This is a genomic window from Oscillibacter sp. MSJ-31 (genome assembly GCF_018918025.1).
In the GTDB taxonomy this organism is placed as follows: Bacteria; Bacillota; Clostridia; order Oscillospirales; family Oscillospiraceae; genus Hominicoprocola.
The window spans coordinates 55,106-110,362 of record NZ_JAHLPT010000004.1; the positions used below are offsets into that span (position 1 = coordinate 55,106).

The 55,257-nt window shown below is 60.0% G+C and carries 58 protein-coding genes, 2 tRNA genes and 1 other RNA gene (2 of these 61 only partly in view); 33 read left to right on the forward strand and 28 right to left on the reverse strand.

The window, feature by feature from the left end:
* From KQI17_RS04735 to KQI17_RS04750, 4 genes are all read left to right on the forward strand, one after another.
* On the forward strand, positions 1-919 hold the 3' portion of the coding sequence (locus KQI17_RS04735) for an aminotransferase class V-fold PLP-dependent enzyme (protein WP_216495049.1). 215 nt of this gene lie to the left of the window's left edge; the window shows 919 of its 1,134 coding nt (coding positions 216-1,134); the start codon falls outside the window, past its left edge; it ends in the stop codon at positions 917-919.
* The gene (locus tag KQI17_RS04740; RefSeq protein WP_216495050.1) at positions 916-1,152 is read left to right on the forward strand and encodes a DUF3343 domain-containing protein; all 237 of its coding nucleotides are present in this window, start codon (positions 916-918) and stop codon (positions 1,150-1,152) included. The genes KQI17_RS04735 and KQI17_RS04740 overlap by 4 nt, the downstream gene beginning before the upstream one ends.
* A 117-nt stretch (positions 1,153-1,269) precedes the next feature.
* Entirely contained in the window at positions 1,270-2,415 is a 1,146-nt protein-coding gene (gene yedE / locus KQI17_RS04745) for a YedE family putative selenium transporter (RefSeq protein WP_371821959.1), read from the forward strand.
* Positions 2,412-2,615 (forward strand): sulfurtransferase TusA family protein, encoded by a 204-nt coding sequence (locus KQI17_RS04750; protein ID WP_216495052.1) that lies wholly within the window; start codon positions 2,412-2,414, stop codon positions 2,613-2,615. Before yedE ends, KQI17_RS04750 begins: the two co-directional genes overlap by 4 nt.
* 39 nt (positions 2,616-2,654) lie before the next feature.
* On the opposite strand, the gene KQI17_RS04755 is transcribed toward KQI17_RS04750, so the two are convergent.
* Positions 2,655-3,893, reverse strand: coding sequence for an O-antigen ligase (locus KQI17_RS04755; protein ID WP_216495053.1), 1,239 nt, complete (start codon positions 3,891-3,893; stop codon positions 2,655-2,657).
* A 151-nt stretch (positions 3,894-4,044) separates the two neighbouring features.
* Here KQI17_RS04755 and KQI17_RS04760 point away from each other — a divergent pair, with 151 nt between their 5' ends.
* Positions 4,045-4,662 carry an SH3 domain-containing protein gene (locus tag KQI17_RS04760; protein WP_216495054.1) on the forward strand — a complete coding sequence of 206 codons (618 nt, stop codon included), beginning with the start codon at positions 4,045-4,047 and terminating at the stop codon, positions 4,660-4,662.
* 47 nt (positions 4,663-4,709) lie between these two features.
* On the opposite strand, the gene KQI17_RS04765 is transcribed toward KQI17_RS04760, so the two are convergent.
* Positions 4,710-5,096, reverse strand: coding sequence for a hypothetical protein (locus KQI17_RS04765; RefSeq protein ID WP_216495055.1), 387 nt, complete (start codon positions 5,094-5,096; stop codon positions 4,710-4,712).
* 15 nt (positions 5,097-5,111) lie between these two features.
* Entirely contained in the window at positions 5,112-6,257 is a 1,146-nt protein-coding gene (locus KQI17_RS04770; protein ID WP_216495056.1) for a glycerate kinase, read from the reverse strand.
* Positions 6,258-6,676: 419 nt separating this feature from the next.
* Between KQI17_RS04770 and KQI17_RS04775 the strand changes: the two genes are divergently transcribed.
* The 4 genes from KQI17_RS04775 (at position 6,677) to KQI17_RS04790 (ending at position 10,355) form a co-directional block, all read left to right on the forward strand.
* The gene (locus KQI17_RS04775) at positions 6,677-7,672 is read left to right on the forward strand and encodes an ABC transporter substrate-binding protein (RefSeq protein WP_216495057.1); all 996 of its coding nucleotides are present in this window, start codon (positions 6,677-6,679) and stop codon (positions 7,670-7,672) included.
* 69 nt (positions 7,673-7,741) lie between these two features.
* Positions 7,742-8,689 carry an ABC transporter permease gene (locus KQI17_RS04780; RefSeq protein WP_216495058.1) on the forward strand — a complete coding sequence of 316 codons (948 nt, stop codon included), beginning with the start codon at positions 7,742-7,744 and terminating at the stop codon, positions 8,687-8,689.
* The gene (locus KQI17_RS04785; protein ID WP_216495059.1) at positions 8,682-9,476 is read left to right on the forward strand and encodes an ABC transporter ATP-binding protein; all 795 of its coding nucleotides are present in this window, start codon (positions 8,682-8,684) and stop codon (positions 9,474-9,476) included. Before KQI17_RS04780 ends, KQI17_RS04785 begins: the two co-directional genes overlap by 8 nt.
* 120 nt (positions 9,477-9,596) lie before the next feature.
* On the forward strand, positions 9,597-10,355 hold the full coding sequence (locus KQI17_RS04790; RefSeq protein WP_216495060.1) for an ABC transporter ATP-binding protein: 759 nt from the start codon (positions 9,597-9,599) through the stop codon (positions 10,353-10,355).
* Positions 10,356-10,410: 55 nt separating this feature from the next.
* On the opposite strand, the gene KQI17_RS04795 is transcribed toward KQI17_RS04790, so the two are convergent.
* The 5 genes from KQI17_RS04795 to KQI17_RS04815 form a co-directional block, all read right to left on the reverse strand.
* On the reverse strand, positions 10,411-11,379 hold the full coding sequence (locus KQI17_RS04795) for a lysine exporter LysO family protein (RefSeq protein WP_216495061.1): 969 nt from the start codon (positions 11,377-11,379) through the stop codon (positions 10,411-10,413).
* 72 nt (positions 11,380-11,451) lie between these two features.
* A complete protein-coding gene (locus KQI17_RS04800; RefSeq protein ID WP_216495062.1) occupies positions 11,452-13,176 on the reverse strand; it encodes a phospho-sugar mutase in 1,725 nt (574 codons plus the stop codon).
* Complete coding sequence (locus KQI17_RS04805; protein ID WP_216495063.1) at positions 13,176-13,505, reverse strand: hypothetical protein; 330 nt, start codon at positions 13,503-13,505, stop codon at positions 13,176-13,178. The genes KQI17_RS04800 and KQI17_RS04805 overlap by 1 nt, the downstream gene beginning before the upstream one ends.
* A 12-nt stretch (positions 13,506-13,517) precedes the next feature.
* Positions 13,518-14,000 carry a 23S rRNA (pseudouridine(1915)-N(3))-methyltransferase RlmH gene (gene rlmH, locus KQI17_RS04810; protein ID WP_216495064.1) on the reverse strand — a complete coding sequence of 161 codons (483 nt, stop codon included), beginning with the start codon at positions 13,998-14,000 and terminating at the stop codon, positions 13,518-13,520.
* On the reverse strand, positions 13,964-14,746 hold the full coding sequence (locus KQI17_RS04815; protein ID WP_216495065.1) for an MBL fold metallo-hydrolase: 783 nt from the start codon (positions 14,744-14,746) through the stop codon (positions 13,964-13,966). Before KQI17_RS04815 ends, rlmH begins: the two co-directional genes overlap by 37 nt.
* Before the next feature lie 225 nt (positions 14,747-14,971).
* On the opposite strand from KQI17_RS04815, the gene KQI17_RS04820 reads away from it, so the two are divergent.
* The 3 genes from KQI17_RS04820 to KQI17_RS04830 all read left to right on the forward strand — a co-directional run bounded on the left by KQI17_RS04820 (position 14,972) and on the right by KQI17_RS04830 (position 16,136).
* A complete protein-coding gene (locus KQI17_RS04820) occupies positions 14,972-15,322 on the forward strand; it encodes a hypothetical protein (protein ID WP_216495066.1) in 351 nt (116 codons plus the stop codon).
* A gap of 188 nt (positions 15,323-15,510) precedes the next feature.
* A complete protein-coding gene (locus KQI17_RS04825; RefSeq protein WP_216495067.1) occupies positions 15,511-15,876 on the forward strand; it encodes a TnpV protein in 366 nt (121 codons plus the stop codon).
* On the forward strand, positions 15,873-16,136 hold the full coding sequence (locus KQI17_RS04830) for a DUF6809 family protein (RefSeq protein WP_216495068.1): 264 nt from the start codon (positions 15,873-15,875) through the stop codon (positions 16,134-16,136). The genes KQI17_RS04825 and KQI17_RS04830 overlap by 4 nt, the downstream gene beginning before the upstream one ends.
* A 90-nt stretch (positions 16,137-16,226) precedes the next feature.
* Here KQI17_RS04830 and KQI17_RS04835 read toward each other — a convergent pair whose 3' ends face one another.
* The 5 genes from KQI17_RS04835 to KQI17_RS04855 all read right to left on the reverse strand — a co-directional run bounded on the left by KQI17_RS04835 (position 16,227) and on the right by KQI17_RS04855 (position 21,797).
* Positions 16,227-16,673, reverse strand: coding sequence for a DUF4411 family protein (locus KQI17_RS04835; protein WP_256445956.1), 447 nt, complete (start codon positions 16,671-16,673; stop codon positions 16,227-16,229).
* The gene (locus tag KQI17_RS04840) at positions 16,666-18,159 is read right to left on the reverse strand and encodes a DNA methyltransferase (protein ID WP_216495070.1); all 1,494 of its coding nucleotides are present in this window, start codon (positions 18,157-18,159) and stop codon (positions 16,666-16,668) included. The genes KQI17_RS04835 and KQI17_RS04840 overlap by 8 nt, the downstream gene beginning before the upstream one ends.
* A 6-nt stretch (positions 18,160-18,165) precedes the next feature.
* Positions 18,166-19,302 carry a DNA methyltransferase gene (locus KQI17_RS04845; protein ID WP_216495071.1) on the reverse strand — a complete coding sequence of 379 codons (1,137 nt, stop codon included), beginning with the start codon at positions 19,300-19,302 and terminating at the stop codon, positions 18,166-18,168.
* 15 nt (positions 19,303-19,317) lie between these two features.
* Positions 19,318-20,670 carry an ATP-binding protein gene (locus KQI17_RS04850; protein WP_216495072.1) on the reverse strand — a complete coding sequence of 451 codons (1,353 nt, stop codon included), beginning with the start codon at positions 20,668-20,670 and terminating at the stop codon, positions 19,318-19,320.
* A 620-nt stretch (positions 20,671-21,290) separates the two neighbouring features.
* A complete protein-coding gene (locus tag KQI17_RS04855; RefSeq protein ID WP_216495073.1) occupies positions 21,291-21,797 on the reverse strand; it encodes a hypothetical protein in 507 nt (168 codons plus the stop codon).
* Between the two features lie 355 nt (positions 21,798-22,152).
* Here KQI17_RS04855 and KQI17_RS04860 point away from each other — a divergent pair, with 355 nt between their 5' ends.
* From KQI17_RS04860 to KQI17_RS04875, 4 genes are read left to right on the forward strand one after another with little or no spacing between them, the layout of a single operon-like run.
* Positions 22,153-22,479, forward strand: a complete 327-nt coding sequence (locus tag KQI17_RS04860) for a DUF3847 domain-containing protein (protein ID WP_216495074.1) — start codon at positions 22,153-22,155, stop codon at positions 22,477-22,479.
* Positions 22,480-22,481: 2 nt separating this feature from the next.
* Entirely contained in the window at positions 22,482-23,951 is a 1,470-nt protein-coding gene (gene mobQ / locus KQI17_RS04865; RefSeq protein WP_216495150.1) for a MobQ family relaxase, read from the forward strand.
* A gap of 44 nt (positions 23,952-23,995) precedes the next feature.
* Positions 23,996-24,202, forward strand: a complete 207-nt coding sequence (locus tag KQI17_RS04870) for a hypothetical protein (protein WP_216495075.1) — start codon at positions 23,996-23,998, stop codon at positions 24,200-24,202.
* Positions 24,199-25,938: a recombinase family protein gene (locus KQI17_RS04875; protein ID WP_253285690.1), complete on the forward strand. Its 1,740-nt coding sequence runs from the start codon at positions 24,199-24,201 to the stop codon at positions 25,936-25,938. Before KQI17_RS04870 ends, KQI17_RS04875 begins: the two co-directional genes overlap by 4 nt.
* An 82-nt stretch (positions 25,939-26,020) precedes the next feature.
* Here KQI17_RS04875 and KQI17_RS04880 read toward each other — a convergent pair whose 3' ends face one another.
* From KQI17_RS04880 to KQI17_RS04905, 6 genes are all read right to left on the reverse strand, one after another.
* Positions 26,021-27,313, reverse strand: a complete 1,293-nt coding sequence (locus KQI17_RS04880; RefSeq protein WP_022018261.1) for a UDP-N-acetylglucosamine 1-carboxyvinyltransferase — start codon at positions 27,311-27,313, stop codon at positions 26,021-26,023.
* Positions 27,314-27,491: 178 nt separating this feature from the next.
* Positions 27,492-28,313 carry a hypothetical protein gene (locus KQI17_RS04885; protein ID WP_216495076.1) on the reverse strand — a complete coding sequence of 274 codons (822 nt, stop codon included), beginning with the start codon at positions 28,311-28,313 and terminating at the stop codon, positions 27,492-27,494.
* A 24-nt stretch (positions 28,314-28,337) separates the two neighbouring features.
* Positions 28,338-29,642: a hypothetical protein gene (locus tag KQI17_RS04890; protein WP_216495077.1), complete on the reverse strand. Its 1,305-nt coding sequence runs from the start codon at positions 29,640-29,642 to the stop codon at positions 28,338-28,340.
* A complete protein-coding gene (locus KQI17_RS04895; RefSeq protein WP_253285691.1) occupies positions 29,635-31,407 on the reverse strand; it encodes an ATP-binding protein in 1,773 nt (590 codons plus the stop codon). The genes KQI17_RS04890 and KQI17_RS04895 overlap by 8 nt, the downstream gene beginning before the upstream one ends.
* Positions 31,408-31,458: 51 nt before the next feature.
* Positions 31,459-32,163, reverse strand: coding sequence for a response regulator (locus tag KQI17_RS04900; protein ID WP_216495079.1), 705 nt, complete (start codon positions 32,161-32,163; stop codon positions 31,459-31,461).
* Positions 32,164-32,165: 2 nt separating this feature from the next.
* A complete protein-coding gene (locus tag KQI17_RS04905) occupies positions 32,166-32,717 on the reverse strand; it encodes an NUDIX hydrolase (RefSeq protein ID WP_216495080.1) in 552 nt (183 codons plus the stop codon).
* Positions 32,718-32,884: 167 nt separating this feature from the next.
* Between KQI17_RS04905 and smpB the strand changes: the two genes are divergently transcribed.
* From smpB to ssrA, 4 genes are all read left to right on the forward strand, one after another.
* The gene (gene smpB, locus KQI17_RS04910) at positions 32,885-33,346 is read left to right on the forward strand and encodes an SsrA-binding protein SmpB (RefSeq protein WP_371821957.1); all 462 of its coding nucleotides are present in this window, start codon (positions 32,885-32,887) and stop codon (positions 33,344-33,346) included.
* An 18-nt stretch (positions 33,347-33,364) separates the two neighbouring features.
* The gene (locus KQI17_RS04915) at positions 33,365-34,444 is read left to right on the forward strand and encodes a hypothetical protein (RefSeq protein WP_216495082.1); all 1,080 of its coding nucleotides are present in this window, start codon (positions 33,365-33,367) and stop codon (positions 34,442-34,444) included.
* 40 nt (positions 34,445-34,484) lie between these two features.
* Positions 34,485-35,006: a peptidylprolyl isomerase gene (locus KQI17_RS04920; protein ID WP_216495083.1), complete on the forward strand. Its 522-nt coding sequence runs from the start codon at positions 34,485-34,487 to the stop codon at positions 35,004-35,006.
* 83 nt (positions 35,007-35,089) lie between these two features.
* Positions 35,090-35,437: a transfer-messenger RNA gene (ssrA, locus tag KQI17_RS04925) on the forward strand.
* Positions 35,438-35,510: 73 nt separating this feature from the next.
* Here ssrA and KQI17_RS04930 read toward each other — a convergent pair.
* Positions 35,511-35,696: a hypothetical protein gene (locus tag KQI17_RS04930; protein ID WP_216495084.1), complete on the reverse strand. Its 186-nt coding sequence runs from the start codon at positions 35,694-35,696 to the stop codon at positions 35,511-35,513.
* A 122-nt stretch (positions 35,697-35,818) separates the two neighbouring features.
* Between KQI17_RS04930 and KQI17_RS04935 the strand changes: the two genes are divergently transcribed.
* Positions 35,819-36,868: a GNAT family N-acetyltransferase gene (locus KQI17_RS04935; RefSeq protein ID WP_216495085.1), complete on the forward strand. Its 1,050-nt coding sequence runs from the start codon at positions 35,819-35,821 to the stop codon at positions 36,866-36,868.
* Positions 36,869-36,887: 19 nt separating this feature from the next.
* Complete coding sequence (locus KQI17_RS04940) at positions 36,888-37,124, forward strand: PF20097 family protein (protein ID WP_216495086.1); 237 nt, start codon at positions 36,888-36,890, stop codon at positions 37,122-37,124.
* A gap of 83 nt (positions 37,125-37,207) precedes the next feature.
* Here KQI17_RS04940 and KQI17_RS04945 read toward each other — a convergent pair whose 3' ends face one another.
* From KQI17_RS04945 to KQI17_RS04965, 5 genes are all read right to left on the reverse strand, one after another.
* On the reverse strand, positions 37,208-38,137 hold the full coding sequence (locus KQI17_RS04945) for a GTP-binding protein (protein ID WP_022019297.1): 930 nt from the start codon (positions 38,135-38,137) through the stop codon (positions 37,208-37,210).
* 12 nt (positions 38,138-38,149) lie between these two features.
* Positions 38,150-39,277 (reverse strand): CobW family GTP-binding protein, encoded by a 1,128-nt coding sequence (locus KQI17_RS04950; protein ID WP_216495087.1) that lies wholly within the window; start codon positions 39,275-39,277, stop codon positions 38,150-38,152.
* 118 nt (positions 39,278-39,395) lie between these two features.
* The gene (locus KQI17_RS04955) at positions 39,396-40,151 is read right to left on the reverse strand and encodes a LexA family transcriptional regulator (RefSeq protein ID WP_216495088.1); all 756 of its coding nucleotides are present in this window, start codon (positions 40,149-40,151) and stop codon (positions 39,396-39,398) included.
* Between the two features lie 321 nt (positions 40,152-40,472).
* Positions 40,473-40,557, reverse strand: a tRNA-Tyr gene (locus KQI17_RS04960).
* Positions 40,558-40,586: 29 nt separating this feature from the next.
* A tRNA-Thr gene (locus KQI17_RS04965) sits at positions 40,587-40,662 on the reverse strand.
* An 81-nt stretch (positions 40,663-40,743) separates the two neighbouring features.
* On the opposite strand from KQI17_RS04965, the gene KQI17_RS04970 reads away from it, so the two are divergent.
* From KQI17_RS04970 to KQI17_RS05010, 9 genes are all read left to right on the forward strand, one after another.
* Positions 40,744-40,953 (forward strand): hypothetical protein, encoded by a 210-nt coding sequence (locus tag KQI17_RS04970; RefSeq protein WP_216495089.1) that lies wholly within the window; start codon positions 40,744-40,746, stop codon positions 40,951-40,953.
* The gene (locus tag KQI17_RS04975; protein WP_216495090.1) at positions 40,950-41,183 is read left to right on the forward strand and encodes a hypothetical protein; all 234 of its coding nucleotides are present in this window, start codon (positions 40,950-40,952) and stop codon (positions 41,181-41,183) included. Before KQI17_RS04970 ends, KQI17_RS04975 begins: the two co-directional genes overlap by 4 nt.
* Positions 41,164-41,460 (forward strand): sigma-70 family RNA polymerase sigma factor, encoded by a 297-nt coding sequence (locus KQI17_RS04980; protein ID WP_022018828.1) that lies wholly within the window; start codon positions 41,164-41,166, stop codon positions 41,458-41,460. The genes KQI17_RS04975 and KQI17_RS04980 overlap by 20 nt, the downstream gene beginning before the upstream one ends.
* A 74-nt stretch (positions 41,461-41,534) precedes the next feature.
* Positions 41,535-42,416: a YitT family protein gene (locus KQI17_RS04985; RefSeq protein WP_216495091.1), complete on the forward strand. Its 882-nt coding sequence runs from the start codon at positions 41,535-41,537 to the stop codon at positions 42,414-42,416.
* A 185-nt stretch (positions 42,417-42,601) separates the two neighbouring features.
* A complete protein-coding gene (locus KQI17_RS04990) occupies positions 42,602-44,503 on the forward strand; it encodes a DUF4914 family protein (RefSeq protein ID WP_216495092.1) in 1,902 nt (633 codons plus the stop codon).
* A 94-nt stretch (positions 44,504-44,597) separates the two neighbouring features.
* Positions 44,598-45,287, forward strand: a complete 690-nt coding sequence (gene tsaA / locus KQI17_RS04995; RefSeq protein ID WP_216495093.1) for a tRNA (N6-threonylcarbamoyladenosine(37)-N6)-methyltransferase TrmO — start codon at positions 44,598-44,600, stop codon at positions 45,285-45,287.
* A 123-nt stretch (positions 45,288-45,410) separates the two neighbouring features.
* The gene (locus KQI17_RS05000) at positions 45,411-45,686 is read left to right on the forward strand and encodes an OadG family protein (protein ID WP_216495094.1); all 276 of its coding nucleotides are present in this window, start codon (positions 45,411-45,413) and stop codon (positions 45,684-45,686) included.
* Between the two features lie 256 nt (positions 45,687-45,942).
* Complete coding sequence (locus KQI17_RS05005; protein ID WP_022018833.1) at positions 45,943-47,064, forward strand: DUF4118 domain-containing protein; 1,122 nt, start codon at positions 45,943-45,945, stop codon at positions 47,062-47,064.
* On the forward strand, positions 47,048-47,755 hold the full coding sequence (locus KQI17_RS05010; protein WP_216495095.1) for a response regulator: 708 nt from the start codon (positions 47,048-47,050) through the stop codon (positions 47,753-47,755). Before KQI17_RS05005 ends, KQI17_RS05010 begins: the two co-directional genes overlap by 17 nt.
* Positions 47,756-47,866: 111 nt before the next feature.
* On the opposite strand, the gene KQI17_RS05015 is transcribed toward KQI17_RS05010, so the two are convergent.
* Positions 47,867-50,818: a phosphodiester glycosidase family protein gene (locus KQI17_RS05015; RefSeq protein WP_216495096.1), complete on the reverse strand. Its 2,952-nt coding sequence runs from the start codon at positions 50,816-50,818 to the stop codon at positions 47,867-47,869.
* A gap of 130 nt (positions 50,819-50,948) precedes the next feature.
* The gene (gene hemW, locus KQI17_RS05020) at positions 50,949-52,058 is read right to left on the reverse strand and encodes a radical SAM family heme chaperone HemW (protein WP_216495097.1); all 1,110 of its coding nucleotides are present in this window, start codon (positions 52,056-52,058) and stop codon (positions 50,949-50,951) included.
* 98 nt (positions 52,059-52,156) lie between these two features.
* On the opposite strand from hemW, the gene spoVAC reads away from it, so the two are divergent.
* A complete protein-coding gene (gene spoVAC, locus KQI17_RS05025) occupies positions 52,157-52,594 on the forward strand; it encodes a stage V sporulation protein AC (RefSeq protein WP_216495098.1) in 438 nt (145 codons plus the stop codon).
* 93 nt (positions 52,595-52,687) lie between these two features.
* The gene (locus tag KQI17_RS05030) at positions 52,688-54,349 is read left to right on the forward strand and encodes a helicase HerA-like domain-containing protein (protein WP_216495099.1); all 1,662 of its coding nucleotides are present in this window, start codon (positions 52,688-52,690) and stop codon (positions 54,347-54,349) included.
* Between the two features lie 47 nt (positions 54,350-54,396).
* On the opposite strand, the gene KQI17_RS05035 is transcribed toward KQI17_RS05030, so the two are convergent.
* Positions 54,397-55,257 carry the 3' portion of an iron-containing alcohol dehydrogenase gene (locus KQI17_RS05035; protein ID WP_216495100.1) on the reverse strand. It continues 333 nt past the right edge of the window, so 861 of the gene's 1,194 nt are visible here — the last part of the coding sequence; its start codon lies beyond the right edge, outside the window — the gene reads right to left on this strand; its stop codon occupies positions 54,397-54,399.

Sequence of the window (55,257 nt, forward strand, 5' to 3'; positions counted from 1 at the left end):
CGAGGCGCTGAACATCGCCATTCACGGTCTTGTCCGCGCGGGCGACCATGTGCTCTCCACCGATCTGGAGCACAACTCCGTGCTCCGCCCGCTCTACCGTCTGCGCGACGAGCGCGGCGTGGCGCTGGACTTCGTTCCCGCAGACCGGCAGGGGCGCATCGACTACGCGGACCTTGAGCGTCTGCTCCGTCCCGAGACCCGCGCCATCGTCTGCACCCACGCCTCGAACCTGACGGGCGACGCGGTGGACCTTGCCCGCGTGGGCGAGCTCGCGCACGCGCACGGCGTGCTGCTTGTGGTGGACGCCTCACAGAGCGCGGGCGTGCTGCCCATCGACATGGAGCGGATGCACATCGACGTGCTCTGCTTCACGGGCCACAAATCGCTCATGGGGCCGCAGGGAACGGGCGGGCTGTGCCTGCGCGGCGACCCGGACATCCTGCCATGGAAGGTCGGCGGGACGGGCGTGCAGACCTTCTCCGAGCGCCAGCCCGAGCAGCTGCCCGTGCGGCTCGAGGCGGGAACGCTCAACGGCCACGGCATCGCCGGACTGGACGCGGCGCTGGACTTCATCGCGGCGACCGGCATGGAGGCCATCCGCGCGCACGAGACGGCGCTCATGCGCCGCTTCTATGAGGGCGTGCGGGACATCCCCGGCGTGACCGTCTACGGCGACTTCACGCACGAGCGCACGGCGGTCGTCGCGCTGAACATCGCGGACCTGGACTCTGGCGAGGTCGCCGACGCGCTCGCGGAGGACTACGGCATCGCCACGCGCTCGGGCGCGCACTGCGCGCCGCGGCTGCACCGTGCGCTCGGCACGGAGGGACAGGGCGCGGTGCGCTTCAGCTTCGGCTGGTACAACACCGAGGAGGAGACCGACGCGGCCATCCGCGCGGTGGAGGAGCTGGCGCGATGAGAGAGAGAAAGACGTGGCTGGTCGTGACCTTTCACACCACCGCCGCCGCCATCGGCATGGAGAAGCTCTGCGCGGCGCGCGGCCTTGCGGGGCGGCTCATTCCGGTGCCGCGTGCGCTGACCGCGGACTGCGGCATGGCATGGCGTGCCGAGATCGACAGGCGCGCCGCGCTCGAGGCGCTTGCCGCCGGCGAGGGGCTGGAGGTCGAGGGCTTTTACGAGCTGACGCTGTGAAAAAAGAACTATAGGAAACAGGACGGTAATATCATCGGAAAAACCGATGATATTACTGTTTTCTTCGGATAAATCCATTTGCCATTTTTTGACGGAGACTTTATACTGTGTTCATCAATATCTTTCTCAAAGAATAACGAGAGAGAAAGAACAAGGAGTGGAGAGAAAATGAAAAAGATCCATTGGGGCGTCGTCCTCGCGGGCGTGGCCGTCGGCCTTGCCGCCCTCATTCTCACGGCGATGGGCAACCCCGCCAACATGGGCTTCTGCATCGCCTGCTTCCTGCGCGACACCGCAGGCGCCTGCGGCCTGCACAGCGCCGCCAAGGTGCAGTACGTCCGTCCGGAGATCATCGGCCTCGTGCTCGGTGCGTTCCTCATGAGCGTGGCGGGCAAGGAGTTCAAGGCCCGCGCCGGCTCGTCGCCCGCGCTGCGCTTCGTCATCGGCGGGTTCGTCGTCATCGGCGCGCTCGCCTTCCTCGGCTGCCCGCTGCGTATGGTGCTCCGTCTCGGCGGCGGCGACCTGAACGCGCTCGTCGGTCTCATCGGCTTCTTTATCGGCATCCTCATCGGCATCGCCTGCCTCAAGCGCGGCTTCACGCTCAAGCGCTCCTACGAGGTCAGCGTCTCCGAGGGCAGCGTGCTGCCGACCGTGATGGCGGCGCTTTTGATCCTCGTGCTGACCGTACCCGCGCTGTTCAAGGCGTCCGAGGCCGGCCCCGGCTCCATGCACGCGCCGTTCTGGATCGCGCTGATCGTCGCGCTCGTGGTCGGTGCGCTGGCGCAGAAGAGCCGCCTTTGCATGGTCGGCGGTCTGCGCGACGCCGTGATGCTGGGGGACTTCCACCTGCTCTACGGCTTCGCGGCGATCTTTGTCGTCACGCTCGTCGGCAATCTTGCCATGAATAAGTTCAACCTCGGCTTCACGCTGCAGCCCATCGCCCACAGCGCCCACGTCTGGAACCTGCTGGGCATGGTGCTCGTCGGCTGGGGCAGCGTGCTGCTCGGCGGCTGCCCGCTGCGTCAGCTCATTCTGGCGGCGCAGGGCAACGGCGACAGCGCCGTGACCGTGTTCGGTATGATCGTCGGCGCGGCTCTCGCGCACAACTTCGGCCTCGCCGGCAACCCCGACAGCAGGAACGAGGCCGGTCAGCTCGTGGTCGGCGGCATTTCCACTGCGGGCAAGGTCGCCGTGATCGTCGGCCTGGTCGTGCTGCTGGTGATCGCCCTGTGGAATATGCCCAAAAAGGAGGCAACGAAATGATCGACGCAAGAGGCTACTCCTGCCCCATGCCTGTGGTGATGGTGCAGAACGAGGTCAAGAAGAACGCGCCCGACACGCTCGAGGTGCTGGTGGACAGCCAGACCTGCGTGGAGAACGTGACCCGCTTCGGCGAGAAGCAGGGCTACACCGTGTCCTGCGCGAGTGAGGGCGGGGACTTCCGCCTGACGCTCAAGAAGTGAAAAAACGAGAGGAGAGTCGTGGGACTTTCCTCTCGTTTTCTATCGTTCCTTCGGTGCGAGCACCGCGAGCAGCAGCCAGAGGTAGACGCCTGTGATGCAGCAGGCGACGGAGAAAAACGCCGTCACCGCGTAGCAGAGCAGCGCCGCGCCCGCGACCGCGCAGCGGTCGCTTTCCGCATGGCGGTACGCGCGCCAAAGCGCGAGCGCAAGCAGCGCGAGGAACGCAAGCAGCGCCAACGCGCCCTGATCGACGAGGACGCCGAGGTATTCGTTGTGCGCGCTCGTGACGGCGAAGTAGGTGGTCTCGCCGCCGCGCTGCCAGTAGAACGGCGGGACGTCGCGCAGGTACAGCGTCCCGCAGCCGCCGCCGAGCAGCGGGCGCTCCGCGATGAGCGGCAGGAGGGAGCGCCAGATCAGGAGCCGCGACGAGCCGAAGGTCAGATCGACGTCGCCGTGCAGCAGCCGGTGCAGCTCGGAGAGCGTGCCGCCGTCGCCGGGAAAGAACCAGATAAGGGCAAACGCCGCCGCGGTGAGCAGAAGCGTCAGCGCCCAAATCGCCCGCCGCCGTCGCGGGAACAGCAGCGGCAGCCCGAGCACCGCCGTGACCGCGAGACCGAGCAGCGCGGCGGCGACGCGCAGCTGCCAGAGCGTCCACACCGTCAGCGCGAGCGGCGCGAGCAGCCATTTGGACCAACCGCGCACGAGCGCCGCCGCCATCGCCGCGGTGCAGAGCGCGAGGAGGAAGGCGGTGAAGTCGATGTTGCCGGCGGCGCCGGCGTAGAAGCCGGAGTAGGCGACGTCGCCGTCGAAGTAGTTCAGCCCCGCGGGGTAGAGCCAAAGGGGATTCCGTCCCGTGAGCTGGACGAGCACGAGAAGATCGCACAGCGCGGCGGAGGCCGCCGCGGCATAGAGCAGGCGGCGATCGGGCCGCAGGTGCCGCGCGAGGAGCAGAAAGACGGCAGCGTAGAGCGCGGCGGTCAGAAGTCCGTCCCGGCGCGTGCCGCCGAGCAGCACCGCCGTGCCGTAGGGCGAGAGCGCCGCGCTGAGCGCGGTGAGCGCGAGATACGCGAGCGCGGCAAGGCACATCGGCTCGCGCAGACGGAGCGTTCGCCATGCGCCGAGGCTCGTCATGGTGAGGACGTAGGCGAGCGAGAGCAGCAAAAAGGCATGGTACTTTCCCTCCATCATGCGCTCGTAGCCGCCGAGGGGAAGAAAGAGCGCGTAGACCGTGAGCAGGGCAAGGGCATAGAGATAGGAAATGCGTCTGCACAGCGCCATGACGTTTGCCCTCCTTCCGAAACGTTTTCTTCAGTATAAAATTTTGGGAACTTTTTGTCAATTTTTTGCGTCTAAGCTATCAAACGCTTGACATAATGCGTTCCGGTTCGGTACAATAAGAACACAAAGAGAACATAAGGAGGGCTTTTCCATGGAAGGTCGTCGTGTGAATCACAGCGCGCCGAAGCGCAACCCGCTGTATGTGATGTTTTTATGCCTGGTCGCGGCGGTGTTCGTGCTACTGATCGTGGTGATCGTGCTGGGCGCGAAGCTCGGCGCGGCGCAGAAGGCGGCGAAGGGCGCCGAGACGCAGATCGAGGAACTGCAGGAGCAGGTCAAGAAGCTGGAGGAAGAAAAGAAGGCCGCGGAGGATGCCGCGAATGAGCCGGACGAAAAGCTCCCCGGCGAGGATACGCCCGCGGTCGATCCGGACGAGACGAAGGAGCCGGATACGAGCGTGAGCGACAGCAAGAGGAAGGTCGGCTGGCTGGACCTCACGGGTCACAGCGAGGTCACGGTGCTGCCCGAGAAGGTGTTCAATGAGTATGCGTCCTACTACACCACCGCCGGTGTGAACCTGCGCAGCGGCCCGAGCACGAGCTACGGCAAGGTCCAGCTCGTCGACCGGGGCACAAAGGTCAAGGCTGCGGCGAAGGAGGGCAACTGGACCTTCGTTTCCGTCGGCAGCAAGTTCGGCTGGATCAGCTCGGACTATCTTTCCACCAAGCCGCCGGTCGAGGTGACCTCCGGCAGCCTGAGCCGCACCTGAGGAGAATAGGAAAAAAGCGTTCCGCGATGCGGAACGCTTTTTTTGCGTCAGGTCTTGCCGCAGCCGCCCTTGCCGCTCAGCGAGCAGGAGGACTGAAAGCCGCAGGCGTTGCATTTGTTGTTCGGGTCGCGGGCGACCGTGCCGCCCAAAAAGGCGAGCGCCGCTTCCTCCGGCGTGCCGGAGAAGGTGGGGAAGAGCAGGATGCCCGCGGCGGCGGTCTCGAGCCGCTCGTCTCCGGGCAGCGCGCCGCAGACGAGTGCGTCCACGCCGTACGGCTCGAGCTGGGCGACTGCGGCAGCGGCGCCCTCGCCCGCGCGGGGGACGAAGAAGCGGCGGACGATGCGGCCGTGATCGTCCTCAAAAAACTGGAAGCCCTCGATGCCGGACAGGGTCTCGGCGGTCCGGTCGTTGGATACGGGAACGGCGATGCGCATGGCGGGAGTCCTCCTTTATCGTTTGAACTGCTCGGCGGCGCGGATGCAGCGCAGAAGATCGTCGAGCGTGTGGGTGTAGTCGATGTGGCTGCGGGCCTTGGCCTCGTCGCGCGGGACAGCCAGACGGTTGATGCTGAAAATGGCGCTGACGCCGGCGTCGTAGGCTCCGTAGGCGTCGTCGCCCACATCGCCGACGATGGCAAAAACGGGCACGCCCCGCGCGTGAGCGCGGCGCGCCACGCCGCCCACGACCTTGCCGTGGGTGCTCTGCGCGTCGATGCGGCCCTCGCCGGTGATGACGAGGTCGGCGTCTGCGAGCAGGGCGTCGAAGCCCACCACGTCGAGCACGACCTCGATGCCGCGGCGCAGCTCCGCGCCCAGCAGAGCGACGCAGCCCGCGCCGAACGCGCCCGCCGCGCCGGCTCCGGGGAGCATGGCGACCGAGGCGTTCAGCTCGCGGCGGAAGATCTTGTCCAGTGTGCGGAGCTGACGGTCCAGCTCGCGCACGGCGGCCTCGTCCGCGCCCTTCTGCGGCGCAAAGATGTGTGCCGCGCCGCTATGGCCGTGCATGGGATTGGTGATGTCGCACATGGCGATCACGCGTACGCCGCGCAGCCTTTCGCGCACGGCGGAGGCGTCGATGTGCGCGATGCGGTCGAGCGTCGCGCCGACGGGAACGAAGGCCCTGCCGCCCGCGTCCGTGAAGCGGACGCCCAATGCCGCGGCGCAGCCGCAGCCGCCGTCGTTCGTGGCGCTGCCGCCGAGACCGAGCACGATGCGCCGCGCGCCGCACGCGAGCGCGTCGGCGATGAGCTGTCCGACGCCGTAGGTCGTGGTGACACAGGGATTTTTGCGTCCGGCAACGAGCGGGAGTCCCGCTGCCGCAGCCATCTCGACGACTGCCGTGCCGTCCGGCAGCAGGCCGTAGGCCGCGTCGATCGGCTCGCCGTAGGGATTTTGCACGCCGGAGACGAGCACGCGCTCGCCGCCGCAGGAATCGAGGAAGCAATCCACCGTCCCCTCGCCGCCGTCCGCCACGTTCAGCGCGCGGACCTCGCAGGCGGGAAAGTAGAGCGGGATGCGCTCGCGCGCGATGGCGCAGATGTCGCGGCTCGGCAGCGAGCCCTTGAAGGAATCGGAGATCACGATGCACTTTTTCATGCCCTTTGCCTCCCGTGCGGGTGTTTTTCCTATAGTATATGCAAGCCGCACGCAGGATGCAAGTCCTTTCCGCCGCGGTGGTAGGAGGAAGAAAACTGCACCTTGCCATATTGCACAAAATATAGTGATGAAATTGTGCGGATTTGCAGATATTTACCTCTTGACTTTAAAGCTCTAAAGGAATATACTCCGAACATCAAATGAGTTTGCCCCACGGGGCGGACGGAAGGGAGATCCGCAATGCTGAGCCGCTATTCCTTTTTCATTTTCGCGTTCCGCTTTGCGGGCCGCTATTTCGGCACGCCCTCCCGGAGCCGTCGATGAGAAGAAAACGCATTTGCACAGGAATGTGAGCAAAGCGGTTTCGTCCGACGGACGGGACCGCTCTTTAATTTGTTCAAATGAAAAGGAGAAGTACCATGAAAAAGAAGCTTATCGCCATGCTGCTTTCCGCAGCGATGTGTCTCAGCCTCGCCGCCTGCGGCCAGAAGGCTGACACCCCCGATACCACCGATCCCGCCGAGCCGAGCGGCGACGCCGCGACCTACACCGTCGGCATCTGCCAGCTCGTGCAGCATGAGGCGCTTGATGCCGCGACCCAGGGCTTCATCGACGCGCTGAACGAGGCGCTGCCCGGTCAGGTCAAGATTGAGGAGAAGAACGCCTCCGGCGATTCCAACAGCTGCGCCACCATCGTCAACGGCTTTGTCTCCGAGGGCGTGGACCTCATCATGGCGAACGCGACCGCCGCGCTGCAGGCGGCGGCCTCCGCGACGAGCGACATCCCCGTTCTCGGCACCTCCATCACCGCCTACGGCGTGGCGCTGGACATTGACGATTTCTCCGGCACCGTCGGCGGCAACGTCTCCGGCACGAGCGATCTGGCCGACCTGAGCAAGCAGGCGGACATGATCACCGAGTGGTTCCCCGAGACGCAGAAGGTTGGCCTGCTGTTCTGCTCCGCCGAGCCGAACTCCCGTTACCAGATCGAAGAGGTCGCCAAGAACCTGTCCGCCAAGGGCATTGAGACCAAGGAATTTGCCTTCACCGACACCAACGACGTTTCCTCCGTTACGCAGGCTGCCTGCGACTGGGCCGATGTGATCTATGTTCCCACCGATAACATCGCCGCCTCCAACACCGAGGCGATCGCCAACGTCACCGTTCCCGCCAAGACCCCGGTCATCGCCGGTGAGGAGGGCATCTGCAAGGGCTGCGGTGTGGCGACCCTGTCCATCAGCTACTACGATCTCGGCATGACCACCGGCAAGATGGCCGCCAAGATCCTGACCGGCGAGGCGGATATCTCCACCATGCCCATCGAATTCACCACCGCAACGCCGAAGTACAACGCCTCCATGTGCGAGACGCTCGGCATCACTCCGCTGGAGGGCTACACCGCCATCGCGGAGTAAGCGGAATATCCCCGATGGGAGAGGGGCGCCGCCCCTCTCCCATAACGAAGTGTTTGGAGGAAAAGAACGATGAGTTTCCTGACGTCTCTGCTCAACGCGCTGCCCGGCGCAGTCGCCCAGGGCCTGATCTGGGGCATCATGGCGATCGGCGTATACATCACCTACCGCATCCTTGACGTGGCGGATCTGACGGTGGACGGCTCGCTCGCCACCGGCGGCGCGGTCTGCGTGATGCTCATTCGCGCGGGCGTGAGCCCGTGGCCGGCGCTTTTGTGCGCGATGCTCGCCGGTATGCTGGCGGGTCTTGTCACGGGCCTTTTTCACACGAAGTGCGGCATTCCCGCCATCCTTGCCGGTATCCTCACGCAGCTCTCGCTCTACTCGGTCAACCTGCGCATCATGGAGAGCAAGGCGAATCAGGCGGTCAGCGTGGATAAGTACGACCTGCTCGTTTCCCAGCGCTATGTGCGCACCTTCTCGCCCGTGGGCGAGCTGCTGACGAAGAATCCGCTGCCGCTGCTGCTGCTCTTCACCGCCGCGGTGATCGCGCTGCTCTACTGGTTCTTCGGCACGGAGAAGGGCTGCTCCATCCGCGCCACCGGCGCGAACCAGAACATGGCCCGCGCACAGGGCATCGACACCAGCGCCAATGTGGTGCTCGGGCTGATGCTCTCCAACGGACTGGTCGCGCTCTCCGGCGCGCTGCTCGCCCAGTATCAGGGCTCGAGCGACGTGCAGATGGGCCGCGGCGCCATCGTCATCGGTCTTGCCGCCGTCATCATCGGCGAGGTGGTGTTCGGCAAGCTCTTCATCAACTTCGGCCTTCGGCTCTTTGCCGTTTCCATCGGCGCGATCCTTTACTACATCGTGCTGCAGGCCGCGCTCCAGCTTGGTCTGAACACCAACGACCTCAAGCTCGTCACGGCGCTGATCGTGGCGGTGTTCCTCGCCATTCCGTACTGGAAGGGCAAGGCGTTCCACGGCAAGGCACAGAAGGGAGGCGCACACCATGCTTGAGCTCAAGAACATCTGCAAGACCTTCAACCCCGGCACCATCAACGCCAAAACGGCGCTCAACGACCTGAGCCTGACGCTCGCCGACGGCGATTTCGTCACCGTCATCGGCGGCAACGGCGCGGGCAAGTCCACGATGCTCAACGCCATCGCGGGCGTGTTTCCGGTGGACTCCGGCTCCATCCTCATCGACGGGCAGGACGTCACCAAGCTGCCCGAGCACAAGCGCGCCGCGCTGCTCGGGCGCGTGTTTCAGGATCCGATGATGGGCACCGCCCCGACCATGATGATCGAGGAGAATCTGGCGCTCGCCGCCCGGCGCGGGCAGCGCCGCGGCCTCAAGTGGGGCATCACGCCGCTTGAGCGCGCGGACTACAAGGAGCTGCTTCGCACCCTCGACCTCGGTCTGGAGGACCGCCTGACGAGCAAGGTCGGCCTACTCTCCGGCGGTCAGCGTCAGGCGCTGACGCTGCTGATGGCCTCGCTCAAGCAGCCGAAGCTGCTGCTGCTCGACGAGCACACCGCGGCGCTCGACCCCAAGACGGCCGCCAAGGTGCTCGCGCTCTCCGACCAGATCGTGCAGGAGAATCGGCTCACGACGCTGATGATCACGCACAACATGAAGGACGCCATCGCGCACGGCAACCGCCTCATCATGATGGACGCGGGCCGCGTGGTGGTGGACATCTCCGGCGAGGAAAAGAAAAAGCTGACCGTGCCCGACCTGCTCGCGCTCTTCTCCAGCGCCAGCGGCTCGACCGAGGCGAACGACAAGCTGCTGCTTTCCTGACGGCTTTCCGCTTCTTTTTTGTTGAAAAACAGGGCATGACCTGTTAAAATTACCGTTGGCCGGTGGTTTAGCCTCCTCCCGGTCAACGGTATTTTTCTGTCAAGCGAAGGGGAGAACGCAATGAACGGCATTCAGGTGAAGAACCTTGTCAAGACCTATACCACGCAGAGCACCGACATCATTCTCAACGGCGCGAAGCGCCCCTCGACGACGCGCACCGTGCTCCACGGTGTGTCGGTCGATTTTCCCGCGGGGAAGCTCACGGCGATCTTAGGGCGGAGCGGCTGCGGAAAGAGCACGCTGCTGCGGCTCATCGACGGGACGAAGGACGCGCCCGATTCCGGCGAGATCGTGATGCCGGAGGGCTGGCGCTGCGCGCTGCTCTCGCCCGATCCCTATGTGATCACCTGGACGTCGGTGGAGCGCAACGTCGCGATGGCGGCGGGCGCGGGCCGCACGCCCGAGGAGCGGCTGGAGCTGGCGAAGAAGCTCGTGAAGCTCGTGCGGCTGGAGGATTACGCCGACATGACGCCCGTGGAGCTGTCCACCGGAATGCGCCAGCGGCTCGGGCTTGCCCGCGTGCTCGCCAGTCAGGCGCAGGTGCTGCTGATGGACGAGCCGTTCGCCTCGCTCGACTTCATCACGCGCGGCGAGCTGCAAGCGGAGCTGCTGGACATTCAGAAGGAGCTGCAAAAGACCATTCTGCTCGTGACGCATCAGCTTGACGAGGCGCTGCTGCTCGCGCAGCGGATCGTCGTGCTGCACGCGGACAGCTCGGTGCGTGTGTGGGAGCTGGAGCTGCCGTATCCGCGTGACCTGACGAGCCCAGAGCTCACCGCGCTGCGCGAGGAGATCACCGCCGAGTGCAGGAAGGACTAAAGAAAAACCGCTTGACCGAGATCGGCCAAGCGGTTTTTTTATGAAGGGAAGGGCGCTATGCGCCCATGATGAGCGGCACGAGCAGCGCGGAGAAAAGACAGGCTGCCATGCCGGTCGTGAACGAGTAGGGCAGCGTCTCAGCGCTGCAGGAGCGCTCGACGATGGGCAGGCATACGTCCATCGCGCACGTTCCGGGCAGCGTGACGGCCTCGATGCAGCCGATCTTCGACGCGGCGAGCGGGAGGAGAATGATGCCGAGCGTTTCGCGCAGCACATTGTGCAGGAACGACACCGCGCCCGCGACCGCGTGGCCCGCGCCGGAAATGACGCTCGGCGCGAGCGTGTACCAGCCGAAGCCCGCGCTGATAGCGAGTCCCTCCCGCAGCGTCATGGGGGAGAGGAACGAGTAGACCACGCCCGCGAGCAGCGAGCCGGCGACCATCGCCAGCGGCACGAGAACGATGCCGAGTCCCGCGCCGCGCAGCATGGCTTTGAGCTTGCCCTCCAGCCCCATGCCGAAGCCGACGAAGGCGAGCAGCAGGCACAGGCCAACGACGAGCCAGCTGCCGGACATGGCCTGAAAGGCGTCCGGGTCGGTGACGCGCGGAACGACGAAATAGCCGAGCAGCATTCCCGCCGCGACCATCGCGAAGATGATGAGCGAGGTTTTGGAGCCGGAGGCGTCCGCGTGTGCGGCAGCGGACGGCGCCGCCGCCGTTTTCTCCGCGCCGCAGGGCAGGGCATTGCGGTCGATGTGCAGGGCGCGGCGCACGGCGAACGCGCCGAGCATACTGAACGCCATCGTCAGCGCGGTGACGAGCAGCGCCTGTGCGCCGATGACGCCGAGGTTGTCCGTCACCTCGCGGTTCGCGCCCATGCGCAGACCCATCACGAAAACGAGCGCGTAGACGCTGATGCTCAGCAGCGTATTGACAAAGCCGAGACGGTCGGCGTAGCGGCGCAGGCGCGAGGCGAGCAGGTAGCAGGCGATCATGACCGACCAGTAGAGGGCGAGCGAGGCCATAGGGAGACCTTCCTTTCAAAAAAGAGGGCGGCGTTTTGCGCCGCCCTCCGTTTGCAGTATGTGGCTGTGCGGTCAGGCGAGGGTCTTGACCCACGCGCTGTATTTTTCGAGGTTCGCGTCGCGCTCCGCGGCGTCCGCGCCCTTGGTGAGGATATAGACCTTGATCTTCGGCTCCGTGCCGCTGGGACGGACGACGATGTGCGTGCCGTCGGTCAGCTCAAAGCGCAGGACGTTCGAGCCGGAGAGCGGCATCGGCGTGATCGCGCCGGTCGCGGCGTCGCGCACCGTACCGTCGGAATAGTCCTTGTACTGCGCGACCGTTACGCCGCCGATCTCGACCGGAGGCTGCGCGCGCAGCGACTGCATGAGCGCCGCCATTTTCTCAAGACCGTCGAGGCCGGGCATGACGAGGTTGTGCGTCTTTTCGCCGTACCAGCCGTACTTTTCGTAGAGGGATCGCAGCGCGTCGAAGAGCGTCATGCCCTGTGCGTGGTACCATGCCGCCATCTCGGTGAGGAGCAGGGAGGCGGTGACGGCGTCCTTGTCGCGGACGTAGTGGCCGATCATGTAGCCGTAGCTCTCCTCATAGGAGAAGATGACGGTGTTTTTGCCCGCGCTCTCCAGCTCGTTCATCTTCTCCGCCATGAACTTGAAGCCGGTGAAGGTGTCATAGCAGTCGAGGCCGTTGGCCTCGGCGACGGCGCGCGCCATCTCGGTCGTCACGATGGTCTTGAGCGCGGCGGGGTGCGCGGGCAGCTTGCCCGCGCGCTTCATCGCGCCGATGAGGTAGTCGAGCAGGAGAACGCCCGTCTGGTTGCCGGTGACAGGCTCAAATTCACCCGCTTTATTGCGCACCATGATGCCCACGCGGTCGCTGTCGGGATCGGTGCCGAGGATGAAGTCAACGTTCTTTTCCTTGGCGAGGTCGATAGCGAGGTAGAAACCCTCGGGGTTTTCGGGGTTGGGGGAGACGACGGTGGGGAAATCGCCGTCAATGACCATCTGCTTCGGCTCACAGTAGAGGTGCTTGATGCCGAGCCTTGTGAGCGCCTCGGGCACCAGCTTGTAGCCGCAGCCGTGGAACGGCGTGTAGACGAGACCGAAGTCGTCCGCGACCTTTTTGACGGTCTCGTAGTCGTTGACCATGCCCATGACGTTCGCCATGAAGCGGCGGTCGCAGTCCTCGCCGAGCAGCTCGATCCTGCCCTCGGCCAAAGCCTGCTCGTAGTCCATCGACTGAACACCGGTGAAAATGTCGATCCGCGTCAGCTCGTCGGCAATGGCGGCGGCGTGCTGCGGCGGCAGCTGCGCGCCGTCCGCCCAGTAGACCTTGTAGCCGTTGTACTCCTTGGGGTTGTGGCTGGCGGTGACGTTCACGCCCGCCTGACAGCCGTACTCGCGCACGGCAAAGGAAAGCTCAGGCGTGGGGCGCAGGGACTCAAAGAGCCGCACATGGATGCCGTTGGCTGCCATGACGCAGGCGGTCTCGCGGGCAAATTCAGCGGAGTGGTTGCGGCAGTCCATGCACACGGCGACGCCCTTTTGCATCGCCTCCGTACCCTCGGCGCGGATGACGTTGGCAAAGCCCTGCGTCGCCCAGCGGATGACGTGGCGGTTCATGTTGTGCAGGCCCGTGTACATCGTGCCGCGCAGACCCGCGGTGCCGAACTCGAGCGGGCCGTAGAAGCGGGCCTTGATCTCCTTGTCGTTGCCCTCGAGCGCTTTAAGCTCGGCGCGCTCGTCCTCGCTCAGCGCGGGGGAGGCGAGCCACTTTTCATATTCCTTGCGATAATCCATTACGATTCCTCCTCATTCCGGGTTGATTCCTCCACGGGCGCGAGAAGATTCCTCGCGTCCTCGAGCATGCTTTCGGGTACATACAGCCCCACGCCGCCGCTCGGCGTGCCGAACAGGACCTTGCCGAGCGTGCCGTCCTTTTCGTCGTACTTCTTCATCACGGGGATGCCGTAGGCGCGCAGCATTTCAACGGTCATGCCCGCGGCGTTGTCCTCCTCGGTCGAGTCGGCAAGGAAGGCGGGCTTTTCGGGCGTGCCGTCCGGCCCTTTGGGCCAGCGGTCGACGAGGTCGTGCTTTTCACGGCCCCAGCTCAGCTTGGGAAAGGACATGGTGCTTCCTCCTTACTTATGATAGCGCGTGCCGGCGTCGATCTGGTACGCGCGGTAGAGCTGCTCGAGCAGCATCACCCGCGCCAGATGGTGCGGGAAGGTCATGGGCGACATGGAAAGACGCAGGTCGGCGCGCTGCTTCACGCGCGGGTGCAGGCCGAAGCTGCCGCCGATGAGAAAGGTCAGTTGCGAGGCGCCCGCAGAGGCGAGCTGCGTCAGCTTTTTCGAGAGCGCCTCGCTGCTCAGCTCCGTGCCCTCGATGCACAGGGCGATGACCGCGCCGCCCTTGGGGAGCTTTTCCTCGATGAGCGCGGCCTCCCTGGCGAGCGCCTGCTCGATCTCGGCGGGGGCGGGCGACTCGGGGAGCTTCTGCTCCGGCAGCTCCACGATCTCCAGCTTGCAGTGGCGCTGGAGACGTTTTTGATACTCCGCGACGGCTGCCGCGTAGAATGCTTCCTTCAGTTTGCCGACGCAAAGGACGGTGACCTTCTGCATAGATGTACCTCGCTCATGGTATCGCGCGGCGCGACGCCGAGCCGCACGGAAAGTCCCGCAGACTGCAGCGCGCGGGCGACGGCGTACTCCGCCAGCTCGGGCGTGTTGTTCTCCTTGGAAAGGTGCGCGAGCAGGATGTCGCGCGTGCCGCTCTGCACGGCGAGCCGCGCAAATTCCGCCGCCGCGTCGTTGGACAGATGCCCCTCGTCGCCGAGGATGCGGCGCTTGAGAAAATAGGGGTAGGGGCCGTATTGCAGCGTTTCCACGTCGTGATTGGCTTCGAGCAGGAGTGTATCCACGCCTGCGAGCGATTCGCGCGCCGCGTCGGTGACGAAGCCGGTGTCGGTCAGGATGCCGAGCGAGCCGTCGGGAGCGTCGACGCGGTAGCCGACGGGATCCACGGCGTCGTGCGAGGTGGAGAACGAGCGCACGGTGCAGCCCGTGAATTTCAGCGTGTCGCCTGCGGTGAAGGCGACGACGGGACAGGTGAGGATATGGGATACGCCGCGCGTGACGTAGACCGGGGCGGCGCTTTTTTTGCTGAGTGTGGCGAGACCGCCGACGTGGTCGGCGTGCTCGTGCGTGATGAATACGGCGGTCAGGTCGCCGAGCGTCCGCCCCAGCGCGCGGAGGGACTGCTCGATGCGGCGGCAGGAGATGCCCGCGTCGATGAGCAGCAGTGTGTCGCCCGCGCACACGAGCGAGCAGTTGCCGCTCGAGCCGCTGGCAAGCGTGTAAAATTCCATGGGAAACGGTCCTTTATCTGATCTACTCCCAAGAATACCACAGCGCAGGGGAATAGTCAAAAGAAAAAATCGTGCAAGTTGCACATATCCTGTGTAAAGATGCCATAAATTTTTTACACATTATTTCTTAACAACTTCTTTACAACAACATCGTTTTTCGGTATACTAAAAATAACAAAACGGAATGAGCCGTTGACTAAATTTTGGAAAGGGGGCGGGGCCATTATGATGGAACCACAGGATAAGTACCGGGAAGTCGAATCCGCGCTGGAGAAATTCTGGGGCGAAGAGGATCTGCTGGTCGGCAAAGGAAAGAGTACGCCTGCGCAGATCGCGCTGCGTTTCCGCAATGCGATGGTCCTACTGGCGGCGATATTGTTCCTGCTGTCCTTTGCCTCCAACCGCTACCCGATCCTCCGCGCGGTGGGCTATCTCTTCGGCGCCATCGCCTACATTTGCGAGATCATGGTGTTGACGGACTGCTTCAAGGTCAAGATCCCGCACAACGAGCTGTTCATGCCTTACTGCTTCGGCCCGCTCTACCTCATTATGGGCGTGGGCTACCTGGTGGGCTGAGACGATCGATCAACAAAAAAGCACCGACGAGGGTAGGTTCCAATAAGACAGTATGAGAGAACATTACTGACATAGGGTAGCTGCCGTACAGGAGTGCGACAAGAAAAATTGGCGATACTTGGTTTTCACAACCAGGTATCGCCTTTTTCTATCTTTAACAGAATGTTTGAATCTTATTGGAGGTACATATGATGCAGGAACTGAACTATATCCGTTGCGGTGATTACTATATTCCCGATATTCGCTTGCCGGAAGAAAATAGACCTATTGGTCGTTGGGGACGCATGCACAGAGATTATATCAAGGAGCATAACCCCATCCGCTTTAACGATCTGTGCCTTAGTGGCGAACTGTGGACGTATCTGGCTGATTTGAACGAGCAGGCACAGAACCGTCTTGAAATTATCATTGAGCAAATGAAAGCTGCTGAGGGCGTGACAGAGGACATGAAGCAGCACGATCAGATGGCATGGGTTAGAGCTATGAACAGCATCCGCAACCGAGCCGAGGAAATCATCCTTCATGAAATGATTTACGAGGAGGATGCCGTATGAGAATCCTTGAAGAATTTTGGTATGGCAACATTGAGCCGACTGAGTATGACACATCCTCTTGCAAAGAATACAAGAAACTATTGGAGCTGATTTGCAGAAATGAAGAAAAGCTCAAAGCCACCATGACGGACGAACAGAAAGAACTATTTGAGAAATACGCCGATTGTGTGCGAGAGCATCAAACCAATACAGACTGTTTGATCTTTCAGAATGGCTTTAAGCTGGGCGCACGAATGATGTTGGAGGTAATGGAAGAATAACGGAACATATAGCGTAGCGCCCATCGGCCAAACTCTGGACGATGGGCGCTGTTTTGTCTTTTCCGCGCAAAAGTGACGATATTTTTTCGTTTAGAAACTCCAGCCTTCTTTCTCGCACAAGCCTAAAATATCGACACAAGGAACACCCAGACTATTACATACAAATGGAATCTTTTTTTGCCCGGTTTTGTTTTCCTCTGTGATGACAGTAAGATCGTATTTCATCGCCGTTGCAATGAGGAATGCATCTCCAGAGGACTTCACCTGCTTGAAGTCAACAAGTTGAGGGTTAGATGTTACGACTTTTTTTACATTTTCCTGCACTTCATCGTCAATGGGTAAAATATCTCCTTGAAGCCCAACAAACCACTTCTTCAATGCATCGTCGTTTACTTCCTCAATAATTTCAGAGCACGTAACAATACGCTTTTGCGAAATCAATTCGTCAATATGCTTCCAAAGAGTTTTGTTGATGCATCGCCTGTGCGATATACTCCTGGTTGCAGTAAGAATTCCATACAGTCCCTCCTTATGCATTTCGCAAAACGATTAAAGTCTCCCTGTTAATCGCATTCTTTGCGTTCAGACCATAACGCTTGTAAGTTTGTAGCGGAAACAATTCTTCGATTTGCCACCCACATTGCTGAGCGAGCACCGCGAGAAGATAAGGAGTATCAATGTTGTACTCTGTTCCGCCCAGGGTCGTTTTATTATGTCCTACAACCAGACCATACAAGCCGCTGGGCTTCATCATAGATCTTACGTTGATAAACATAGACTTCATTTCTGTAAAGTATTTATAAACAAGCGTAGGCACTGCTTGTTTGCGAAAACCATCGTTTTCATTCAACGACTCATTCATGGAACAAACGAGTTTATAAATTTCCGCTGGCAAGCACCCTGTATTTTCCGCAATTTCGCTGGGCCATTTGGTTTTCTCACTTTTCAGAAGCTCGCGACTTCCGATAAGACTGGCTTCCAGTCGTCCAATCTCTGAAGCACTACACAAACCAAGCCATACTAAGCTAATTCGCTGAGTATCAATATAGGGCAGAGCGGTTACGTACGGAGGGCTTGTAATTGCTGCATCAAATTTGATGTCACCAAAAGGTTTGGCGTATTTGATGTCGCAATTCAATGCGTGGTTGTCTGGGAAAAAGGATTTGTCTTCCACAGACTGTGCCTGCTCTATTTTTTGCAAATACTTAGAAGCTTTTTGGAGATACGCCTCTAAAAAGCTTACTTCAGGCATTGGGGATTTCCGGCGCCTTATCCGCAAATCAGAAGGCTCTTGATAAGAATAATCCCGAATTAAATCACTGGCGACCACAAGAAAGAAATTCCGAATAGTTGGATCATCATTTTCCACTTCGTTACGAATAGATTCCAGCATGCACAGTATCTCCATAGGAATCCAGTTGCTCAAATATTTGAGTCGCTCATCACCTTCTGGGATGTTGATTGTCATGGGTTGAGACAGTGTTCGCTTTAATTCATATAAGCGGACAGATGCTTCTTCAACATCCATCTTTAGCGCGGCAACCTTGGTGTTTGCAATTAAACAAGCCAAAGGATTTATGTCCGTCCCATATGCTTCAATTCCAGCGTGGGCACACTCAACAATTGTTGTACCGCTCCCGTCAAAAGGATCTAATACCTTGTGGCCACGTTGTACCCCAAATATATTTGCAATTGCGTGCACAATCTGAGGATTGAACTTTCCTTTATATTCGTGAATACCATGTGTAGAATAGCGAGTGTGCTGTTTGACTGCTCTCAAAGTATCGTCCTTTTCATATAAGCCTTGGCGTGTGGGATAGCTAATACCATCGATCTTATATGCACGATAGAATGTGAGTTCTTTTACATTGTCAAGGTTAATTCTTTCGCCAGAAATGATTGTGTTATGCTTGTCGTCAGACAACACTTCAATCTCTGGCAATAATACTTTCAGTTCTCGTATTTGGAGAATCTTTTCATACTCCATATACGAATATGGAAATTTTAACAATTCGATTTGCATATTACATTAGTCCTTCCTAAAAATAAGGATATTTTCGGTTTTAATCTTTCCGTACTTTAGGTTGAAGGATTTTTTGGTTGCGGCAATTTCTCGTTCAATATTTGCAACGAGTACCATTTTGTGGTTTTCGGCAACGTTGCGGATCAGCTCTGCATTATCAACTATTTTCCCTTTAATTACGGAACGCCCAACAACAAAACAAACATGTCCACCAGAAAGCAAAACATCAGAGAGCAAATCAAAAACGCTGCTCATTTGTTTTCGGAAATCTTCTTCAGTCTGTCCGTTCTTTTTCTGATAATGGGGTCTTGCTCCAATTTCAAAAGTTCTAACTTGGATTGGATCAAACCCCAACCACCACATTCTGAATTTGTGGTAAAGCCAATATTCGTAAGCATTAGGATACGGAGGGGATGTAATGACCAAGCCAACCGGTTTATCAAAATCTGAAGCAAGTACAGAAAGAATGTCTTGGTTAAAGATTTTACTACATTCCAAATTGACGCTATTTCTTTTTTTTGCTTCATGTATTTTGTTGCATGCAGTTAGGAACGATTCCAAAACATCATTGGCAGTATAATTATTATCAATAGCAGCATATCGAGTGTCGCTCTCTTGATTTGAAACGCGAACGATGATGCTGGATAATGCCAGCTTCAATGCATTTTTTAGATTGACATCACTTTGTTCGTCAATGTGAGTCAAAAGCGAAGATAAGGCCTTTTGAACATCGGGCTTAAACCAGTGATCGAGATTGGGAATGGTTGGAATATCTACATATCCATCAAAGGTGTTTTTCGCTTGCTCATAAACATCATGGGCTACTGGCAAAAATTCCGGAGGGAGTTCTTTGGTTTTTACACTTGAAATCAAACAAGCAATTGGATTCAAATCAATTCCGACAGACTCAAAACCCGCACGCTGAGCTTCGAGAAGAGTTGTGCCGCTTCCGCAAAACGGGTCCAAAATAACAGCGCCTTTATCACATCCCAGGCCTGAGATGAGCTCTCTCGGTATATCAGGAATAAATCTTGCGGGGTATGGATGGATACTCGCCAATGAATCTTGGGAAGCGTCAGTGAAATCCCAGTCTACTGCTTTTAGCCTTGCATACCTGGAATCAAATATCTCAATATGTGACATAAATTATCTCCTAAGTTATACCTGTTGCAGGTGTATCCGGTGTTCAAGTGCCAAGCCAATTAGTCGGTCGGCTTCGTCAGCCATGAACAGAGGAATATTCAGTACATCATCATCCAGCTTCAGATTATCAAGCGAGAACCGAACACGGAGCTTCACTTTATCCGGGAACAATTCCTTGAATTTTCTGAGACTCTTGCTCGCCAAATTTGCTTCGGATTTTACTTCAACAGGGAAAATGTCATTATCACGTTGAATCAGAAAATCCACTTCATAGGGAGGATTATTCTGCGACCAATAACGAGGCAACACCTCAAACTGCGTAATCAAAGTTTGCAATACATAGTTTTCGGTTAAGGCCCCCTTGAACTCAGTGAACAAGCGGTTACCTTCGCCAAAAGCTGTAGGAGCCAGCTGCGCCAAACGGCGAAGCAGACCCACGTCTACCAAATAGAGTTTGAACGCAGACAGATCATCATAAGCGGCCACAGGAAGACCGGGAGCACTGCTGCGGTAGATCTTATGCACTAAGCGAGCATCTACCAGCCATTGCAGAGCATCCTCATATTCACGAGCTCTTGCCCCTTCTTTGACAACCTTATAGATAAATTTCTTGTTCTCTCTTGCCAACTGAGAGGGAACCGATTTCCAAATCATAGAGATCTTCGGGAACTCGGTAAGATTAGGATGTTTAGCGAAGTCACGTTCGTAAGCACTGATGATATCGGACAGAGCTTCTTGCATGGCAGATACGTCACGTGCCTCCGTCCACATCTTTACCGATTCCGGCATGCCTCCGGTAACATAGTACATCTTTAGCTTCTCATATAACGGATTAAAAAAAGCATCGGGAATCGGATCAAGTGTATCCACGCTCTCCAAATATTTCACGAGGTTCTCATCCCCGTTTGCGAGAAGAAACTCGGTAAATGTCATGGGATCGATCTGCATGAAGTTGACCTTTCCTACGGGGAAAGAAGATGGCTTAGCCAGGGCGATGCCAAGCAGCGAACCGGCACAGGCAATGTGATACTGTGGAGCATTCTCGCAGAAATACTTCATGGCATTGATGACCTTGGGGCAGTCCTGCACCTCGTCAAAAATGATGAGCGTCTTTTCGGGCAAAATCTTATAGCCGCTGGCCAGCATCAGATTCTGCAGAATCCGATCCACATCCTTGGTAGTTTCAAAGAACTGTTTATATTCTTCGTTTTCATCAAAGTTGAAATAAGCGGTATTTTCATAATAGCGTCTGCCGAACTCTTTCAGAATCCAAGTCTTTCCCACCTGACGCACACCTTTCAGGATCAGCGGCTTGCGGTAGGGTGAATTCTTCCATTCAAGCAGTTTATTCAAAATTAATCGTTCCATAGAAACACTCCTTCACACTTTTATTGGAGTTTTGAGGTTTTGCAATCACACTATTATTATACTCAGAATTTGTGAACAAATCAACTCGTTTCACAAAATTATTAAATATTTTTGTATTGATAATCACATTATTATATATTACTGACATGATTAGATTTGAACTGAAGCCGCCAATGGTTTTCAACTTCTACACAACCTGTGTCGAAGTTGCATTTTCACTTCTATGCAAATTGCGTAGAAGTGATTTTAACTTCTGTCCAACTTGGACAGAAGTGGGATTTCTACTTCCAACCAACTTGATCGGAAGTCCATTTTTTATTCCCGACAAGTTGTCGGGAAGTTGGTTTTAAAAATTCTGTCCAACTTGGGCAGAATTATTTTTTTGCAATTTTTCAATAAAGCAGTTCTAAAAATGGCATTCTCGTCGGCTACCACTGGGAGAGTTTTTTTCTGTAGACACTCCCCAAAACGCCAATCCCATCGGCTACCACTTGGAGAAATATTTTGAAAAATTGCAACCGAAGCACGCATAAAAAGTTTGGTTTCGGCGGCTATCATTTGAGAAGGACTATGGACAAAAAGCGATTCTCACCAGCTATCACTTGAGGGATAAATAACCATCAATTTAAGTTGTGACACAAAACTCCCTGAAAAAACAGGTTAAAAAAGATGTTAAGTAGGGTACGAATTTGAAAATTTCTTCTGGAGGTATATGAGGGCGTTTTCAAAATCTTTTCCAAAACCCGTTGATAAATAGCTCCTAAATGTCCTAACCAGTAGAGGGATCTTTTTTGTCCCCCGTCGAAAACTGCTTTTTGAAATTCCGAATACAATGAGAGACATTCAGAAACTTGACGGATAAGTGATGTATCTGTATAATGGTGGCACAACTGAATACCAATGTTCCACCATAAGTCGGTTTCATCCGACACGGTATCGGTACACCGGAAGTGCCGAACTGCTCCACCACGCCTTTGGTTCTGCTGGCGGGAGCTGTAGAAAGCAGAACCCGACTTTGAATTTTCAGAGCCGATTACATAGAACATCACTTTGAAGCGAGAGCCATGCTCCCGCCGATTTCTGATGCTCTGTGTAATCGGCTCTTTTTGTTTTTCTACATCCAACAACTGAATGACCGTCCGAATGGGATATGACTTTGCGATGACATGAGCGAAGCAACGCCGGGGTGAGACTCCCGGGCAGGAACGACATTCGGGTAGAGCGGTGAAAGCGTTTTTAACCCTTAGTTTACTAAGGGCGCACTTCTATACGGGTGTGTTCCACACTCGTATGTACGCTCTGCGAGGCTAACAGACAACAACTCCGAAGTAGTATCTGTCCTTCCGTCACTTTGTTCCGAACAAGGGGCTGCACCCCTTGCGCTGCTATGCAGCTATCCCAGCGCCCTTGCGGGTACAAAACGATTTTTCAAATCATTCCGTACCCGCAAGGTTGAAAACAAAAACACACAAAGGAGATTCTATGGAATACACACCTAACCCCGAACTTGAAAAGCTACGAACAGAAAAAGAGCAAAACGAAAAGAAGGTCGAACAGCTTGACCACAAAATCCAGCGTTTGGAAAACCGCATCAAGTATTACCAGGCCGGCGAACGTAAACGCCGCACTCACAGACTTTGTACCATTGCAGGAACTTTGGAAAGCATCGCACCGGAGATCAAGGAGCTGGATATTACCGAGGTGATGGAGCTGCTGGAATATGTCTTTCACAAGGAAGATGTTCAGAGGGCGGTTCAGCGTATGAAGAACGCCCACAATTTAAGAAACCGCAACGCAAAGGAGGGATAAGTATCGCATTATACCATTTCCATGTAGATCAGATCAAACGCAGCGAGGGGCAATCGGTTGTGGCATCTGCCGCCTATCGCTCCGGTGAAAAACTGCACAGCGAGTATTACGGTGAGGACAGCGACTATACCAACAAGGGCGGTGTAATTTGTTCGGAAATCTTTCTGCCGCCCCATGTGCCAAGAGAGTACGCAGACAGAGAAACCTTATGGAACGCCGTTGAGAAAGTGGAGAAAGGAAAGAAAGCACAGCTCGTCTACAGCTTCGATATTTCCTTTCAGAATGAATTTACCCAGGAAGAAAACATTGCCCTCGCAAGACAATTCCTCACCGAGCATTTTGTCAGCCGTGGCATGGTGGTGGATTTCGCCGTTCACGAACCTGAGAAAGAAGAAGGCGGCATCAATAATCCCCACTTCCACTTCATGTGCCCTATTCGTCCCATCGAGCAGAACGGCAAATGGGGATTGAAGCAAAAACGAGAATATGTGCTTGACGAAACCGGCAACCGTATTCCCGACGGCAAAGGCGATTATGTGTTCAATGCTGTCCCTACTACAGATTGGGGTTCGGCTGATACCTTGGAGTTCTGGCGTGAGCAATGGGCGGTGATGTGCAACGCCAAGTTTGAAGAAAAAGGCTTGGATGTTCGCATCGACCACCGCAGCTATGAACGCCAAGGCGTGGAGCTACTGCCCACCCGACACGAAGGCCCGACAGTCCGAGCCATGGAAAAGAAAGGCATCAAGACCGAAAAGGGCGAGTTCAATCGCTGGATCAGAAGAACCAATGCCTTTATTCGTGATCTGCGAAAAAGTCTGTCGGCCCTGTTGGAGACTATCAAAGAAATCAAGGCAGAACTGGATAAGCCGCAATCCGAGCCGGTCATCATTCCGCTTCAAAGATATTTTGATATGCGCAACGCCAAAGCCTATTCCCAGACGGCCAGGGTCAACAATCTGAAAGAACTGAATAACATGGCGAACTACCTCAAAGCCCATGAGATTTACACCATCGAGGATTTGGAAAGTCGGGTATCCGACTTGAAGAACAGCGTGGATGAATTGAAAGTCACCATGGATAAGGAAGTTGCCCGCATGAAAGAAATCCGCAAGGTTCCCGAATACCCTTCCATCCTAAGAGATCTGAAACCGATTGTAGACAGCTTACAGAAAATCAAGTTCGACAAGGCGAAGGCGAAGTACAAAGCCGAGCACGAAAAGGAATTGAAGCACTATTACGCTGTGAAACGAAAGCTCTTGGAGGTATGCCCCGACGGCAAGCACGATCAAAAACTTTTGGACAAGGAGTATGCAGCGCTTGAAAAGGCTCACGCAGAAACTTATGCAACGTTCAAAGCTATCCGTGAGGAACACCAGCAGCTTTATCACATTCACTCCTGCGTGGAAAAAGGATGCCTTGTCGAGCAGACCCATCAGAAGAAAGATCACCGCAAGCAGGAAGAACGATAATTCCTTCCCTTCGATTCCATTCCAAAACAAGAAAGGGTGATTAAATGAACGAACAGAAAAGCAGAAATTACACTATCAACGAAAACGGCAGCATCATCGTTCACAACTATTGTGCAGCTGAGCTACCACAGATCACCGTGACTATTCGTTCTGGTCAGACTACTTACCGATTTGGCGGAAGCTACGACGGCACACGAAGTCTTTCCGGTAAATTACTCAACCACATGGCAAAGGAGGTGGACGAAGAATGACAAAGGAGACAAGCTTGCAGGCGTGTGATATAATTACTACAAGCAATCCTGTGTTGGCAGACTGCCCGCCGATTAAGGAGGAACAAGACATGAATAGGCAGTCTGACAAAATTACTGCGATCTACTGTAGACTCAGTCGTGATGACGAACTCACAGGAGAGAGCAACAGCATTGTCAATCAAAAGGCGATTCTCAAAAAATACGCACAAGAACAAGGTTTCCGCAACATCCAGTTTTTCGTGGACGATGGTTACTCCGGTGCCAACTTCAACAGACCCGATTGGAAACGAATGATTGAGCTGGTCGAGAACGATAAGGTCGGTGTCATCATCGCCAAGGATATGAGCCGTATCGGCAGAAACTATCTGGAAGTCGGTCTCTACACGGAAATGCTTTTCCCCGAACACGATGTCCGTTTCATCGCCGTGAACAGCGGCGTGGACAGCACCAATCAGCAGGACAACGATTTTACTCCGTTCTTGAATATCATCAACGAGTTCTATGTCAAGGACAGCAGTAAAAAGGTCAAAGCGGTTATGAAGCAGAAAGGCGAATCCGGTGAGTATCTTACCACCAACCCGCCCTACGGCTACATGAAAGACCCCGACAATCCAAAGAGACATTGGATTGTGGACGATGAAGCCGCAGCCATTGTCCGTCAGATATTCGCATGGTGTATGGAGGGCTATGGTCCCTCTCAGATCGCCAAGAAGCTGAAGGAAGCAAAGGTGGATTGTCCTACAGTTCATTGGATGAAGATGGGACGAAATGCTCCTGCAAAGACGCCGGACAATCCTTACGATTGGGCACCACGCACCATCACCGGCATACTGGAAAAGCAGGAATACCTTGGTCACATGGTCAACTTCAAGACCCGCAAGCAGTCGTACAGAAGCAAAAAGAAAATCGAAAACCCTCCCGACCAATGGAAGATTTTCGAGAACACCCATGAAGCCATTATTGATGAAGAAACCTTTGCCCGTGTGCAGGAGCTTCGCAAGAACAAACGCAGACCCGCCAGAACAGGCAAGACCAATATGTTCTCCGGTCTCGTCCGTTGTGCCGATTGCGGTGAGAAATTGTACTACTGCACCAGCGCCAGTTTTGAAACCAGACAAGACCACTTCGTATGCTCCACTTCCCGTAAAAAGGGCAAGGAAGTCTGCGACACCCATTTCATCCGTGCCGTGGTACTGGAAGAAGGTACGCTCCAACACATGAGGTTGGTAATCCAATGTGTTGCCGATTACGAGGATGCGTTCCGCAAAGCCTTGGGCGCAAAACGAAGTGAGGAAGCAAAGAAAGAGCTTTCTGCCAAGAAGCGAACTTTGCAGAAATCCGAAAACCGCCTGGCAGAACTGGACAGATTGTTCAAGCGTATTTATGAGGATATGGTCAACGGAAAGCTGTCCGAAGCTCGTTTTCAGATGTTGTCTGATGATTATGAGCAGGAGCAGGCAGACCTGAGAGCCGAGATTGAAATGCTTGAAAACGAAATACAGAATCAAGAAGATCAAGCGGAGAATGTTGATAGATTTATCCGACAGGCAAAGAAGTACCTGTACTTGGAAAAGCTGACACCTACTATTCTGAACGATATGGTCAACGCCGTATATGTTCATGCACCGGACAAATCCAGCGGACACCGAGTGCAGGATGTGACCATCAGCTACAATTATATCGGCATACTCCCCGCCAATTTACTCTATGACGTTATGAACGGAAAAGCGGCATGATTACTCATGCCGCTTCCCGAAAACATTTTTATACTGTTTTATTGGACCGCTCCTGAAGGTCGGTGCTTTTTCCTTTTATAGTTCAGCCGATCTGGCGGATGGGCGGCTCGTCGTTTTCCTCCACGCAGTCGATCCTCGCGCCGAGGGCGCGGAGCTTGCCGATGATGTCCTCATACCCGCGCTCGATATACTGCACGTTCGTGATCTCGCTCACGCCGTCCGCGGCGAGCGCGGCGATGAGCATAGCGGCTCCCGCGCGCAGGTCGTAGGCTTGAATGTTGGCAGGGGTGAGCTTTTCCACGCCCTCGACGATGGCGGTGCGGCCCTCGACGCGGATCTGCGCGCCCATGCGCGTGAGCTCGCCGACGTAGCGGTAGCGGCTGTCCCACACGCCCTCGGTGACGGTGCTGGTGCCGCTCGCCAGCGCGAGCACGGTGGTGATCTGCGGCTGCATATCCGTCGGGAAGCCGGGGTAGGGCAGCGTTTTGACATTGGCGTGGCGCAGCTCGCCGCTGCGGCGGACGATCAGATCGTCGTCCTGCTCCTCGACCTCCACGCCCATCTCCTGCAGCTTTGCGGTGATGCAGTCCATGTGCTTGGGGATGATGCCGCGCACGCGGATCTGTCCGCCCGTGGCGGCAACGGCCGCCATGTAGGTGCCCGCCTCGATCTGGTCGGGGATGATGGCGTAGGCGCCGCCGTGCAGCCGCTCCACGCCCGCGACGCGGATGGTGTCGGTGCCGGCGCCCTTGACGTCCGCGCCCATGGAGTTGAGGAAGTTGGCGAGATCGACGATGTGCGGTTCCTTCGCCGCATTTTCGATGACGGTCGTGCCGTCCGCCAGAGCCGCGGCCATCATGATGTTCATGGTCGCGCCGACGGAGACCACGTCGAGATAAATGTTCGCGCCCTTCATGCGCCCGCCCTCGGCGGCGGCGCAGATATAGTCGCCCTCGCGCACGGTCGCGCCCATGGCGGCAAAGCCCTTGACGTGCTGGTCGATGGGGCGGGTGCCGCCGAAGTTGCAGCCGCCGGGCATGGAGACCTCGGCCTCGCCGAAGCGGCCGAGCAGCGCGCCGATGAGATAGTAGCTCGCGCGCAGCTTGTGCGCCAGCTCCTGCGGGGCGCGGGTGGTGACGATGTGGCGGCAGTCAAGCTCCACGTCGCTGCGGTTGAGCACACGGACCTTCGCACCGAGCTGCTCGAGGATCTTCAGCAGCACGGTCACGTCGCTGATCTGGGGGATATTCTCGATGCGGCACACGCCGTCCACCAGAAGGGCGGCGGGCAGGATAGCAACAGCGGCGTTTTTCGCGCCGCTGATATGGACTTCGCCGAAGAGCGGAGAGCCGCCCTGAACGATATACTTGGTCATGAGGACACCTCATTGCTTCAATATTTCACAGGAAGAAAAGCGGCCGTGCGGCGCGGGCGCGATGCGCTCCGGATGCCATACGCCGATAGTATTCACATAATACAGCTACAGTATACCAGAAAATCCGGAAAAAGCAATCCCTTTTCTTTTTGATTTATCTTGCAGAACAAACGCATTTTTATGCCGAAACGCGGGAGACCTCGCCGGAAATGATGTTGACATAATAACTGTAAACGTCAGTGTCCACGCGCAGCACGGGCACGAGCTGGAGAGGCGCGGAGGTCGTGCTCTGCACCAGGTAGCCTGCGGAGAGCCAGGTGATCCCGGTGCACACCGCGCCGGAGGCGTTGCGGTAGTCGAGAAAGCGGACCAGCGCGGTCACGGCGTCGAGCGCCGTTTCGCCGCTCTCGCTCGTGTCAATGGGCGGGAGGAAGGTGCCGGTGACCGTGGTGAGGGTGCTGCCGGAGAAGGTGAAGATGAGCGAGGCGTTGCAGACCTCCAGCTCGCCGACAAAGCGCGAGGCGGTGACGACCGTGCGCGCGCTGTCGCTGAGGACATCAAAGGTGCGGTAGCCGAGGGGGACGCAGAGGTCGGCGCAGAATTCCGCGGGATCGTCCACCGCGCGGCTGACGGCGGCCTCCAGCGCGCCGCCGGAGCGGATGAGGCAGGAGCCGCTGTTGAGTCCGTCGGAGCTGTAGTAGCGGTAGATGCCGCCGCCGGAGTCGATGGAGGTGACGGAGCCGATGATGCCCTCGGCGAGGGCCTGCTCGGCAGCCAGATCGCGCGCGGGCTGAACGCTCAGCACCGTGTCGGGCAGACCGTCGAGCAGCGCGCTGTCGAAGGCGATGCCGTCGGCGTTAAAGAGCGCGGTGAGCTGCGCGACGGAGCGCTCGTGGGCGGCGTTCTCCTCCGCGCGGCGGGAGAAGAGGAGGACGAGCAGAAAGGCGTTGGCGAGCAGCAGGATAAGAATGACGATGTTCTTGAGCCGTGCGGTGTTCATGGGCGTCCTCCTTTCCGAAAGAGATCAGTCGGCGATCCAGCTCGCGCCGACGCTGTCGCCGTAGGAGTCAATGTAGGCGACGGTCAGCTCGCAGCCGGGGTAGCGCTGCGCGATGGCGCGCGAGAGCGCGAGCGGCAGCAGCAGGGAATCGCGCTCGGTGAGTGTATAGCGCCGCAGGCGCAGGGAGAAAGCGGTGATGCTCTGCCCCTCGATGCGGACCTCGGCAGCGTGGGAGCCGTCGGCGAAGCGGATGGGCGTGCCGCCGGCCATATAGTCGAAGAAAACGGTCGCGCCGTCGTCGTCATCGGACTCGATGCCGCTGAGGAAAAGCGCGGCATCGCCGATGCGGCCCTGCGTGAGCGCGCCGATCAGACCGCGTGCGGCGGCGCAGAGCTCGGCGCGGGAGATGTGCGCGGCGTCCGCCGCGGCGACGGCAAAGAGGGAGCCGTCCTCCGCCGCTCCGCCGCTGTAGGAGAGCGTACCGTCCGTGTGAAGGTAGAGCTTGCGCTGGCCCTCGATGACGACCTCCGTGCCGGAGGATTCGATGTAGCGGTCCTTGGTGTGAGGGTTGAACTCGGCGCGGCGCAGCAGCTCCTCCGAGGGGTAATCGCTCAGGGCGTTCGCGGCGGAAAGCTCACGGCGCGCGCTCACGCTGTCGAATACGAGCGTGTAGGGCGAAAGAGAGGCGTATTCCTCGCCGAGCGAGCGGGCGAAGTCGGCGTTGCCGCCGTCCTGCGATTCCAGATATTCCTTGACCGACGCGGCGCTCACCGCGGTCGAAAAGCGGTAGACGCCCTGCCTCGTGTCCTGCAGGTACAGCGTGGCGGTGTCCTCGCCGTCAAGGCTCAGAAGGCAGCGGCGCACGTCGAGCTGCCGCGCGGTGGGGGACTGCACGCCCAGCCGCGCCGAGAGGACCTCAAGCGGCAGGTCGCAGGCGAAGGCAAAGTAAAGACCGGAGCCGTCCAGCGCCGAGAGGAAGGTGTTCTCAGAAACGGATGAGATGCCGCGGGCCGAACCGATGGCCTCGCCGAGAAACGAGCCGACGGTCTCAAAGGCGTCGTCCGCGGTCGTCAGCGCGTCAAGCCCGCTGCGGATGAAGTCGTTGCTCTGCACGATGCGCACCGGCACCGCGAGCGCGGCGAGGGAGTCCGGCTCCTCCGCGGCGGAGGTCTGCCGGTCGGTGAACCAGCCGCGCACGGTCGAGGCGATCGTTGTATCGCCCGCGTCGCCGAACAGCGGCGTCTGCACGAGCAGAAAAAGGAAGGAGAGCGAGAGCACGGCGATGGCGAGGTTTTGCAGCCGGTCGAGGAGCTTGGCTTTCTTATCCATTGCCGCCCTCCTGCGCGCCGCCCACCTCGCTCTGGCGGATGGGCAGCTCGAGCCGCACGGTCGTGCCGGGGCCCTCGCGGTCCACGAGGGAGAGGGTGCCGTTATGGCGCTGGACGATCTCGGTGGCGATGGACAGGCCGAGACCCGTGCCGCCGGATTCGCGCGAGCGCGCCTTATCGACGCGGTAGAAGCGCTCGAAGATGCGGCTGCGGTCGGCCTTCGGGATGCCGATGCCGTCGTCCGCGACCTCCATCCAGACCCTCTCGCCCACGGTGCCGGCGGTGACGCGGATGTGGCCGCCGTCGGGCGTGTACTTCACGGCGTTGCCGAGCACGTTGAGCATGACCTGCTCGATGCGCCCGCGGTCGCCCATGATCATGGGGAGATCATGGTAGTCGTGCGTCAGCTCGTGGCCGTGGCGGCGCGCCTCCAGCTCGATGGAGCGCAGCACGGAGTCGATGGCCGCGCCGAAGTCGAAGCGCGCCATGTTCATCTCGCTTCGCCCGCTGTCGAGCCGCGAGAGCGTGAGCAGGTCCTGCACGATGTGGGTCATGCGGTCGGACTCGTTGATGACGATGTCGAGGAAGCTGTTTTCCAGCTCGCGCGGCAGCTCGTCGCCCGCGTCGCGGATGGTCTCGGCGTAGGAGCGGATGTTCGTGAGCGGGGTGCGCAGCTCGTGGGAGACGTTCGCCACGAACTCGCGGCGGCGCTCCTCGGCCTTGCGCTGCTGCGTGACGTCATGGAGCACGACGAGCACGCCGCCGCGCTCTTCATCGGAAAAGGGCGCGAAGTACAGCTCGACCGTGCGCTCGCCGACCGTCAGCTCAGAGGCGACAAAGTCGCTGCGCTGCATGGCCATCACCTTTTCAAAGGGGCACAGCGGCTCGAAGAGGTCGGCGTAGACGCACTCATCCGCGCTGCGGCCCAAAAGCTCGCTCGCGGCGGGGTTGCAGTGGATGAGCGCGCCGTCGCGGTCGTAGGCGACCACGCCGTCGGTCATGTGGAGAAAGAGCGTGTCGAGCTTGTTGCGCTCGTCCTCCACCGCCTCGAGCGTGGAGTGCAGCACGCTTGCCATGTCGTTGAACGTGGTGGTGAGGATGCCGATCTCGTCGGTGGAGTCGACCTCGAGCTTTTCGCTGAAGTCGCCGCTTGCCACGCGCTCGGCGCCCTCGGTCAGCTTTTCGATGGGATTGATCATCGTTTTGCTCAGCAGGAAGCTCAGCAGCACGGAGATCAGAAGACCCACGAGCAGCGCCTGCAGAATGATGATGAGCAGCTCGCTGTTGAGGCTGGAGACCGTGCTGCGGTTGTCGCGGATGTAGATGATATAGCTGTTGTCGCCGCCGGAGATGGGGATGGCAACGTCCATGTAGCCGGCCGCGATGTCGCTCTCGTCGCCGACCTGTCCGTTGCGGGCGGTGAGGAGATTCGCGGTCTGCTCGAGCTTTTCGCCGCCGAGCTCGTCGCTCGCGGCGAGGCATTCGCCGCTCGCGGCGTCGAGAATGTAGTAGTTGCGGCTGCGCGAGTCGATGCCGAGCGTACCGGAATAGGTCTCGAGCATGGACTGCATGACCGCCACGCCGCCCTCCTGCGCGGCCTCGGCGCGCAGGGAGTTGACGAAGTCGGCGTTGCTCTCGCCGAAGGTCTCGCCCATCTGCGAGTAGAAGTCGTCAATGAAGAAGTTGGTCACGCTGGTCATCAGGAACGCGCCCACCACCGCCATGAGCGAGGTGATGAGCAGCAGCATGATGAGCACTAATTTCATGTGCAGCGAGCGGAACACGGCAAAGCCTCCCTTCTGTCCGGATGGGGAAGATCACAGCGTGGAATAATAGTAGCCCACGCCGCGGCGGGTGAGGATGTAGCGCGGCGAGGCGGGATCGTCCTCGATCTTCTCGCGCAGGCGGCGGACGGTGACGTCCACCGTGCGCACATCGTCGCCGACATAGCCGTAGTTCCACACCTGCTCCATCAGATCCACGCGGGAAAAGACCTTGTCGGGGTGGCTGGCGAGGAAGGTCAAAAGCTCGTACTCGCGCTGCGTCAGCTCGATGGGCTTACCGTTCTTGAAGACCTGAAAGCTGTCCGTATTGATCGTCAGGGCGCCGCCCGCGCTCATGCCGCTCTCGGCGGCTGCGCCGGAGACCATCGCCGTGCGGCGGATGTTCGCCTTCACGCGGGCCATCAGCTCGCGCATGGAAAAGGGCTTGGTGATGTAGTCGTCCGCGCCGATCTCCAGGCCGAGGACCTTGTCCTCCTCCTCCTCGCGGGCGGTGAGAATGATGACAGGCACATTGTCGCCCTCAGCGCGCAGGGCGCGGCAGACGTCAAAGCCCATCATCTTCGGCATCATCACGTCGAGCAGGATGAGGTCGGGCTTCTTCTCGCGCGCGAGCGCGAGACCTGCCTCGCCGTCGTAGGCCTCGAGCGTGGCGTAGCCCTCGCGCTGGAGGTTGAAGCGGACGATGTCCACGATGTTCTTCTCGTCCTCGACGATGAGGACGGTTTTTTTCGGCTCCATGCTCATTTCTCCTCCTTTTTGCGTGTGCGCAGGGCGTAGACCTTCAGCACGCCCGCGACCGTCTTGCCGTCGCGGAGGTCGCCGGAGAGGCAGCGGTCGAGCAGCGCATCGAAGGGGACGCGCTCGAAGTTGATGAACTCGTCCTCATCCGGGTGCTGGGAGCCGAAGGTCAGGCCCGTGGCCATGTAAAGGTGCAGTACCTCCGTGAAGCCGCCGGGGGAGGCGAGGATCTCGCCGAGGGGGGTGAGCGTCTCGCAGCTCGCGCCCGTTTCCTCGCTCAGCTCGCGCCGCGCGGCGGCGGCGGGGTCCTCCCCGCGCTCGAGCTTGCCGGCGGGGATTTCCTCGAGCACGGTCTGGAACGCATAGCGGTACTGCTTCACGGTCAGCACGTTGTCGTTCTCGTCGATGGCGACGACGGCGACGCCGCCGGGATGGTCGATCACCTCGCGCGTGGTGAGATGGCCGTTGGGCAGCCGCACGGTGTCCACGCGCAGGTCGACGATGCGTCCGTGGAAAATTTCCTGACGGCTGACAAATTCTTCATAGAGCTTCATTATTTCGCCTTCTTTCGATTACATACCATGTCATAATAAGTATAGCATAAGGCGCGGCGGATTGCTACCTCTATTTTGTCACATTACATTTTGGTTACAGCTCTTGTGCAGCGTGGAAAATCATGCTATACTGTCATTCAGCTCCGGCGGAGAGGAGGTGCTGTGCCGTGGAGAAAAAGGGCATCAAGATCGCGGCGCAGAACCGCAAGGCCTATCACGATTACTTTGTGGAGGACCGTCTCGAGGCCGGTATCGAGCTTCGCGGGACGGAGGTCAAGTCCATCCGCGCCGGAACGCTCAACCTCAAGGACAGCTACTGCGTCGTGAAAAACGGTGAGGCCATGGTCTACTCCATGCACATCTCGCCCTACGACAAGGGCAACATCTTCAACCACGACCCCGACCGCCCCAAGAGGCTGCTGCTGCACAAGCGTGAGATCAACAAGCTCCACGCGCTCGTCAAGCAGGACGGCTACGCCCTCATCCCGCTCTCGGTCTATTTCAAGGACGCGCGCGTGAAGGTCGAGCTGGGCGTGTGCAAGGGCAAGAAGAACTACGACAAGCGCGAGGCATCCGCGCAGCGCGACGCGAAGCGCGAGATCGACCGCCACATGAAAAACTACCGCTGAAAACGGAGAAGCGAAGCGATGAACGAAGAGAGAGAAAATGGCCGCTTTGACCCCGCCGATTTTATTCCGGCGGACGCGCAGCCGAAGGCTGCCGTGTCCTGCGAGCTCGAGGAGCCGCCGCGCGGCAGCGCCCTGACCGGCATCCTCGGCGCGCTGTTCGGCGCGCTCGTGGGCGTGGTCCCCTGGTTCCTGGCGAGCACCTTTGCCGACTTCTTCGTCGGCTGGCTGGGCTTCCTGGTGGGCGTCGCAGCCTGCTGGGGCTACCGCCTGTTCAAGGGCCGCCGCTCCACACGCTTTGCCATGGCGACGGTGATCGTCTGCTCGCTCCTCGCGCTCTTTGCCGCGGAGATCGCCTCGTGGATGTACGTCCTCTGCTCCGATCCCGAATGGCAGGCGGACGCTGCGTGGTACGGCATCCCGGTCGCGCAGCTGGCGTGGGAATCCATTCTCATGCCGGAGAACTGGGGCATCATGGCGCCGTCCATGCTCATGGGCATGGTCATCGGCGTGCTGGGCGTGGTGTGCGTGAAGCAGAAGGTCCTCGCCTACACCGACCCGGAGCGCGCGGCGCAGATGGCCGCGCACACCGCGCAGAACGGGCTGGCTTCCTCCGCCGCGCAGACGGCGCAGGCGAACACCGCGGCGGGCTTTGCCGTGCCGCAGAGCTTCACCGTGCGGGATAAGAAGTGGGTCAGGGTGACGGTGCGTATCGTGGGTGTGCTGATCGCCGTTTTCTTTACCGCCCTGCTTGCCGGTGTGATCGGCAGCTCGATCGACGAGCCAGAGGGCTGGTCGCTTGCCGAGACGGTGGGCTTTTCCGCTTTCGCGCTCGTTTTTGCGGTGTTCGGCGTGTTCCTAATCTTTCTTGTCCGGCGCAGGCTGGTGGTCGAGGGCGGCGTGTTCAGCTACCTGCCGACCTTCGGCAGGTCCCGCGCCTTCCGCCTGGCGGACATTGCGGGCATGACCATCGGGACGAACGGCCGCAGGCTGGTCGGACAGAATGGCCGGACGCTTGCCCGCTTTGAGGACAATCAGGAAAACAGCGCCATCCTATTGCAGTATCTCAGCGAGCACGGCGTCGGCCTGCTCGTGAAATAAAAAACCGAACGCGCCGCGGCGCGAGACAAGGAGAACGAATATGTCCAATCCCATTGTGACCATCGAGATGGAGAGCGGTGCGGTGATGACCGGCGAGCTCTATCCCGAGCTGGCCCCCAACACCGTCAATAACTTCATTGCGCTGGCAAACTCCGGCTTTTACGACGGCCTTATTTTCCACCGCGTCATCCCCGGCTTCATGATCCAGGGCGGCTGCCCGCAGGGCAACGGCATGGGCGGCCCGGGCTATGAGATCGACGGCGAATTTTCCGCCAACGGCCACAAGAACGACCTCAAGCATACGCTGGGCGTGCTGTCCATGGCGCGCACGATGGCGCCCAACAGCGCCGGCAGCCAGTTCTTCATCATGGTCGCGGATGCGCCGCACCTCGACGGGCAGTACGCCGCGTTCGGCAAGATCACGGACAACGCGCAGGCTGCGGTGGACATCTCCCGCGTCAACCGTGATATGTTCACGGATAAGCCGAAGAAGCCGCAGACCATCAAGTCCATTCGTGTGGACACGCAGGGCGTGGAGTATCCCGCGCCGGAGAAGCACTAAGTATTTTCATCTGCTTTCGCAGACCTAAAGAAGCAAGCATCCCGTTCGCGGTGTGAAGGGAACGCCGTTCACACCGCTCACACGGGGGCGTACCGGTTTCGACGGGGGTGTGGAGGCAGGATAAGCGGGCGGAGGCGCCTGGCCTCCATAAAACGGGCAACTTATAAATTAAAGAACAACAACACTGTTGCTGTCGCTGCCTAATTAAGGCAGCCGTCTGAACCGGAGCGGCCGCGGGCCGGGGAAGGCGTCGTGAACGCGGCGTCCGTGAGGCGTGAAAGAGTTGACACGCCCACGCATCATGACTCTACTGAAGCGTAAGGTCTGTCAGGTGTCCTTACGCGGAGGGAATGCTTAGATCCTGACTGCGCCCGGAGAAAGTCCTGTTCAAGCGCTTTCGGACGCGGGTTCGACTCCCGCCGCCTCCACCAAAAATAAGGCCATCTGCCTTTGGCAGATGGCCTTATTTTTGGGCTTCGCTCGCGCGGCTCGCGTGACCCTGCTTTACTCGATGGTGCGCAGCAAGTCCTCCCAGGCGTTGTCCACGGCGTTACCCATGTGCTGCATGGTGCGGCCCACGCAGGTCTTCATGGACCTTTGCCGGGGTGAGACGGCCATGCCCACCGCTGCGCCGAGCACCATGCCGGCGCCGATACCGCACCAGAACGCGGTATTTTCCATTTCACTCACACTCCTTTTCGCACAGCGACAGTATGCCCCGTGCGCGGCAAAAAAGTCGGAAAGCGCATTGCTAAAATCCGCCATTGCCGTTATAATATTCTTAAAAATCAGACAAAAAGCGAGGAAGTCTCATGACCACCATCTATTTGATCCGCCATGCCGAGGCGGACGGCAATCTCTACCGCCGCGCGCACGGCTGGTACGACAGCGTGATCACCGACCGCGGCTACCGCCAGATCGCTGCGCTTGCAAAGCGTTTTGCCTCAACACACTTCGACGCCGTTTATTCGAGCGACCGCCGCCGCACGATGACGACGGCGCTTTCCGTTTACAAAACGCACGGCCTGCCGCTCGTGACCACGCCGCGCGTGCGTGAGATCGGCATCGGCGTGTGGGAGGATCATCCGTGGGCGGAGCTGGAGCGCACGGACGGTGAACAGCTGGAGCGCTTCAATACGGACGCCGCGCACTGGCACGTTGCGGGCGGCGAGTATCTGCCCGACGTGCGCGAGCGCATGATCGGCGCGCTGCGCGAGATTGCCGAGGCGCACCCGAACGGAACGGCCGCCGTCTTTTCGCACGGCATGGCCATCCGACTGACGGTCGGCACGCTGCAGGGACTTTCGCTTCACGAGATCGACGGCACGGGCCACGCGGAGAACACCGCGGTGAGCCGCCTCGAATACGAGAACGGCGCGTTCCGCGTGGCGTACCGCGACGACGCGAGCCATCTGAAGAACGGGCTACAGACGCTCAAGCGGCAGGCGTGGCTGAAGAACGCACGCGGCTTCGAGGGCGGCATCTACTATGTGCCCTCCGGCGCAGAGGGACATTTTGACGTCTGCCGCGCGGGTGAGACCGTCGGCGCGGTGAGCGTGGACAAGTGTGAGAACGGCCTTGCGACCATTGGTGAATTCTGGCTGGAGAACGATGTGCAGGGGCTTGGCTTCGGGCAGCAGCTCGTCGGGCAGGCGCTTTCTTACGCCCGCGCGCACGGGTGCGAGCGGCTTTCGACCGGACGCATCGCCAAGAGCAACGCGCTCGGCCTGCGCCGCGCGCGGGAATGGGGCTTTACGCAGACCGGCGAGGGGGCGGACTGGCTCGAATTTCAGAAGAATTTTGAATACGATGAGGAATCCTGCTGGAAAAAATTGCAGGAAGTGATCGAAAAAGAGAAATAAAAAGGAAGGAGGAGAAAAGATGAACTGTCCGTACTGCGGTGGCGCGCTGGAAAAGGGGACGCTTCACAGCCGAGGGGGCGAGTATTTTCTGCCGGACGGCGCAAAGCTCCCGGCGTGGTTCACGCGCGAGAGCATGGAAAAGGTCGGCGCGGTCGGGCTGGCGTGGAACCCGGCTCTGACGCGGCGGGATTGGCCGGAGGCATACTGCTGCCGCCCGTGCCGCAGGCTCATTGTTCCCTTTCCGGAGGAAGAATAAAACGGGAAAAGCCCCCGCCTTGCAGAAGGCGGGAGCTTTTCGTTTGCCCAGGAAGCCATGCACCGCATGGCTTCCTTTTTCTCTCAGAACGAAACGACCTCCTGCGCGGGCTTGGCGCAGGTGGTGATCTTGTCCACATACAGCACGGGGCCTTCGCCCTGATACGCTTCGATATACTCCTTGCGGACGGTGGCGGTGACGTCCACCCAGTCGCGGTTCTTGTACGCCTTGAGGTCCTTGCCCTTGGCGACTACGCCGACGAACTGGATGTCGTTTTCGCAGCAGGTCATCACGAAGCGGCCCGGGCAGTGGACACCGGGAAACTTCTTGGAGTGACACATGAGGAGCTTCATGTGAACACGCTTGCCGTCCCAGCGGTCGAGGTGGTCCATCACGTCTACATACCACACGCCGTAATCGTCGTCGGGAATGTCGATGAGGTCGGGCGTCATATCGAACGGGCACTCGTTGCCGGTGAGGTAATCCTCGCTGTTGCCGTCGTTGTCCTCCAGATAGATGTCCGCGCGGCGGTTGACCATGCGGAGATTCCGGGCGCGGAGCGCCTCCTTCAGCTCGGGCGTGCAGCGGTTGAAGACCAGCATATCCGCGTTGGTGATCTTCTCCATCATGAGCTGGCCCATGTTCTTCACGAACAGCTCGAACGTCGGCGCCTGCACGAAGGTCATGATCTGGTAGAGCACCCAGTTGGCGGGCAGCACGTCGCGGTAGAGCTTTTCCATCTGCCACATGCCGTTGTACTCGATGAGCACCTGTTTGGGGCGGTACTTCTTCTCCAGCTCGCGGCAGAAGTCGGCGGTCAGCTCGTCCTCGTCGTCCACGGTGACGACGGTGACGTTGTCAAGCGCCTTCTTCTCGTACTCCTCCTCGCCCTCCTCGCAGCAGAGCAGGAGGGTCTTATCCTCGCGGGCGAAGCCGTCCTCCAGAATGCCGTTGATGAAATTGGTCTTGCCGGCGTCGAGAAAGCCGGCGACCAGATAGACAGGAATATCCATGAATGTCCTTCCTTACAGACCGAAAAGCTCGGCGAGCTTGTCTTCCTTGAGCTCCGCGCCGATGACGCACAGGCGGCCCGTGTAGTCGGGATGGCCCGCGCGGACCTCGTGCTCCTCGGGAACGTAGTCAAATTCGAGCCAGCCGCCCTCGCCGTTCACGATGCCCTTGGCGCGCAGGATGTGACCGTAGTCGCCGCTGTCGAGCTTCGTGAGGATGTCGTCAAGCGCTGCCTTGGAGTAGAGCTTGGGCGTTTCCTTGCCCCAGGAGGAGAACACGTCGTCGGCGTGGTGATGATGGTGATGGCACTCGCACGCGGGATCGTCGCACTCCTCGCCGTCGTGGTGATGGTGATGGTGCTCGTGGTCGTCGTGGTCATGCTCGTGATGATGCTCATGCTCGTCGTGGTCATCATCCTCGTCGTGATCGTGATGATGCTCGTGCTCGTCATGCTCATCATGGTCATGGTGATGCTCATGCTCGTGCTCGGCCTCCTCGAGCTCGTGCTCGCGGCGCATCTTCTCGAGCAGCTCGTCGCTGAGCGACACCTTCTCAATGGCGGAGAGGATGGTCTTGCCGTCCAGCTCGTCCCACGGAGTCGTGAGGATGGCGGCGTCGGGGTTCTTCTCGCGCAGCAGCGCGGCGGCGGCCTCTAACTTCTCCTGCGAGAGCTTCTGCGTGCGGGAGAGAATGATGGTGCCGGCGGCCTCGATCTGGTTGTTGTAGAACTCGCCGAAGTTCTTCATATAGACCTTGACCTTGCTGGCGTCGGCGACGGTGACGTAGCTGTTGAGCTTCAGCTCCGGGCACTCGTCCACGGTGCGCTCGACCGCCACGATGACGTCGGAGAGCTTGCCCACGCCGCTCGGCTCGATGAGGATGCGGTCGGGGTGGAACTGCTCCACGACCTCGCGCAGCGCCTTGTTGAAATCGCCCACGAGCGAGCAGCAGATGCAGCCGGCGGACATCTCGGAGATCTCGATGCCGGACTCCTTGAGGAAGCCGCCGTCGATGTTGATCTCACCGAATTCGTTTTCGATCAGCACGAGCTTTTCGCCCGCGTAGGCTTCGGCAATGAGCTTTTTGATGAGCGTCGTTTTGCCGGCGCCGAGAAAACCAGAGAAAATGTCAATTTTTGTCATGGTGGGATACGCTTCCTTTTTCTTGATTTTACTGAATTGCTATTATATGCCCGAGTTGTGAACGATTCAAGTCCCTCACGGGCAAAAAGCTCATTTTTTGCGCAAAAAATGAGCGATGCTACAGCTGCGGAACCGCGAGACGGTGCGGCAGCATCACGCGGCCGAAGCAGGCGAGGCTGCGCGTGCCGGTGGAGGTGAGCACGACGTCGGCGTCGGCGCGGGCGCGGTTGAGGGAGAAAAGGTAGGTCATGCCCAGCGCATCGCGGTGGTACTGCTTGCAGAGCATTGCGCCGTCCACGCAGAAGATGCCTACGTCGCCGTCTGCGAGCGGGTCGCGGTTGACGTAGACCACGCTCTCGTCGTGAATGTACGGCTCCATGGAGTCGCCCTGAATGCGCACGGCGAAGTCCGCGCCGCGCGGCACGCTCTCGTCCGCGGGGATATAGGTAAAGTCCTCGTCAAGCACCGGCGTGGCATAGCCCGCGGCGGCGGGGGAGTTGTAGAGCGGGATCAGGCGCGGCTCGCGCTTGCTGCCGCGCTCCTCCGTCAGCTCGTCGCGGTAGTCGCACAGCGCGTCGGTCACGCTGCGCACGGTGTCGCGTCCGATGGGAGAGAGCGAGCGGTATTTTTCCAGCAGCGTGCGCTCGGCCCCGGAGAGATCGAAGCCGCCGCTGCGGTAGCTGCCGCAGAAGAGCTGGTTGGGGTCGGTGCGCAGCGCGTCGAACAACCGCAGCAGCACGTCCTCCTTGGGGAAGCTGACGCCGGTCTCATAGTTGCCGACGGCGCTGGCGGAAACGCCGAGCTGCTCGGCCAGCGCCGCGCGCGTCAGGCCGCAGGCCTCGCGGCACGCCTTGAGTTGATCGCGGAAGCTCATGAAAAGCACCTCCTATAAAGGGTTCGAGTAATTTCGACACCATCATAACGCAAAAGCTTGGTTCTGTCAAACATTTTAACAAGAAACTTGTAAATTTATTCTTGACATAACAAGTTTCTTGTGATATGGTAAGGATGCTCACAAGAAACTTGACAAAACAAAGCGGCAATTTCCATTAACTTGTGATTGAGATGCTTTTCGGTATGCTGTTCGGCGGGAAAGGATGGATGCGGAAAACCGCCGGGGGCTTCGGCGGGGAAGGCGGATCCGCCCGCCTTTCAAAAAGAAAAATCGTCACGCCATAAGGCGTAACGATTTTCTTGGTGGGGGAAGGTGGATTCGAACCACCGAAGTCACTGACAACAGATTTACAGTCTGCCCCCTTTGGCCACTCGGGAATTCCCCCATATTCACTTGTGCGCTGAAGCGGAAGCTTGGAGCTGGTAGACGGACTCGAACCCCCGACCTGCTGATTACAAATCAGCTGCTCTACCAACTGAGCTATACCAGCATTTCAGCAACAGAATGGATTTTAGCAGATACCGCGTCGTTTGTCAAGCCTGAATTTTTCATTTTTCGGGAGGAAGGGCTTTTGCACTTTAAAATCTGTTCGCCTGCGGAAAAACGCAGGCCCTACGGCCGTCCCTGCGGCCGATGCTCGCTGTGCGGGTGCGAGCTGCTGCGCGGGGAGCGCGGCTGGTATCTCAACGGGCAGAGCGTCTGCGCGGATTGCTTTCCGGCCTTCGCTCGCGCGGAGCTTGCGCCCTGTGAGACCGTGTTCGGAATGGAGGGGGAAGCGTGACACTATATCAGATATCCTTTACATACCGCGCGGACGCGGCGGTGCTGCGCACGCGCATTTCGGAGCTGCGCGCCGCGGCCCGGGCCGCGAAGGACCGCGAGGAGGCCGAGCGGCTCAAGCGGCGCATCGCCGATCTGCAGGTGCTCCGTCGACAGTCGAGCGAGCTGGCCGAGCTGACGAAACGCTATTACGAAAGGAACTATCACCGCGATGAAAGGTACACCCTATAGCATCCGCAACAACGAGTTTTACGGCGACATGGCGGCGTGGCTGCGCGCCAACGCGCAGGACAATGACGGTGAGCTGCTTCGGCTCAAGCGCAACCTGCGCCTGGCAAGGCAGGAGGCGCTGACCGCGCGGCAGCGGCAGCTGCTCCGGATGAATTTTGAGCAGAATAAGACCGTGACCGAGATCGCGCAGGAGCTGGGCGTCAACAAGTCCACGGTGTCCCGCACGCTGCTGCGCGCCAAACGGCGGCTCTATCAATGCCTGCGCTACGCGCTGTAGTCTGCGCTTGACTTCGGCACGCGGTGCGCATACAATAAAAAAGCACAGGGAAAACAGGAGCGGAGGGAATGTCTATGCTGCACAAAGCGATACAGAACCGGTGGTGCCGTCTGGCTCTGGCCGTGGCCGCGACGCTGCTCTACGCCATCGGCGTGAACTGGTTCATTGTCCCGATGGGACTTTACACCGGCGGCCTGTTGGGCTTCTGCCAGGTCGCCCGCACGCTGATCGTGGAGGCGCTGGGGCTGTCGCCGAACGTAGACTTTTCGGGCGTTTTGTATCTGGCGGCGAACGTGCCCATCCTGCTGCTGGCGTGGCAGGCGCTGGGAAGGGGCTTCCTTGTGCGCACCGCGGTGTGTACCGTCACCTCGTCGCTGTTTCTGAGCCTTGTGCCGCCGCCGGCGGCGCCGCTGGTGGAGGAGACGCTGACGAACTGCGTGCTCGGCGGCATCCTCGTCGGCTTCTCGCTCGGCATCGTGCTCACCTGCGGCTGCTCGACCGGCGGGCTGGACATCCTCGGACTGTGGCTCGCCAAGAAGGGCAAGGGCTTTAGCGTGGGGCGCTTCAGCCTGAGCTTCAACGCGCTGCTCTACACGCTCTGCGCGGTCCTCTTCGGTCTGCGCGCGGCGATCTATTCTATCATTTATACGGTGTTCTGCGCGCTCTTCATCGACCGCGGGCACCAGCAGAACATCACCGAGCAGGTGCTCATCTTCACCAAGGACGAGGACCCCGAGCTGCCGAGGAACATCATGGCGCGGCTCGGCCGCGGCGTGACCTACTGGGAGGGCAAGGGCGCCTACACCGGCGAGGACCTGCGCGTGCTGTGCGTGTGCGTCTCCAAATTTGAGGAGGCCGACCTCTACGGCGTGGTCCACGAGCTGGACCCGAACGCCTTTTTCATCACGCAGGAGGGCGTGACCATCCACGGAAACTTCATCCGCAAGCTGTCCTGAAGCAAGGGAGATGCCGCACGGCATCTCCCTTTTGCATGATTTCCTGCAAAAAGTCGGAAAAACGACGGAATTTGTGCATATCAGATAATTTGATGGAGTGATTCGGAATAATTTTATTGCATTTTTGGGAAAAGTGTGATAATGTACGACCTAATCTTTTATTTTTGAAGGAGGCGGCTTGCTGCATGTATACCGACAACTATTTCAACCGATTTGAGCTTGCGCCCGAGGTGGCGGAGGCACTGAAGAAGTGCAAGTGCATCGCCTACGCCGAGACGAAGGAGGAGCTGCAGGAAATGGCCTACGGCCCCACGCACACCTCCCGCTACGACGTGGTGTATCCCATTGAGGGGCTCGGCACGGTCAAGGAGGCCGAGGTGGTGCGCTGCAAGAACGGCTGCGTGGTCAACTTCATGGAGGACTATATGCGCCGCCGCGATCCGAACAGCATGGCCATCGGCGACGAGCTGCCGACCGACAAGCCCCGCTTCAAGGATCGCTTTGGCTATGAGTTCTCCAAGCTCCGGCAGGAGACGCTCGACTGGCTGAGCAATCAGCAGATTGTGATGCTGCCGTTCTACGCCGGCCCGAACGGCCACGGCTACCCGAGCCTGATGATCTGCCCGATGAACGCGGCGTTCTTCGCGCTCTCGCTCGCCAACATGCAGGGCTTCGTGAGCATCGCGGACGTGCCCGAGCACTATAAGCCGCGCGCCATCATCTATGTCGCGCCCCCGTTCCGCCATACGCACTTCGACGGCAAGCAGGTCGTCGTCCACAACCGCAGCGCGGAGCTGCACGAGGTCTGGGCCTACAACCTCTACCCGGGCCCGAGCGCCAAGAAGGGCGTGTTCTCGCTGCTGCTCGACATCGGCGAGCACGAGGGCTGGGTCTGCTGCCATACGAGCGCCGCGATGGTCGAGACGCCGTATGAAAACGAGATCGTGTTCATGCACGAGGGCGCGTCCGGCGGCGGCAAGAGCGAGATGCTCGAGGACTTCCACCGCGAGGACGACGACCGCCTGCTCATCGGTACGCATACGGTCACGGGCGAAAAATATTATATGACGCTCGGCGAGAGCTGCAAGATCCATCCCATCGCCGACGACATGGCCTGCGCGCTCAAGTCCATTCAGGACCCCACGAGCGGCAAGCTGCGCATCCTCGACGCCGAGAACGGCTGGTTTTTGCGCATGGACGGCATGAACGCCTACGGCAACAACCCGCTCTACGAGCGCATCTGCATCCATCCGAGCGAGCCGCTGGTGTTCTTCAACATGGACGGCATCCCCGGCTCGACCTGCCTGATCTGGGAGCACGTCATCGAGTCGAACGGCAAGCCCTGCTCGAACCCGCGCGTCATCCTGCCGCGCAAGATGCTCGACAACATCGTGCCCGACACCGAGCCGGTGGAGGTCGATGTGCGCAGCTTCGGCGTGCGGATGCCGCCGAGCACCGCGAAGAACCCGAACTACGGCGTGATGGGTATGCTGCAGGTCGTGCCGCAGAGCATTGCGTGGCTGTGGCGTCTGGTCTCGCCGCGCGGCTTCAAGAACCCGTCCATCGCGGACACGAACGCCGGCAGCGGTCTGAAGGCCGAGGGCGTTGGCTCCTACTGGCCGTTCGCCACGGGGCTCAAGGTCACGCAGGCGAATCTGCTGCTCGAGCAGATCATGAATAGCCCCAACACCACGAACGTGCTCATCCCGAACCAGCACATCGGCGCTTACCACGTCGGCTTCATGGGCGAATGGCTCAGCCGTGAGTACCTTGCCCGCCACCTTGGCACGGTGCGCGCGAAGCATCTGGTGCCCGCGCGCTGCGCGCTGTTCGGCTACGCGCTCGACGAGATGAAGCTCGACAGCCAGTTCGTCCGTCAGACCTTCCTGCGCCCCGAGACGCAGTCCAAGCTCGGCACCGAGGGCTACGACGCCGGCGCGAAGATTCTCACCGATTTCATCAAGGAGCAGGTCGCGCAGTTCGTCTGCGACGATCTCGACCCGCTGGGGAAGGAGATCATCGACTGCTGCCTGCACGACGGCACGCTGGACGATTACCTCGCCCTCACCCCGATGAAGCTCAAATAAAATTGCAAAAGGCCGCTGCGGCTGATACAATAGCCGCAGCGAGCCTTTTTATTTCACCGCGCCCACGGGCGCGGTCACCGACGAGGTAGGTCCTATGGAGCAGCACAGCATCAAGGTCATCGCGCGCATCCGCAGCGATTTCAAAACAAAGTTCGGCGTGCCGCGCCAGAGCGGGCTGGTGGAGGCCCTGCGTGCGCGCATCGTGTTCGAGCCGGAATACCGCAATGCCGACGCTCTGCGCGGCATCGAGGGCTTTTCCCACCTGTGGCTCATCTGGCAGTTCTCCGAGGCCGTGCGCGAGGACTGGTCGCCCACCGTGCGTCCGCCCCGGCTCGGCGGCAACGAGCGCATGGGCGTGTTCGCTACGCGCTCGCCGTTCCGCCCGAACGCCATCGGCCTTTCCTGCGTGCGGCTCGAGGGCGTGGAGCAGACGGCGGAGGGGAGCGTGCTGCTCGTCTCCGGCGCGGACCTGATGGACGGCACGCCCATCTATGACATCAAGCCGTACCTCCCCTACGCCGACTGCAAGCCGGAGGCGAGCGGCGGCTTTGCGCCGCAGCGCGGCAAGACGCTGGCGGTGGACTTCCCGGCGGAGCTTCTATCGCGCGTGCCGGAGGACAAGCGTGATGCCCTCACAGGCGTTCTCGCGCAGGATCCGCGGCCGCACTACCAGAGCGATCCGCAGCGCATTTACGGCATGGCGTTTGCCGGGCTTGAGGTGCGCTTCCGCGTCGCGGACGGCGCTGTGTATGTGGTGGAGGTGACGGAGGAGCGGGACGGTTAACCGCGCGTTAAGAGAAAAGTTTATAGCGTAAAGGCGGCGTGAAGAGAGCGGCAAAGCCCTTGTGCAGGAAAACTTGCAACCGTATAATGGGGACACCAAGAGAAAAGAGGAGCGTGTTTCCCAATGAATGAAGTTTCCAATCTGTTTGTGTGTCTGATGGGTATGGGCACCACCTTCGTGGGCCTCATCTGCATCATCTTCCTGACCATGCTGATGGGCAAGGTCATGCAGAAGCTCGAAAAGCCCGAGCCGCCCAAGGCGGCGCCGGTCCCCGCCGCGCCCGCTGTTCCTGCGGACGGCCTGACCGCCGAGGTCAGGATCGCCATTCTCGCGGCGCTGCAGCAGGAGCCTGGCTTCGATCTGGCCCGCGTGAGCTCGATCAACATCCGCAGGATCTGAGCGGAAGGACACACCCTTACATAACTCCGACATAGATTCTCACTTCTCCCTTTAAGCATCAGGGGCGGCGCAGCGCGCCGCCCCTGATGCTTTTCCATTCGCCGGTGCGGCAAAACAGACGGGAATTGAACAGAAATGGCTTGCAAAAACGGAAAGCTTAGCAGAAATGGCTTGCAAAAACGGAAAGCTTAGCAGATAATTAGCAAGAGATATGATACAATGGTCATCATAGAGGGTGACCGGAGGGGAGCTTGCTATGAAGGACCTGCTGAGCCGGATCGGACAATGGACCGAAAAAATGTGGAGAAGCATACCGATCCACCTGCGTGACGCGATATTCACCGCGCTGCTGCTCGGTATCGCCGCGGCGATCTGCTTTGTGCTGCGCAGTATCGACGAGAACGGCAGCTTCACGCTGCTGATCTTCGTGCTGGCGGTGGTGATCATCTCCCGCTTTACGGAGGGCTATTTCTGGGGCGTTTTCAGCTCGCTTTTCGGCGTGATCTGCGTGAACTTCGTGTTCACCTATCCATTCTGGGCGTTCAACTTCAGGCTCACCGGCTATCCGCTGACCTTTCTGACGATGCTGGCGGTGTCGCTCATCATCAGCGCGATGAACACCAAAATCAAAAAGCAGGAGCGGCTGCGCACGGAGGCCGAGCGCGAGACGATGCGCGCGAATCTGCTGCGCGCGATGTCGCACGATATCCGCACGCCGCTCACGAGCATCGTGGGCAATACCTCCGCCATTTTGGAAAACGGAGACACGCTCTCGACCGAGCAGCAAAGAGAGCTGCTGCGCGACGTCAACGAGGACGCCCAGTGGCTCATCCGCATGGTGGAGAATCTGCTCTCCATTACCCGCATCTCAGGCGAGCAGACGGCCATCAGCAAGGAATATGAGGCGGCGGAGGAGATCCTCGCGGCCTCGGTCCACAAATTCGAAAAGCGCTTCAAAAGCAACATCCGCATCGCAGTCGAGGTGCCGCAGGAGGTCGTGCTCGTCCCGATGGACGCGACGCTCATCCAGCAGGTGCTGCTCAACCTGATGGAAAATGCAGTGCTGCACGGCGAGAGCACCACGGAGCTGCGGCTGAGCGTGGAGCACATCGGCGACGAGGCCTGCTTCACGGTCAGCGACAACGGGCTCGGCATTCCGCGCGAAAGACTTGCGACGCTCTTCGACGGCTCGCTTTCCGGCGAGAAGGGCGGCGGCTTTGATATGAAGAAAAACATGGGCATCGGTCTTTCCGTCTGCCAGACGATCGTCAAGGCGCACGGCGGCAGGATCACCGCAGAAAACAGGCCGGAGGGCGGCGCACAGTTCCGCTTCTACCTGCCGCTCAAGGAGGAAAAAGAGGATGAAGATCAGGGATAAGGTATTGATCGTCGAGGACGAGCAGAACATCAAGAATTTCATGTCCACCATTCTGGCCGCCAACGGCTTCGACACGCTTATGGCGGGCGGCGCGAAGGAGGCGCTGTCGATGATCTCGTCGCATTGTCCCGACCTGATCATCCTTGACCTCGGCCTTCCCGACATGGACGGCATGGAGGTGCTCAAGCAGGTGCGGGCCTGGTCGAGTGTGCCGGTCATCGTGGTCTCCGCGCGCACGCACGAGGGCGACAAGGTCGCGGCGCTCGATCTCGGCGCGGACGATTACATCGAAAAGCCCTTCGGGACGAGTGAACTGCTTGCCCGCATCCGCACGGCCATCCGCCATACGCGCACGGGTCTTGACAACGACTCCATCGCGCAGTCCGGAAAATATACGGTCCGCGACCTGACCATCGACTACGACAAGCACCATGTCCTCATGCGCGGGGAGGACGTTCACCTCACGCTCAACGAGTTCAAGATCGTGGCGCTGCTGGGCAAATACGCCGGTAAGGTGCTGACCTACGATTTCCTCATCCGCGAGATCTGGGGCCCCAAAGCCAAGGCGGACAATCAGATCCTGCGCGTGAACATGGCGAACATCCGCCGCAAGATCGAGAAAAATCCCGCCGCGCCCGAGTACATATTCACCGAGATCGGCGTGGGCTACCGGATGCTCGAGAACGAGTAAGAAACGATAAAAACCGCCCGAAGGCGGTTTCTATACCAGGGGACGAGAGTCCCTCCACACAATCACGCAGACAGCTCTTGCCGATGGCTCGGCAAGAGCTGCTTGCGTTTTTTACGTCATGCTGAACAGCAACGCGGCAACTTGCGCTCGGGTGATGGGCTCGGTGGGGTGGATACCGCCGTCGGCGTAGCCGGAGAGCGCGCCGATCGCGCAGAGCGTGTTGATGTGCCCGCGCGCCCAGTCCGCGATGGCGTCGCTGTCGGTGAAGCTCCACTCCGGCGCGGCGTAGCCCAGCTCAAGGAGACGGCCGAGCATCGTCAGCGCCTCCTGACGGCTGATGGTCGCGGTGGGGAGGAAGCAGAGCCGGCCGTAGCCGTCGTAGCTGCCCTTCGTTACGCCGAGGGCATACATGGCGCGCACGCCGTCCTTCGCCCAGTCGGCGATGCTGCCGCTGTCGGCAAAGGGCAGCTCAACGGAGGAGGTGTCCTGCGTGGGCGCGAGCCAGCGGCGGAGCAGCACGGCAAATTCCTGACGGGTGATGGGGCTGTCGGGATTGAAATTCCCGAGATCGTCGCCGGTGGTGACGCCGCTCGCCTTCAGGAAGCTCACGGGGGCGTTGGCCCAGTGGCCGTCCGTATCGGGGAAGGCGGCGGACAGCTCCGACGGGGTGATGCTTATGCCGGCACGGGCGAGGTTGCCGCTCGCGTCGCCGGCGATGACGGCGATGCGGTGCGCCTTGCCGTCCGCGGCGGGCAGCGCGGCGTGGAGCGCGCCGGTCTGGTGGTCGTAGGTGTAGCTGAGCGCCTTGCCGTCGAGCGTTACGCGCAGCGTGGCGAGCGAGCCGCCGTCCACGGCGTCAAAGACCTTGCCGGTCAGGGCCGTGCCGTCCTCGGAGAGGGAGACGGTGATCTCCGGCGCAGCGGTATCACTCATGCCCTCACGGGCCGCGACGAGCTGATCGAGGTACAGCGTACCGGTCAGAGCCGACGGCAGGCGCAGGGCGAAGCCGGTGACGATCTTCGCCTTGCCCGGGAGGGTAAAGGCGAGCTGCTGCCAGCCGGTGAAGTCGATCACGGCGGCGTTCGTTTCGCCCGCATCGGTCGTGAGGGCGAGCGTCTCGCGCTGTCCATCGCCGTAGACCCAGAGCGTCACGCGGTCATAGCCGGAGGGGACAGAGTAGGTCCGCTCCACGCTCAGAAGGAGCTCCTCCGCAGTCTCGGGGGCGTGCCCGGTGGTATAGTCCCAACGCGCGGAGGCGGCGCCGAAGCGGACGAAGCTCTTGTCGGTATTTTGGGTAAGGACGGTCTGCTCGCCCTCGAAGCCGTCGAGCAGGACCAGAGGATCGGAGGTGACGTAAACGGGGATGGTGCGCGTGGTCTCGCCCGCGCGGACGGTCAGGCTGCCGTAGGCGGCATGGCCGGCGGCGGTAAAGACGCCGTTTTCATCGACCGTGCCGACGCCGCCCTCGGTGGTCCAGATGAAGCAGGAGTTCTGCGCGAGCAGGGAGAGGTGGTTTTGATAGGCCTGTGCGGTCAGCTCGACGCTTGCGCCGGGGGAGACGCGCAGCTCGGTGAGCGTGCCGCTCTTGCCGAGACGGATCTCGTCCGGCGTCTCGATCACGCGGAGCTCGGCGGTGGTGTACTTGCCGCCGACCTTTGCGCCGACGGTCACGGTGCCGGCGGTTTTCGGCGCGGTCAGGACCGTATTGCCCAGCTCGTCGGTCCGCACGCTGCCGCGGTCGCTCGCGATGGAGACCTCCTTATCCATGGGAAGGTAGTTCGTGTCGATGGCGGAGGCGCGGAGCAGGACCTGCGCGCCCGCGAGCATGCGGTCGCTCTCCGTGCGCAGCGCGATGTGGTCGAGCGTGCCGCTCGGCTCATTCGACGCGACAAGGAAGATATGGTTCGTCACGGCGCGCAGGCTGCCCTCGGAGGGGGTGTTGTAGACGCTGGCATTGCCGTCCTCCGGCAGCGTGACGCACAGAGTCGTCGAGCCGCCGCCGTCCAGGCTCAGCGCGGTCACGCAGCCGAGCTCGATCATGCGCTGCGCGACCTGCGTCAGGCTCGCGCCGATGGAGTAGCCCTTCCGGCGGCCGTCGATGGTGTAGAGCACAAGGCTGCCGTCGGCCTTTTGACCGATGGCGGTGCGCGGCGCGGCGCCGGCCGCAAGCCCCTTACAGACCTCGCCGTTCTCCACGAGCTGGTAGAGCGCGCCGATCATGTAGTCCACGTCGTTCCAGCCCTCGTCCGCCGCGCGGACGGTGACGGTCAGCGTGTCGCCGACCGCGAGCGCGCGCAGCAGAGCGAGGTTCTCCTCGCCGGAGAGGAGGTTCGCCGTCAGGACGTATTTGCCCTCGCTCACGGCGGTGTCGGTGGCCTCGGGCAGGATCTCGTCCACGGTGAGCGTCAGCGTTTCGCCGATGCTCAGGCGGCCGTCGACCGCCGAGCAGACCACGTCATAGCCCGCGGCGTTGGTGCCGGTGGAGCGGCGGGCGTTGAAATCGTAGGTGTAGAGGTAGATGCCGCCGTAGGAGTAGCGCACCTGATTGACGGCGGCGAGGGAAAAGGACGTGTTGGCGCTCTCGACCTGCATCGCCAGCGCCGGAGCGCCGAGGATGGCTGTGCCGTCCGCGCGGAAGCCGACGGCATAGTTGCTCGCGGAGGCGACGCGCAGCACGCCATCGGTCATCACCGTGCCGAGCGGCGCGCCGTTGAGCGTATCGTAGTAGTCGCCGTTGATGCCCGCGACCACGCGCAGGCCCTGCTCCTCCAGACGCTTGGCGGCGGCGGAAACGGTGCTCGTCGCGGTGGTGTAATCGCCGTAGGTGACGATGGGCGTCACGCTCGTGTTCGGCGTGTAGACGACGTAGTTTTCCTGCCGCAGGTCGGAGAAGGTGTTGCTCCAGAACGTGCCCTCGCCGAGCTCGGCGCCGCGGTTGAGCGTCGTTGAGCGCAGGTCAAGGTCGTCGCCCAGCGCTTCGGAGGCGAGCGCCGTCGGCGCGAGCGTCAGCAGCAGGGTGAGGGATAAGAGAAAGGCGGTGCATTTGCGGGACAGTGCTTTCATAATGATCTCCTTTTGAAATACGGCACATACCTGTTTTTGCTATGCTTTTGCACAGCGAAAGTTGACATAACGTTACTATACCATAACGGCCCTTAAAAGTAAAGACGAAGAAAGGCGGAAAAAAGTTCCGTCAAAGCTCCATTGTTTCCAAAAGATCGACAAGGATGGCGTTGGAGACCAGAAAGCCGCGGGGCGTGAGGGTATAAAAGCCGCCGGAAAGATGGGCGAGGCCGTGGGCTTCACAATTCCGGAGAATGCGCCGCGCGGCTTCCGGCAGCGTATGCGCGGCGACGCCGCGGGTCGTGCGGAGCGCGAGCATGACGCGCTCGGTCTCCCGCTCACGCGCCGAGGGCGCGGAGCGCTCGGAATAGACGGTGTGTCCCGCAAGGTAGGCGTCGAGATCGCGCGCGAGCGCAAAGCGCTCGCCGCCGAAGTCACTGTGCGCGCCGGGACCGAAGCCGAGGTACTCCGAGAGCGCCCAGTAGCGGCTGTTGTGGCGGGATTCCCGTCCCGAGCGGCAGAAATTGGAAATTTCATACTGCTCATAGCCATGCTGCGCCAAGAAATCGACGGCGTAGAGGTACATATCCGCCTGTGCGTCGTCATCGGGCAGCGTGAAGCGCTCGTGCCGCGCGGAGAGCGGCGTGCCCTCCTCGACCTTCAGCCCGTAGCAGGAAAGATGCTCGGGCGCGAGCGCGAGCGCGGCGTCGAGGTTTGCCTGCCAGCGCGTCATCGTCTGCCCGGGCAGACCGTAGATGAGGTCGAGACTCAAATTGTCAAAGCCCGCGGCGCGAGCATTCTCCACCGCGCGGACGGTCTGCGCGTGCGTGTGGACGCGCCCGATGCGCCGCAGCTCCGCGTCGTCCGCGGACTGCATCCCGAGCGAGAGGCGGTCGAAGCCTGCATCGTGCAGCTGCCGCAGGGCGGAAATATCCTGCGCGCTGTCGGGGTTGGCCTCGAGCGTGATCTCCGCGCCGGGGGCGACGCGGCAGCTTTGAAAAACCGCGTCCAGAAGGCGGCACAGGCGGTCGGGGCCGAGATAGCTCGGTGTGCCGCCGCCGAAGTAAACGGTGTCTACGGTGCAGTCCGCCGTGCGCTCCCGCCACGCGGCGAGCTGCGCGGTCAGCGCGGAGACGTAAGCGTCCATCTGTCCCTCGGCGCGCGGCAGGGAGTAGAAGTCGCAGTAAATGCACTTCGCCTTGCAGAACGGAATGTGGATGTAAAGCCCAAGTGAGCGCATGGTATCACCTCGCGTCCATTGTAGCCGATTTTGCGGGGAAAGGCAACGATGGATAAAAATACTCCCGCTGGAAATGCTATGCCAAAAGGAGTGATCTTATGGATATGTCACCGCAGGAATATCAGGCGTATATCAAGGAAAGGGCGCCGAAGTCGCCCATCTGGAAGGATACGGCGCTCGCCTTTCTGATCGGCGGCGCGATCTGCGTGCTCGGTCAGCTCATTTTGGACGGCTACAGGTCCCTCGGGCTCGACAAGACCGACGCGGGTACCGCGACCTCCGTCACGCTCATCTTTTTAGCGGCGCTGACCACGGGGCTGAACCTGTATAATTCCCTTGCCCGCTTCGCGGGGGCGGGCACGCTCGTGCCGATCACGGGCTTTGCCAACTCCGTCGTCTCGCCCGCCATCGACTTCAAGGCCGAGGGCATCATCACCGGCATGGCGGCAAAGATGTTCGTCATCGCGGGGCCGGTGATCGTGTTCGGCACGCTCGCGAGCGTGGTGTACGGCGCGGTGCTGATGCTGCTGGGATAGGAAAAAGCGCGGCGGGGCCGCGCTTTTCTCTTGCGCCGCGCCGCACGATATTCTATAATAGTGTCATCGAATCGAACAACGGAGGATGGCACGATGTACGAAAACGGGAAGATCTACATGGGACTTGCGGACGGCGCGCGCGTGGAGCTTGCGCTCAATATGTGCAACCGCCACGGCCTGATCGCGGGTGCGAGCGGCACGGGCAAGACCATCACGATGAAAGTGATGGCCGAAAGCTTTTCCGACGCGGGCGTGCCGGTGTTCCTGTGCGACGTCAAGGGCGACGTCGCGGGCATCTGCGCCCCCGGCGTGAGCAGCGAGGGCATGGAAAGGCGCATCGACCGCTTCGGTCTGCGCGGCAGCTTTGCCTACAAGGGCTATCCCACGACCTTCTGGGACATTTATCAGACCGGCGGCCACGCCGTCCGCGCGACGGTGAGCGACATGGGGCCTGAGCTTTTGTCCCGCATCCTCAGCCTCACGCCCGCGCAGGAGGGCATCCTGCACATCGTGTTCCGCATCGCGGATGACAAGGGGCTGCTGCTCCTCGATCTCAAGGACCTGCGCGCCATGCTGAACTACGTCAGTGAGCACCGCGCGGAGTACATGATGACCTACGGCAACATCACGCCGCAGTCCGTCGCGGCGATCCTGCGCGCGCTGCTGCCGATCGAGCAGCAGGGCGGCGACCTCTTCTTCGGCGAGCCGCCGCTCGACATCTATGACTGGATGCGCACCGACGCGGACGGCCGCGGCATGGTCAACGTGCTCGACTGCGTGAAGCTGGTGCAGAACCCGACGCTCTACGCGAGCTTCCTTTTGTGGATGCTCTCGGAGCTGTTTGAGAGCCTGCCCGAGGCGGGCGATCTGGAAAAGCCCAAGCTGGTGTTCTTCTTCGACGAGGCGCACACGCTCTTCCGCGACGCGCCGGCGGTCCTCGTGCAGAAGATCGAGCAGACCGTCAAGCTCATCCGCTCGAAGGGCGTGGGCGTATTCTTCGTGACGCAGAGCCCGAGCGACATTCCCGACGCGGTGCTCGCGCAGCTCTCCAACCGCGTGCAGCACGCGCTGCGCGCCTATACGCCCGCCGAGCTGAAGGCGGTGCGCGTCGCGGCGCAGGCGTTCCGCGCCAATCCCGCCTTCCGCGCGGAGGACGCCATCATGGAGCTTGGCGTCGGCGAGGCGCTGACCTCGTTTTTAGATGAACAGGGCGTGCCGACCATCGTGCAGCGCACGAAGATCGTCTGCCCGCAGAGCCTCATGGGTGCGCCCGAGCCAATGGCGCGCATGAAGGCCATGCTGCATGACGGCATGGAGAAGTACGACGACGCGGCGGATAATCTCTCCGCCTACGAGGTGCTGACCGAGCAGGCTGACGCCGCGGCGCTGCAAAAGCAGCGCGAGGAGGAGCGTCTTGCGCAGGAGAAGGCTGCGGCGGAGGCGGAGAAGCAGCGCGCCAAGGAGGAGGCCGCCGAGGAAAAGCGCCGCCAGAAGTTAGAGGACGAGGAGCGCAGGCGCGCGCAGAAGTTAGAGGATGAGGAGCGCCGCCGCGCACAAAAGCTGGAGGACGAGGCGCGCCGGAGGGCGGAGAAGGCCGCCGAGGCCGAGCAGAAGAAGCTGGAAAAGCAGCGCGAGCGCGAAGCCGCCGCGGCGAAGAAAAAGGCCGAACGGCTCCAGTCCAAGATCGAGACGCAGCTCATCTCGGCGGGCGGGCAGATCCTCAAGCGCGGGCTTCTGGGCATTTTGAAACGGTAAATAGAGAGAAAAGGCGTGCCGGACGGCACGCCTTTCCTTTGTGCGGTTTACTTGTTTGCCATGCGGTAGACGGCGAGGATGCCGTCGTAATCGAGCGGGCAGAACTTGCCGACAACGCGGGTGTGAAAGAAGGTGCAGCGCTCGGCAAGCTCGCGCAGCTGCTCCTCGCTGAGCACGCCGATGCCGAGCTCGGTGAAGGTGGTCGGCATATCAATGGAGCGGAAAAACTCCTCGGTCGTGTCGATGGCGCGGAGGGCAAGGTCGCGGTCGCTCTCACCGCCCTTGCGGGTAAGGCGCCAAACGGCCTCGCCGTAGTGCGCGAAGCGCGCGGGATCGGTGTCCACCACATAGCGCGCCCATTGCGGCCACATGACCGAGAGCGTCGCGCCGTGCGCGGCGTCGAACATACCGGAAAGCTCGTGACCGAACTGGTGCACGGAGAAGTCCTTCACGCCGCCGAGGCCCGTGAGGTTGTTGTGCGAGAGGGAGCCGGCCCACATGATCTCGCTCATGGCGTCATAATTGTGACTGTCCTGCATGGCGACGCGGCCCGCGTCGATCACCGTGCGCAGCAGGCCCTCAGCGATCTCGTCGGTCATGCGGTTGGAGGGATGGCCGGGGTTGAAATAGCGCTCAAGCGTGTGCATCATGATGTCCACCACGCCGCAGCCGACCTGATAGCGCGGGAGCGTATAGGTCAGCTCGGGGTCCATGATGGCGAAGAGCGGGCGCTGGAGGTCGGTGTTCAGTCCGCGCTTGAGCGTCGTCTCATCGTTCGTGAGCACGGCGCTGTCGCTCGTCTCGCTGCCGGCGGCGGAGATGGTCAGCACCGCGCCGAGCTTGCTCGTTTTGGTGAGCGCTGCCTTCTTGCTCCAGAAATCCCAGATGTCCGTTTCGGGGTTGGCGAC

Bases quoted from the DNA above. Each gene is read 5' to 3' on its own strand.
- KQI17_RS04740 (WP_216495050.1), top strand. From the start codon at position 916: ATGAGAGAGAGAAAGACGTGGCTGGTCGTGACCTTTCACACCACCGCC.
- KQI17_RS04750 (WP_216495052.1), top strand. From the start codon at position 2,412: ATGATCGACGCAAGAGGCTACTCCTGCCCCATGCCTGTGGTGATGGTG.
- KQI17_RS04755 (WP_216495053.1), bottom strand. From the start codon at position 3,893: ATGGCGCTGTGCAGACGCATTTCCTATCTCTATGCCCTTGCCCTGCTC.
- KQI17_RS04760 (WP_216495054.1), top strand. From the start codon at position 4,045: ATGGAAGGTCGTCGTGTGAATCACAGCGCGCCGAAGCGCAACCCGCTG.
- KQI17_RS04765 (WP_216495055.1), bottom strand. From the start codon at position 5,096: ATGCGCATCGCCGTTCCCGTATCCAACGACCGGACCGCCGAGACCCTG.
- KQI17_RS04770 (WP_216495056.1), bottom strand. From the start codon at position 6,257: ATGAAAAAGTGCATCGTGATCTCCGATTCCTTCAAGGGCTCGCTGCCG.
- KQI17_RS04775 (WP_216495057.1), top strand. From the start codon at position 6,677: ATGAAAAAGAAGCTTATCGCCATGCTGCTTTCCGCAGCGATGTGTCTC.
- KQI17_RS04780 (WP_216495058.1), top strand. From the start codon at position 7,742: ATGAGTTTCCTGACGTCTCTGCTCAACGCGCTGCCCGGCGCAGTCGCC.
- KQI17_RS04785 (WP_216495059.1), top strand. From the start codon at position 8,682: ATGCTTGAGCTCAAGAACATCTGCAAGACCTTCAACCCCGGCACCATC.
- KQI17_RS04790 (WP_216495060.1), top strand. From the start codon at position 9,597: ATGAACGGCATTCAGGTGAAGAACCTTGTCAAGACCTATACCACGCAG.
- KQI17_RS04795 (WP_216495061.1), bottom strand. From the start codon at position 11,379: ATGGCCTCGCTCGCCCTCTACTGGTCGGTCATGATCGCCTGCTACCTG.
- KQI17_RS04800 (WP_216495062.1), bottom strand. From the start codon at position 13,176: ATGGATTATCGCAAGGAATATGAAAAGTGGCTCGCCTCCCCCGCGCTG.
- KQI17_RS04805 (WP_216495063.1), bottom strand. From the start codon at position 13,505: ATGTCCTTTCCCAAGCTGAGCTGGGGCCGTGAAAAGCACGACCTCGTC.
- rlmH (WP_216495064.1), bottom strand. From the start codon at position 14,000: ATGCAGAAGGTCACCGTCCTTTGCGTCGGCAAACTGAAGGAAGCATTC.
- KQI17_RS04815 (WP_216495065.1), bottom strand. From the start codon at position 14,746: ATGGAATTTTACACGCTTGCCAGCGGCTCGAGCGGCAACTGCTCGCTC.
- KQI17_RS04820 (WP_216495066.1), top strand. From the start codon at position 14,972: ATGATGGAACCACAGGATAAGTACCGGGAAGTCGAATCCGCGCTGGAG.
- KQI17_RS04825 (WP_216495067.1), top strand. From the start codon at position 15,511: ATGATGCAGGAACTGAACTATATCCGTTGCGGTGATTACTATATTCCC.
- KQI17_RS04830 (WP_216495068.1), top strand. From the start codon at position 15,873: ATGAGAATCCTTGAAGAATTTTGGTATGGCAACATTGAGCCGACTGAG.
- KQI17_RS04835 (WP_256445956.1), bottom strand. From the start codon at position 16,673: ATGCATAAGGAGGGACTGTATGGAATTCTTACTGCAACCAGGAGTATA.
- KQI17_RS04840 (WP_216495070.1), bottom strand. From the start codon at position 18,159: ATGCAAATCGAATTGTTAAAATTTCCATATTCGTATATGGAGTATGAA.
- KQI17_RS04845 (WP_216495071.1), bottom strand. From the start codon at position 19,302: ATGTCACATATTGAGATATTTGATTCCAGGTATGCAAGGCTAAAAGCA.
- KQI17_RS04850 (WP_216495072.1), bottom strand. From the start codon at position 20,670: ATGGAACGATTAATTTTGAATAAACTGCTTGAATGGAAGAATTCACCC.
- KQI17_RS04860 (WP_216495074.1), top strand. From the start codon at position 22,153: ATGGAATACACACCTAACCCCGAACTTGAAAAGCTACGAACAGAAAAA.
- KQI17_RS04870 (WP_216495075.1), top strand. From the start codon at position 23,996: ATGAACGAACAGAAAAGCAGAAATTACACTATCAACGAAAACGGCAGC.
- KQI17_RS04875 (WP_253285690.1), top strand. From the start codon at position 24,199: ATGACAAAGGAGACAAGCTTGCAGGCGTGTGATATAATTACTACAAGC.
- KQI17_RS04880 (WP_022018261.1), bottom strand. From the start codon at position 27,313: ATGACCAAGTATATCGTTCAGGGCGGCTCTCCGCTCTTCGGCGAAGTC.
- KQI17_RS04885 (WP_216495076.1), bottom strand. From the start codon at position 28,313: ATGAACACCGCACGGCTCAAGAACATCGTCATTCTTATCCTGCTGCTC.
- KQI17_RS04890 (WP_216495077.1), bottom strand. From the start codon at position 29,642: ATGGATAAGAAAGCCAAGCTCCTCGACCGGCTGCAAAACCTCGCCATC.
- KQI17_RS04895 (WP_253285691.1), bottom strand. From the start codon at position 31,407: ATGAAATTAGTGCTCATCATGCTGCTGCTCATCACCTCGCTCATGGCG.
- KQI17_RS04900 (WP_216495079.1), bottom strand. From the start codon at position 32,163: ATGGAGCCGAAAAAAACCGTCCTCATCGTCGAGGACGAGAAGAACATC.
- KQI17_RS04905 (WP_216495080.1), bottom strand. From the start codon at position 32,717: ATGAAGCTCTATGAAGAATTTGTCAGCCGTCAGGAAATTTTCCACGGA.
- KQI17_RS04915 (WP_216495082.1), top strand. From the start codon at position 33,365: ATGAACGAAGAGAGAGAAAATGGCCGCTTTGACCCCGCCGATTTTATT.
- KQI17_RS04920 (WP_216495083.1), top strand. From the start codon at position 34,485: ATGTCCAATCCCATTGTGACCATCGAGATGGAGAGCGGTGCGGTGATG.
- KQI17_RS04935 (WP_216495085.1), top strand. From the start codon at position 35,819: ATGACCACCATCTATTTGATCCGCCATGCCGAGGCGGACGGCAATCTC.
- KQI17_RS04940 (WP_216495086.1), top strand. From the start codon at position 36,888: ATGAACTGTCCGTACTGCGGTGGCGCGCTGGAAAAGGGGACGCTTCAC.
- KQI17_RS04945 (WP_022019297.1), bottom strand. From the start codon at position 38,137: ATGGATATTCCTGTCTATCTGGTCGCCGGCTTTCTCGACGCCGGCAAG.
- KQI17_RS04950 (WP_216495087.1), bottom strand. From the start codon at position 39,277: ATGACAAAAATTGACATTTTCTCTGGTTTTCTCGGCGCCGGCAAAACG.
- KQI17_RS04955 (WP_216495088.1), bottom strand. From the start codon at position 40,151: ATGAGCTTCCGCGATCAACTCAAGGCGTGCCGCGAGGCCTGCGGCCTG.
- KQI17_RS04980 (WP_022018828.1), top strand. From the start codon at position 41,164: ATGAAAGGTACACCCTATAGCATCCGCAACAACGAGTTTTACGGCGAC.
- KQI17_RS04985 (WP_216495091.1), top strand. From the start codon at position 41,535: ATGCTGCACAAAGCGATACAGAACCGGTGGTGCCGTCTGGCTCTGGCC.
- KQI17_RS04990 (WP_216495092.1), top strand. From the start codon at position 42,602: ATGTATACCGACAACTATTTCAACCGATTTGAGCTTGCGCCCGAGGTG.
- tsaA (WP_216495093.1), top strand. From the start codon at position 44,598: ATGGAGCAGCACAGCATCAAGGTCATCGCGCGCATCCGCAGCGATTTC.
- KQI17_RS05000 (WP_216495094.1), top strand. From the start codon at position 45,411: ATGAATGAAGTTTCCAATCTGTTTGTGTGTCTGATGGGTATGGGCACC.
- KQI17_RS05005 (WP_022018833.1), top strand. From the start codon at position 45,943: ATGAAGGACCTGCTGAGCCGGATCGGACAATGGACCGAAAAAATGTGG.
- KQI17_RS05010 (WP_216495095.1), top strand. From the start codon at position 47,048: ATGAAGATCAGGGATAAGGTATTGATCGTCGAGGACGAGCAGAACATC.
- KQI17_RS05015 (WP_216495096.1), bottom strand. From the start codon at position 50,818: ATGAAAGCACTGTCCCGCAAATGCACCGCCTTTCTCTTATCCCTCACC.
- hemW (WP_216495097.1), bottom strand. From the start codon at position 52,058: ATGCGCTCACTTGGGCTTTACATCCACATTCCGTTCTGCAAGGCGAAG.
- spoVAC (WP_216495098.1), top strand. From the start codon at position 52,157: ATGGATATGTCACCGCAGGAATATCAGGCGTATATCAAGGAAAGGGCG.
- KQI17_RS05030 (WP_216495099.1), top strand. From the start codon at position 52,688: ATGTACGAAAACGGGAAGATCTACATGGGACTTGCGGACGGCGCGCGC.